This is a genomic window from Flavobacterium sp. ST-158, from assembly GCF_058309975.1.
Map to the genome: position 1 here is coordinate 1 of NZ_JBZEEN010000011.1, position 57,365 is coordinate 57,365.

The following is a 57,365-nucleotide window of genomic DNA, read 5'->3' on the forward strand; positions in this document are numbered from 1 at the left end:
GTAGCGAAGACGGGAGTTGAACCCGTGACCTCAGGGTTATGAATCCTGCGCTCTAACCAACTGAGCTACCTCGCCAAATATTCAGGTTTGTACTGTTCCTGATTGCGGGTGCAAAGATAGCAATAAAAATAAATCATGCAAGCATAAAATGAAGAAAAAAAATATTTTTAAAAACGTTTTTTTTTCGAGTTTATATTCTATATATTCGAAAAAAATTAATGCAGCTCATGGATCAAAAAACACGTTACGAAATTGAATTTCCAATAAACTCTTCTCCGCAGTTATTGTATCAATATATATCAACACCTTCAGGCTTGTCAGAGTGGTTTGCAGATAATGTAAATTCAAGAGGAGAATTCTTTACTTTTATATGGGATAATGCAGAAGAAAAAGCCAGATTGGCTTCTAAAAAGACCGGTGAAAAAGTTAAGTTTAAATGGGTGGATACCGCTGGAAAGGATACCGAGTATTTTTTTGAATTGCATATTTTAGAAGATGAATTGACTAAAGATGTTTCGTTGATGATTATTGATTTTGCTGAAGAAGATGAAATAGATGAAGCAAAACAATTGTGGGAAAATCAAATTTCAGATTTAAAACATCTCTTAGGTTCTGTGTAGAAAATTCTATTTTTATAACTTATATTTGCCCTGAACAAAATTCAGGGCTTTTTTATGATCAATTTCAACGGTACTTTAGTAACTCAAGATTCAAATATATTAACACAAAACCGCGCTTTTTTATACGGAGATGCTGTTTTTGAAACAGTTAAAATAGTAAATTCTAAAGTGCTTTTTTTAGAAGATCATTATTTTAGGTTAATGGCATCGATGCGAGTAGTTCGAATGGAGATTCCTATGAACTTCACTATGGAATATTTAGAAGAACAATTACTGTCGTTAACGGATAAATTGGTTATTTCTAATGCTGCTAGAGCGCGAATTACAGTGTTTAGAAATGACGGTGGGTATTATTTACCAATGAATAATTCAGTTTCTTTTTTAGTTCATGCAACCGCTTTAGATGCCGTTTTGTATTCTTTTGAGGAAAAAGAATATGAGGTGGATTTGTTTAAAGATTTTTATATCACCAAACAATTATTGTCTTCTATTAAGACTACAAACAGAATTTTGAATGTTACAGCAAGTGTTTTTGCTAATGAAAATGATTTAGATAATTGTTTGTTGTTAAATGATAGCAAGAATGTTGTAGAAGCTATTCAAGGTAATATTTTTATGGTAATGGCTAATAAACTAATTACGCCACCTGTATCTGAAGGTTGTTTGAATGGTGTAATGCGCAAACAAGTTTTAAGAATAGCTAAAACAATTCCAGATGTTGAAGTTGTGGAAGCAGTGATTTCTCCATTTGAACTTCAAAAAGCGGATGAATTGTTTCTTACTAACGTGATAAAAGGAATTCAGCCTATTACAAAATACAGGAAGAAGACTTTTAAATTAAATCTTGTTAGAGAAATAATAACAAAAATGAACGAGGAGATAAAAGTAGTTTAATTCAAATAAGGATTTTCGGGTGCATTTGACCAAATTAAATAATCACCTCCTAATTCAATAATTTGTTCTTTCCAAAAGTGCGTAGTCGATTTGCCTATAATTTTATTTTTATAGTTGTTAGAAGTAATAATCCAGGAATTAGCATTCATCTCTGATTCTAATTGGCTTTCAGACCATCCGGTGTAGCCAAGAAAAAAACGAATGTTGTTTTTGTTTATTTTTCCGTTATTAATAAGCTCTTTAGTGGATTCAAAATCGCCTCCCCAATAGATTCCATTAGATATTTCAATACTGTTTGGAATTAAATCAGGAACATTGTGAATAAAATACAAATTGTCTTGTTCTACTGGGCCACCATTATAAATTTTTAAACGGGAATTAATCTCTGGAATTAAATCGTTTATAGTGTATTTTAATGGTTTATTGATGATAAAACCAACTGATCCATCTTTGTCATGATCAGCCAGTAAAATCACAGATCTGTTGAATGATAAATCTCCAATTATTGAAGGTTCAGCAATAAGTAATTGTCCTTTTATTAATGGTTCTGAAATCATGATTATTCAAGTTTTTATTAAATTTAAGAAAAAAAAATAAAAAAAGCCAAACATAATCGGTAAAAAGCATAAAAAAACCCTCAACAGAGGGTTTTTTATATCGATAAGGTTTTGAAACAAAAATTTAGTTTACAGCACCTTCTAATTCAGCTCCAGCTTTGAATTTAACAACGTTTTTAGCAGCGATTTGAATTGTTTTTCCAGTTTGAGGATTTCTTCCGTCTCTAGCTGCTCTTGCAGATACTGACCAAGATCCAAAACCTACTAGAGATACTTTTCCACCTTTTTTCAAAGTGTCACCTACATTTCCTAAAAATGACTCTAAAGCTAATTTTGCAGCTGCTTTAGTAATTCCTGCGTCAGCAGCGATAGCATCGATTAATTCTGATTTGTTCATAATAATAGTTATTAATTGTTGGTTAAAAATAAATTGTCTATACACAAATTTAGTAGTAAATACAGAGCTTGCAAGTGTTTTTACAGATTTTACACCTTTTTGTTAATAACTTATTTTTTTTGTTCATAACAGGGTGCTTTTTTACTGTTTTTTAGCCCTTTTTACCCATTTTTATTAGGTTTAGAGGGCTTTGGCTTCCTCAGAAAATGAAATTCCGTTGAGTAATTCAGCAGTTGTCATTTTCTTTTTGCCTGGAAATTGCAAACTTAGAATTTGTATGAAGCCATCTTTTACAGCAATTTTTAATTCTTTTTTAGTGCTAATGATGGTTCCTATGGTAAAACGATGAGTTTCTGAAATTATTTTAGACTCGTATATTTTAACATTCCATTCTTGGTTTTTATCAGTAAAAAAACACCAAGAAGCAGGATAAGGACTTAAGCCTCTAATGAGATTGTTGATTTCGGTAGCCGATTTTGTCCAATCAATTTTGCAATTTTCTTTGTTGAGTTTATAGGCTGTTTTAATTTCGGCACCATCGGTTTGAATAGTAGTATTTACAGAGCCATTTTCAATTAATGTTAAAGTTTCTACAACTGTAGTGCTACCTATATTCATTAAACGATCATGAAGTTGTCCAGCAGTTTCATTTGGGGCAATAGCGGTTTCTGAACTTAATATCATGGCTCCTGTATCTATTTTGTTATCAATAAAAAAAGTAGTAACCCCAGTTTTAGTTTCTCCGTTTATAATAGCCCAGTTAATTGGAGCAGCGCCACGGTAATTAGGTAGGAGTGACGCGTGAAGATTGAAAGTTCCAAATTTTGGCATTTCCCAAACTACTTTGGGTAGCATTCTAAAGGCAACAACAATTTGTAAATTGGCGTTAAGCGCTTTCAATTCGGCAAGGAAAGATTCGTCTTTTAGATTAGTTGGTTGTAATAAATGAAGGTTGTTTGCTAAAGCATATTCTTTTACAGCCGAATATTTAATTTTTTGTCCACGACCTGCTGGTTTATCGGCAGCTGTTATAACGCCTACAATTTCGTAGTTGTTTTTTAATATGGTACCAAGGATTCCTACTGCAAAGTCAGGAGTTCCCATAAATACGATTCTTAATTTTTCCATTATTGTTTTAAACTATATTTATTATTGGTATTTATTAGAATGCTTTCGTTTTCTAATAACTCTTGAAGTGCAAAGATAACATCGTCTGAAGGATTATTTAGCTTAATTTGAATTTCTCTCGAACTTAAATCGGCTGTTTTTAATAGAACAAGAATTTTTTTGATAATGCTATTTGGGGCTTCTTTCTTGTTTTTTTGAGTAATACAATAGGAGCAAATCCCGCAATCAGTATTTTTTTCTTCTCCAAAATAAGCTAATATTAATTTGCTTTTGCAAATATTATCCTCTTTTATATAATGTAAAACTGCCTGAAATTGTTCTTTTTTTAATTGGTTTTGATTTTCAAGGTATTTTGCAATTCGGTTGATGGTTCTGTCGTCTTCTCTAATTTCGTTGAAAATCATTGTGGTGTCATTGTTTTTGGAATGATAATCAATGATTCCTTTTTCTTTTAATTTTTCTAAAACGTTTTGTACTTCTATTTCTGTATGATTGGATTTTCGGGCAATTAACGGTAAATTGAAATTGGTTTGTATGTCGTAAATCCCAGGATAGGTACGCAAAATAGCTAACAGAATTTCTTCATCATTGGGATTAAGACTGGTGTAGCGAATGACTTCTTTTGAAGGGATAATGAATTGCAAACTTATTTTTTCTGAGAATTCCTGCGATAAACTAATGATGCCTTGCCTATCTAAAAACTGAATGGCGTTATATGTTTTTAAAACGGGAAATTTATAGCGCAAGCAAAATTGATTGAGATTGAAAGAATATTGTTCATTGATTCCTTCACCATATGCGATTTGGAAATAATTACACATTTTGATAAAAACTTCTTTTAGGAAATTCTTATCAGGTAAAACATAGAGAAACTGATTTTCGGTTTGTGCAATATCCGATGGACTGGTTAATAAAATTGCAAAAGCTTTTTCTTCGTTTCTTCCGCCTCTACCGGCTTCTTGGTAATAATTTTCAAGATTATCGGGCAGATGAATGTGAATTACCGTTTTTACATTGGCTTTGTCAATCCCCATCCCAAAAGCATTGGTGGCAACAATAACTTGGGCTTCTTCTTCCATCCAAAGTTGCATATTCTTATTTTTATCTTTAGTGGATAATCCACCGTGATAAAAAGTAGCTTTAAAACCTAAAGAGTTTAGTTGTGCAGCAGTGTCAATACAGGCTCTTCGGTTTCTTACATATATAATCGAAGGTTGTGGATTTTTTTTTAAAATTTGCTCAATTCTAAAAAGTTTGTCTTCAATTTCAAAAACCATGTAGGCAATGTTCTTTCTTTCGAATGATTTTTCAAAACATTTGGGGTTTTCTAATCCTAATTCTTTAATGATGTCTTCTTTGACTTTTGGAGTAGCTGTAGCTGTTAAAGCCAGAAAAGGAGTTGTAGGGAAAGAACTTTTAAGATTAGAAATTTTTAAATAAGCTGGGCGAAAATCATGCCCCCATTGTGATACACAATGTGCTTCGTCAATAGCGATTAAATTTATGGGAAGATTTTTAATTCGATCTAAAATCCAATCCGACTGTAAACGCTCGGGAGATAGGTAAAGAAATTTATAATTTCCAAATTGGCAATTGTCCAATAAATCAATGATTTCGTCCGTTTTTATTCCACCAGTAATGGCAATGGCTTTGATGTTGCGCTTTTGTAAATTAGCTACTTGGTCTTTCATTAAGGCAACCAAAGGAGAAATGACCAAACAAATTCCTTTTTGCATCAAGGCAGGAATTTGGAAACAGACTGATTTTCCGCCACCTGTGGGCATCAGTGCAAAAGTGTCGTGTCCGCTTAAAACCGATTCGATAATTTCTTCCTGGGGTTTTCTAAAACTATCGTGGTTCCAGTATTTTGTTAGAATTTGTAAAGCTTCTGACATGCAATTGAGAAAGTGTTAGTTCGTTTTTGTTATGAAAACGGCTGTTTTTTTATTTAAATCTATTTTTTAGGATTCAAAAAAGCAGCATTTAGAACAAACTTACTCAAACTAATTTAGAATTTGAAAAATGAGACGAATCAAAAATATGATTTTGCTAAAATTCATATTCCAGAATTCATATTTTAGAATTGAAACCGTATATTTGCTTTTATTTTTAAAGACAAAATGGATAAGAAAACGGAAGAATTTTTTGATAGACTAAAAGCCGAATTAGAAAAAAGCAATACTTGGCCAGCAATATATTTGTTCAAGTTTATTGTGCCTACAGACAATGAAAAAATTAAAGAAGTAGAGCAAGCTTTTAATGGAATGGGGGCAGTTATTAAAACAACCCAATCCAAAACAGGAAAGTTTACTAGTGTTTCTGTTGATGTTCAAATGGAAAATCCTCAGTCTATTATTGATAAATATATTGAAGTATCTACAATAGAAGGAATTATTTCTTTGTAATTTTCAAAAAGTAAAAGAACAATCTTGTATAAGCTTTTTTGATTATTAAAGCTGCAAACAAATCAAATTATGAATCAGAAATATATTAAAGAAAATGCGAATGATGTAGTGCATCATTTGGAATATAATGCCGAACGCTCGCATTTGATTATTCCTGAGTATGGACGTCATTTACAAAAGTTAATTGATCAGGCTACTGCTATTGAAGATGCTGAGGTGAGAAACAAAGCAGCTAGATATATTATTCAGGTAATGGGGAGTTTGAATCCACATCTAAGAGATGTACCTGATTTTCAGCATAAACTTTGGGATCAACTTTTTATTATGTCCGATTTTAAATTGGACGTAGAATCTCCGTACCCAATTCCTTCTAGAGAAGTATTACAACTAAAACCGGATGTTTTAAAATACCCACAAAATTTCCCTAAATACCGTTATTATGGTAACAATATCAAATATATGATTGACGTTGCTAATAAATGGGAAGATGGCGAAATGAAAAGCGCTTTGGTAAAGGTGATTGCTAATCACATGAAAAAATCCTATTTAAGTTGGAACAAAGACACCGTAAAAGATGATGTTATTTTTGAGCATCTTTATGAGTTGTCAGGAGGGAAATTAAATTTACTACAAAGTTCAGAAGAACTTATTAATACTACTGATTTATTGCGTACCAATAAGAGAATGTCTAATAAGATTTCTTCTCCTGGACAGCCTAAAATTCAAAGTAATAAAAATATGAAAGGGGCTAAGTCCAAACAGTATTCGAAGAATAATAACAATAACAACAATCAAAAAAATCAATAAAGCTGCTAAGTATCTAAGTAATTGAAAAATTAAATTCAACAAAAAAAACTTAGAACCTTAGAACCTTAGTAACTTAGAATCTTAAACAAAGAATATGGGAATTTTTAAAATTGAAGGAGGAATCCGTTTAAAAGGAGAAATTACTCCGCAGGGCGCAAAAAATGAAGCGTTACAGATTTTATGTGCTGTACTTTTAACTGCTGAAAAAGTTACAATCAACAATATTCCCGATATTATTGATATTAATAAATTGATTACGCTTTTAGGAAATCTAGGGGTAAAAATCGAAAAAATAGGCTCAGGTTCTTATACTTTTCAAGCCGATGAAGTAAATGTTGGCTATTTAGAAACAGAAGCTTTCAAAAAAGAAGGTGGAGCATTAAGAGGTTCTATTATGATTGTTGGGCCACTTTTAGCTCGTTTTGGAAAAGGATATATTCCAAAACCAGGAGGAGATAAAATTGGAAGAAGAAGATTAGATACCCATTTTGAAGGTTTTATCAATTTAGGTGCTAAATTTCGTTACAATAGAGAAGATCATTTTTATGGCGTTGAAACTCCAGAAGAAGGTCTTAAAGGAGTTGATATGCTTTTGGATGAAGCTTCGGTTACAGGAACAGCTAATATTGTCATGGCTGCTGTTTTAGCTAAAGGAGTAACTACAGTTTATAACGCAGCTTGTGAGCCTTATTTACAACAACTTTGTAAGATGTTGAATTCTATGGGAGCTAAAATTACAGGTGTGGGTTCAAACTTGTTGACTGTTGAAGGGGTAGAAAGTTTAAGTGGTTGCGAACACCGTATTCTTCCAGATATGATTGAAATAGGTTCTTGGATTGGTCTTGCGGCTATGACAAGAAGTGAAATCACTATTAAAAATGTAAGTTGGGATAATTTAGGATTGATTCCTAATACGTTTAGAAAATTAGGAATTACATTAGAACGCAGAGGTGATGATATTTATATTCCAACTCACGAAAACGGATATGAAGTAAAAACGGATATTGATGGTTCTATCCTGACTATTGCCGATGCACCATGGCCAGGATTTACTCCTGATTTATTGAGTATTGTATTAGTAGTAGCAACACAGGCTAAAGGGGATGTGTTGATTCATCAAAAAATGTTTGAAAGCAGATTGTTCTTTGTCGATAAATTAATTGACATGGGGGCTAAAATTATGTTGTGTGATCCACATAGGGCGGTGGTTATAGGACATGATTTTAAATCGACTTTAAAAGCAACAACAATGTCGTCTCCAGATATTCGTGCGGGAATTTCATTATTGATTGCGGCGCTTTCAGCAAAAGGAACGAGTACGATTCAGAATATAGAACAAATTGATAGAGGATACGAGAGAATAGATGAAAGATTAAGAGCTATCGGAGCTAAAATTGTTCGTCTTGATTAAATAAAAATATGGGTAAAGAACAGCAAGCCATAGAGGCAACTTACTTTAGCATAATAGGAAATACCTGCTTAGCAATTATAAAAGGCTTAGCAGGTTTTTTTGGCAATTCTTACGCCTTAATTGCTGATGGAATTGAATCTACTACAGATATTTTTGCTTCCTTTTTGGTTTTGTTTGGTATCAAATATTCAAATAGACCTGCCGATGAAAATCATCCTTATGGTCATGGTCGAGCGGAACCTTTAATAACCTTTTTGGTAGTGGGTTTCTTGATTACATCGGCTACTATTATTGCTTATGAGAGTATTGGGAATATACAAACACCTCATGATTTACCTAAATCTTGGACTTTAGTTGTTTTAGGTGCCATTATTCTTTGGAAGGAATATTCTTTTCGATTAGTAATGAAACGAAGTGAAGAAACCAATAGTTCGTCTTTAAAAGCTGATGCCTGGCATCATAGAAGTGATGCAATTACTTCTGTAGCAGCTTTCATTGGGATTACTATTGCTTTAGTCTTGGGTAAGGGTTATGAATCTGCCGATGATTGGGCTGCACTTTTTGCTTCTGGTTTTATATTTTATAATAGTTATTTGATTTTTAGACCTGCTTTAGGCGAAATCATGGACGAGCACTTGTACGATGATTTAATCGAGCATATTAGAATAGTGGCTTCACAAGTTGATGGGATTATTGATACCGAGAAGTGTTTTATAAGGAAATCAGGAATGAAATACCACGTAGATTTGCACGCGATTGTAAGTGCGAAAATTTCAGTAAAAGAAGGACACCAGTTGGCTCATATTTTAAAAGACACCTTGCGAAGTAAGATACCAGAGTTAGGACATGTGTTGATACATGTAGAACCAGACGATGAATAATGTCTATTTAAAAAAGTAAAAAAACGAGTCAACATTTTAATAATTGACTCGTTTTTTTTATGCTTTCAATCTAAAATTATAAAAAGGATTGTATGGCTAAATCGTAGCTTTTTAAACCAAAACCTAAAACAACTCCTTTAGCGTTTCCGGAAATATAGGATTGGTGTCGGAAGCTTTCTCTGGAAAAAGTATTTGAAATATGAACTTCAACTACTGGAGTAGTAATTCCTTTAACGGCATCTCCAATACCTACAGAAGTATGAGTGTAAGCACCTGCATTCAAAATAATTCCATCGTAGGAAAAGCCAAATTCTTGTATTTTATCGATTAATTCGCCTTCAATATTACTTTGGTAATAGTTGAATTCTATTGCAGGGAATTTCTTTTTTAATTCTTCAAAGTATTCTTCGAAGGTTAAACTGCCGTAAATTTCCGGTTCGCGTTTTCCTAATAAGTTAAGATTAGGTCCGTTTATAATACTAATTTTCATTTAAAATCTTTTTTGGTAAAAATAGAAAAACCGTCTTGTTAAAAAAATAACGAGACGGTTTTTTTAAAAATTGTTTTAGATTAGAACATAATACCGGCAGATAGCTGAATTGTTGAGTTTTTAATGTCAGCATTTTTAGTAGCTTCGGTTAAACCAAGACCGTAACGCGCCTGAACAAATAAGTTTTTTGTAATATTCAATCCTAAACCACCAACTGCGGCGAATTCAAATGTGTTAGCATCACCTGGATCGAAATTTTTTCTATCCTTCAATAGGAAAGATGCCTGTGGCCCTAATTCAAGGCTTAAACTTTCGCTTAAATAAATTTTAGCCAAAACTGGAATAGACAAATACCCTAATTCATTTTTAAATTCTTCACCTGCATTTTTATAGCTCGCTCCTTGAGTAGAGTATAAAAGTTCAGGTTGGATAGCAAAACGATCCATTAATTTAACTTCTGCAACTAAACCCGCATGGTAGCTTGTGATTGCATCTTTGTTAACGTCTGGTACATCATCTCCATTTTGATTAGCAAAATTCACACCACCTTTAATACCCAAACGAATGGATTGTGCTTTTATTACTGTGGTTGCGCTAAAGAGCATAATGGCAATTAAGATTACTTTTTTCATAATTTTTATAGTTAAGATTTGAGATTGTAAATATAAAACAGTTTGTTTTGGATTTTATTACATAATTATAAAAAACAGTTATCAAATTTTAATATTTGTAAGTTTTTATTTCTTTTTTTTTGTTTTTAATCATTCGCCTTAAATATCACTAAATTTAGTGATGGATTTGTTTTTAAAGTGTTGATTTTTAGATTTTTTAATTTTTGCGTAGACTTCTTTTTCTCTTAGTTTTGTATTTATTTTTTAACATAAAATTTGGTTTTGTGGTAGTAATTGTCTTAGGTTTGTGCTCGAATTTTAATAAACATTAAAAATGAAAAAAATTATTTTATCTGCTTTGGCAGTATTTGCATTTGGATTTGCTAATGCACAAGAAGTTAAATTTGGAATTATGGCAGGTGCTGATTTTGCAAGTGCAAAAGTAAAAGGAGAAGGTTTAAGCGTGACGGGAAATCAAACTGCTTTTTTTGCAGGTGTTTTTACTGATATAGTGGCTTCTGAGAAGTTTCATGTACAACCGGAATTATTAATTGCTACAGCTGATGGTGAGAGTCAATTACAATTACCAATCTTAGCAAAATATTATTTGGCAGATAAAATTAGCTTTTTAGTCGGTCCTGATTTATTATTTGATTTAGGAGAAAAAGTTGAAGGTTTTAAACAATTTGGTTTAGGAGTTGATTTTGGAGCAGTATATGATATTGATGAGCACTTTATGATAGAAGGAAAGTATAATTTAGGATTAACAAATTTTATAGAAGATGCACCTTCTGGGTATAGTGCTAAAATAAATGGTTTTTTCCTTGGTTTAGGATATAAATTCTAATCCATTAATTTTGATATTACTAAAAGACTATTCATTTCGAGTAGTCTTTTTTTATGTAAATTTTATACTTGTTAAATACTTGTTAATAGAAATGTTGATAAGTTTTTTGTAGGTGTCGCTTTTGTTTTTTAAGTATTTGATAATTTTAATTCAATAAATTATTAATTTAACAATTACAACCATGAAAAAAATTATTTTAACAGCAGCAGCAATTTTTGCTTTTGGATTTGCAAATGCCCAAAGTGGCGCTTTTAAATTAGGAGCTCATGTAGGTTTGCCTACAGGAGATATTAAAGATGGTAGTTCCGTGAATTTAGGTGCTGATGTAGCTTATACCTGGAGTGTAGCTGAAGGTTTGGATGCCGGTATTGCAACAGGTTATACGGCTTATTTGTTAAAAAAGGATATCCCAGGTGATACTCCTAGTTTTATTCCTGTGGCAGCTACAGCTCAATTTACCTTAACTAATAATTGGTTTATTGGAGCTGATTTAGGTTATGCAATTGGTGTTAGTAAAGACAATGACGGTGGGTTTTTATACCAACCGAAGTTTGGTTACCAAATGGAAAATGCTGGACTTTATGTATCTTATAAAGGAATTTCAGTAGATGGCGGAACTTTTTCATCAGTTAATTTAGGTGTAAATTTCAAATTGTAAAAAAAAAATAATTTCAATGAAACCTCTTCTGAAAAGGAGAGGTTTTTTTGTGTTCATAAATGTCGTTTATTTGTACTATGAATTGGAATTTCTATATTAAAAGTTATCAATCTTATCTCAAAATTGAACGTGGATTATCAAAGAATACGGTGGCCAATTATTCTTTCGATATTGAGCGTTTGTGTTTATATCTAACTGAAAATAGAATAGAAGTTTCACCGATTCAAATTAGAGAAGAAACAATTCAGCAGTTTATTTATACGATTTCCAGTCAAGTTAATCCAAGATCTCAGGCACGAATCATTTCAGGTTTAAAAAGTTTTTTTAGTTATTTAATTTTTGAAGATTATCGGGTTGATAATCCCATGGAGTTGATTGAGTCTCCTAAAACATCCAGAAAATTACCCGATACATTGGCAGTGGATGAGATAGATGCTTTGATATCGGCTATTGATTTATCTTCCAAAGAAGGAGAGCGTAATCGTGCTATGTTAGAAACTCTTTATGGTTGTGGATTACGGGTTTCAGAATTAGTATCACTTAAGATATCTGATTTGTTTTTTGAAGAAGGTTTTGTGAAAATTACAGGAAAAGGGAATAAAGACCGATTTGTACCTATTGGAAACCTAGCTCAAAAATATATTAATCTTTATAAAAACCATATAAGGCCTGAAGTTCCTATAAAAAAGGAATTTAGTGATACCTTGTTTCTTAATAGAAGAGGAGGGCAGTTAAGTCGTGCTATGGTATTTACAATTATTAATAACTTAGCAGATAAAATTGGATTGAAAAAGAAAATTAGTCCACATACTTTTAGACATTCTTTTGCTACACATTTGTTAGAAAATGGAGCCGATTTGCGTTCTATTCAGTTAATGCTTGGACACGAATCCATTACAACTACCGAAATTTATTTGCATTTAGATAGAAAGTTTTTAACCACAGTTTTAGAGAATTTTCATCCTAGAAAAAACATGTAATAACTTTAAATTCCAAATACAAAAATCCAATGTTGGAAATTAAATGATAAAAAAAACTCCAAATCCCAATTGTGATTATTGGAATTTGGAGTTTTAAAAAAATGGAATTTATAATCCTATTTAGCAATATTTACCGCTCTTGTTTCTCTGATTACTGTTACTTTTACCTGACCTGGATACGTCATTTCCGTTTGGATTTTTTGAGAAATTTCAAAAGATAAAGTGGCAGCATTGTCATCTGACACTTTTTCACTTTCTACAATTACACGTAATTCCCTACCAGCTTGAATAGCATAAGCATTTTTCACTCCGTTGAAACCGTAAGCTACTTCTTCAAGATCTTTCAAACGTTGGATGTAAGAATCTAAAACTTGTCTTCTGGCGCCTGGTCTAGCACCTGATATAGCATCACAAACTTGGATAATTGGAGATAATAATGATTTCATTTCTATCTCGTCGTGGTGGGCTCCAATAGCGTTGCAAACTTCTTCTTTTTCACCATATTTTTCAGCCCATTGCATTCCTAATAAAGCGTGTGGTAAATCACTTTCAGTATCTGGCACTTTTCCAATATCGTGTAATAAACCAGCTCTTTTAGCCAGTTTAACATTTAATCCTAATTCGGCAGCCATCAATCCGCAAAGTTTAGATACTTCACGAGAGTGTTGCAATAAGTTTTGCCCGTAAGAAGAACGGTATTTCATACGTCCCACAACTTTGATTAATTCTGGGTGTAAACCGTGAATTCCTAAGTCAATAACAGTACGTTTACCTACTTCGATAATTTCGTCGTCAATTTGTTTCGCTGTTTTAGCAACTACTTCTTCAATACGAGCTGGGTGAATACGTCCGTCTGTTACTAATTTATGTAAAGATAAACGAGCAATTTCTCTACGTACTGGATCAAAACAAGAAAGGATAATTGCTTCTGGAGTATCATCAACAATAATTTCAACACCGGTAGCAGCTTCTAGAGCTCTAATGTTTCTTCCTTCACGTCCAATAATTCTACCTTTTACATCGTCTGATTCAATGTTAAATACAGATACACAGTTTTCTACAGCTTCTTCTGTTCCAACACGTTGAATGGTATTGATGATGATTTTTTTAGCTTCTTGTTGCGCTGTTAATTTGGCCTCTTCAATAGTGTCTTGAATATGAGACATAGCTTTAGTTTTAGCTTCAGCTTTTAAGCCTTCTACTAATTGTTCTTTGGCCTCGTCAGCTGATAAACCTGAAATCAATTCCAATTGTTGTAATTGGCTTTTGTGTAGTTTGTCAACTTCTGTTTGTTTTTTGTCTAAATGTTCAATTTTTGACTCTAACTCGGCAGTTTTTCTTTCAAAATCATCATTGATTTTTTTAGCTTTAGACAGTTCATTAGAAATTTGAGATTCTTTGTCTCTAGTTCTTTTTTCTACTTCAGCTACTTTTTTGTCACGAGCTAAAATTACTTGTTCGTGTTCAGATTTTAATTCAATAAACTTTTCTTTAGCTTGAAGAATTTTGTCTTTCTTTATGTTTTCAGCCTCTAGATTAGCATCTTTTAAGATAGAAGCGGCTTCTTTTTTAGCGTTTTTGATTAGATTAGAGATGTTGCTTTTTTCTATGATTTTAGCAATGCTAAAGCCTATTGCAATACCTATAATTCCCGAAATAATAATCGTTAATATGTCCATGTTTGTTTAAAAATTTATATATAAAAAAAAGCCTACATTAAGTTGTTTGTATAAACTCGTAAAGACAAGTTTTGAGCTAACTCGTTGTTCAAGCTTCCAAACTGAATTGGCTTGCTATAGTAACGATGATTCGCTCATTCTAAATTGTTAGTGTTGAGTTTACCAAATTGTGAACTAATGTAGGCAGTATCTTAGTTGTAAAAGAACGTGTTTTTTAAAGATTCTCGTCTAAAAGTGCATTAATTTTTTGAATTCTATCAATAGTTTCATCACCATTAATAGCGTTATCAATCTGTTTTTGCTCTACTTGCGATGCAAATTGCAAAGCACACATGGCTAAAACGTCTTGTTTATCGCGAACAGCATAATTTTCTTCAAATTGCTTTATCATGCTATCAATTTTTTTAGAAGCACTTCTAAGCCCTTCTTCTTGACTAGGATCCACCGTTAATGGATATACTCGGTCTGCAATTGATATTTTAATTTTAAGCTTTTCGTCCATTGTTTATACTAATCTGACAACTGCGCTATACAGTAATCAATTTCACGAATTAATGAATTTATTTTAAGCTTTGTATCTCTTTTGTTTTCGTCACTGCCTAATAATGAATTGGCTATTTTAAGTGTTTCATACTGTGCTTTTAAGGCCTCAATCTCTTTGGATTGGTTCTGTATGGTTTGAGCAGCTTTGTTTAATTCGATAGTTAAATCTTGATTGTTTTGTTCTAAATTTCTTAGTTTTAGAATAAGCTTTTCAACTTTATTTTCAAGAGTATCAATTATTTCTGCAATTACACTCATTATTAATCCTATTCATTACTTAATATTACAAATTTAGTATTAGTTTTTATTATTACAATATTTTATTGGTTTTTTTATTATAAAATAATCAAAATGTTGTACTGTAATTGGTTACAAAAAAAACTTTTTTATAAAGTAATCCGAATTAGTTTTTTTATCTTAGCAAAAACGACACGCATGAGATTTTTTCTTTTCTTTCTATTGATTTCTAGAGCAGTTATCGCTCAAACTAATTACCCAAAAGATTATTTTCAGGCTCCACTAGACATTCCGATGCAATTATCAGGGAATTTTGGTGAGTTACGTCCTAATCATTTTCACGCAGGCTTTGATTTTAAAACCATGCAAAAAGAAGGTTTGGAAGTTCATGCTGCTGCCGATGGTTATGTTTCGCGTATAAAAATTTCTCCTTTTGGAAATGGAAAGGCTATTTATATCAATCATCCTAATGGGTATACAACGGTGTATTGTCATTTGCAAAACGCCACTGGAGCTATTGCAGCTTACATTAAAAAAGCGCAGTATAAAGAACAGACCAGTGAAATTGAGTTGTTTCCAAAAGTCAATGAGTTATCAGTTAAAAAAGGAGAGGTTATTGCGCTTTCAGGTAACACAGGTTCTTCCGAAGGACCACATTTGCATTTTGAATTTAGAGATACTAAAACAGAAAAAATTATCAATCCAATGTTTTTTGGTTTTGATAAGAATTTTAAAGACACCAAAAAGCCTGTTGTTTCAGCAGTTTATGTTTATCCTTTGGATGGAGCAACAGCTAATAAGTCTAAAAGACCTTTATTGTTGAATTTAAATTTGCAAAAAGACGGGACGTATTTAGCTAATAAGGTTTTAGCTAATGGAGCTGTTGGTTTTGGAATTTCGGCAGTGGATTATGATAATGTTTCCTGGAATAAAAACGGAGTTTTTAAAGTACAATCCTATTTGAATGGAAAAGCCGCATTTGGTTATCAATTTGATACCTATTCTTTTGATGAAATGCGTTATGTAAATGCTTTAGTTGATTATTCTCGTTACAAGAAAACATCTCAAAGGGTTCAAAAATTATTTATGACTAGTCCGTTTAACTTAAGTATTATAAAAACGGATGCAGCTAATGGAATTGTAAATGTGTTGCCTAATTTGAATTTGGTGTATCGCATTGAGGTTTCAGATTACTTTGAAAATACCACAATTATAAATATTCCAATTGGTTTTGACGCTGCTGGTCCTGTAGTGGAAAAAGAAACAGTAGCTTCTAATTATTTTATAAAAGCAAAGAAAGACAATATTTTTTCTAAAGACAATATGACAGTGAGCTTTCCAGCAGGAACATTCTATGATGATTTTGCAATGAATTTTGCGGTAAACGGAAATGTGCTTACCCTTCACGATGCAAGTGTTCCGGTACATTCAAGTTTTGAAATCACCATGCAAAGTGATAAATATTCAGACGATCAAAAAAGCAAAGTCTTTATTGCTGATTTAAGTGCCAATGGCCGATTGGGGTATAATGCTACTGCTGTAAAAGGAAATGTATATACCGCTAAAGTGAGGTCTTTGGGCAAATATACTTTAGGAATAGATACTACGCCACCAGCAATAAGTATTGCTAAATCAATTGAAGGACGCTGGTTAAGTAACGAAAAAACCATTCAGCTTTCTATAAGTGATTCGGGTTCGGGAATCAAGTCTTATAATGGTTATTTGAATGGAAATTGGGTTTTATTTGAATATGATTATAAAACCCGAAAAATTACACATCAATTTAGTGATGGAATTGTAGCAGAAGGGGCTAACGATTTAAAAGTAATTGTAACCGATCAAGTGGGAAATTCAACTACATTTGAGACTCATTTTTTTAGAAGTCAAAAATAATACAAAGACACCTTGAACATCAGTAAATTTAATTTCCTATTTATAGTATTTTGGATTAGTTTTTCTTCTTTGGCACAATTATCTAGAGTCAAAGGAACGGTGCTTGATGCACAAAATCATCCTGTAAGTAACGTTACTATTTCGTTTTCTGGACATGCTACTCAGTCCGATTCGAAAGGGTTTTATTCGATAAAAGTACCTATCAATAAAAAAGTAAACTTGGTTTTTAGTCATTTGACTTTCAAGAAAACAACTGTCACCTTATTATTAAAAAGCAGTTTGGATTACGAATTGAATTTGGTAATGAATGAGTACCAAGAACAAATGGGGGAAATTATTATTAGTAAAGATAAGAGAAGCCAAATTCAAGGTATAACCACAATTTCTCCAGAGGTAATCAAGAAATTACCAGGTGCTAATGCAGGAATTGAAAATGTTTTGAAAACCTTAGCGGGGGTCAATTCTAATAACGAAATGAGTTCGCAATACGCTGTTAGAGGTGGGAACTATGATGAAAATTTAGTTTATGTTAATGATGTAGAAGTGTATCGTCCTTTTTTAATACGATCCGGTCAACAAGAAGGATTGAGTTTTACTAATACTGATTTGGTTCAGAATATTACTTTTTCAGCAGGAGGATTTCAGGCTAAATATGGCGACAAACTATCCTCGGTTTTAGATATTACTTATCGAACTCCAACTCGTTTTTCGGCAACTTTTGAAGCGAGTTTATTGGGTGGAAGCCTGGCTGTTGATGCAGTTTCTAAGAATAAAAAATGGAGTTCGGTTACAGGAGTACGTTATAGAAACAATAGTCTTTTAGTGAATAGTCAAGATACGAAAACTAATTATACACCTTCATTTGTAGATGTACAAACTAATGTAAACTACAAAGCATCCGCAAAATGGCAATGGAGTTTCCTTGGAAATATTTCGCAAAATAAATACAATTACGAACCTTTGGTTAGAAAAACTCGATTTGGTACTATTGATAAACCAATGGAGTTGAATGTGTATTATGAAGGTCAAGAAAAGGATGCTTATCAAACTTATTTTGGTGCTTTAAAAACAACTTACCAAGCCACTGAGAAGCTGAGATTTAAATTTATTGGTTCTTTATTTCATACCTTAGAACAAGAGCATTTTGATATTTTAGCTCAATATCTTTTAAAGGATAATACTACTACAATAGGTTCAGATTCCTATGATGGCGCCTATGCTAATGGAATTGGTACTGAATTGAATCATGCCAGAAATGATCTAGATGCTCTGATTGTAAACACTGAAGTAAAAGGTTTTTATAATTGGGCAAAAAGTAATTTGGAATTTGGTGTAAAATACACTCGAGAATCAATTAGAGATAGGGTGATGGAGTGGGAAGTAATTGATTCGGCAGGATTTTCGATTAATCCGCCAATTCTAGAATTTTCTAGAGACAATCAACCTGGTACATCGTATACAGGACCATTAGCGCCTTTTCGTAGTGTTTTTGCAACAAATTATAATACAATTAATCGGTTCTCAGGATATTTACAGTGGAATTCTAAATCTGATTTAGAAAATGCTCAACTTTGGTATACTGCCGGTGTTCGAATGCAAAATTGGGTTGTCTCAGGGACCAATACTTTTGGAAAATCACAAACAGTTTTTAGTCCAAGAGGACAACTCGCTTTAAAACCTAATTGGCAGAAAGATATGTTGTTTAGAATATCTGGAGGATTTTATTATCAACCGCCTTTTTATAGAGAATTAAGAGATGCTTCAGGAGCCGTTCAGGATAATGTAAAAGCACAACAATCGGTTCAAGTAGTCATAGGAAACGAATATAATTTTAAAATGTGGCAACGTCCGTTTAAATTGGTTTCTGAATTGTATTATAAAGCGTTAAGCAATGTTAATACCTATACAATAGAAAATGTTAGAATCCGTTATGCCGCTACTAACGATGCTAAAGCTTATGCTCAAGGAGTAGATTTAAGATTGAATGGCGAATTTGTACCTGGAACAGAATCTTGGTTTAGTTTTGGTTATCTTAAAACAGAAGAAAATAGTAATGATAGAGGTTATATAGCCAGACCAACGGATCAACGACTAAAATTTGGTATCTTGTTTCAAGATTATATGCCTAATATTCCAAGTATGAGATTGTATTTGAATTTGGTTTACAATACCGGTTTGCCAGGTGGTTCACCTTCTTATACAGATGCTTATCAATATCAAAACAGATTGAATGATTACCGACGTGTTGATGTTGGATTTTCTAAAGTTTTGATTGATGCTAATTCGAAAAGAACTAAAAAAAGTTGGCTCAGTGGTTTTAAAGAATTAGCTATTGGTTTAGAAATATTCAATTTGTTTAACAACCAAAATGCCATTACCAATACTTGGGTTCGCGATGTATATTCTAAAAATGAATATGCTATACCTAATTATATGACTACAAGAATATTTAATATCAAATTGAATGCAAAGTTGTAGTGTCAGGTTGTTTTTGTGTTTTTACAAAGCTGTTAATAAGTCATAAAATACCTTTAAAATTCAAAAGCATTTTTAAAAATCATTACATTTGAAATTATTTTAATATCACATTCCTATGAAAACAGTACATATAGTCTTGATGAATTTTGCAATTCTATTTTTAGTGAGTTGTAAACAAGAAGTAGAGAAGCCTAAAGTGATTTATGATGCTGCTAATAAAGAAAAGCAAGTGGCTAGAGTTGATTCGACTCAAATAGCTATTGCCGACTTGCCAATTCAAATGGAAGGAACAGATTATTTAATTCATCCTGTTGGTGATTTACGGGTGTATGAGCGTGGAACAAAAGCAAAATATGGTTCTTCAAGTGTGATTGATTTGAGTTTTACGATTTCTAACTTAGGTGATGATGAAGTAACGGGGTATTTGCAAAATTTAAAATTCCAAAAAATAGATTCAGACTCCATACATGCCTTGACCGATAAGCCTGCTTTAATTTTAACCGCGACTTATTTAAAAGCTATTGCTGATAAAACCAAACAACAAGTTTTAGTGTATACCATGTATGATGTGGATACTAATAAGGATGGAAAATTAGATACAAGTGATATAAAATCGTTGTATTTAAGTGATATTAGCGGAGAACATTTTACAAAAATTTCAGCTAATTTTGAAGAACTGATAGATTGGAGTTTAGTAGAATCTAAAAATCGTTTGTATTTTAGAACCGTTGAGGATACGAATAAAAACGGGCAATTTGACAAAAATGATGTGTTGCATTACAACTATATTAACCTTTTGGATAAAGATTGGGAGGTAAAGAGTTACAATCCAATTTAAATTAGAATATCACTTTCTAAATCGGATTTTTCAATGGTGAAATCAAAACCTAATTGTTTTACCAATTCGATTACCAGATTCTTGTACCAGTTTTCCGATTTGGGGTGAATGTAGATTTTCTCAATTAATTGATTAATGTCTACATTGATTTTTAATCCATCGTTGAGTTTTATGGAACTGTCGCTCACATCTGTAATGATGCGTACTTCACGTTCGTATTGAAAACTTTTTCGTTTGAATAGAAAAGGGAAAAACAAATCGTCAAACGGAATGTATTCTTTTTTGTAATCGATATAGTTTACCTCGCCAATATATTGTTTGAAATTATTCTCCGGATTTAAGGATTTTTGCAATCGTCCAATGGTGGATTGAATAGCAAGTCCTTCGCTGTTTTGCGTAAAAATTTGCCACATAGCAAAAGATTCATACTCATTGATATGCCAGCTACTAATGGCTACTTTCTCTCTATGTGTTTTGTAGTAGTTGATAAAATCGGGGTTGTCAATGGCTAACTTTTTGATTTCTTCGTAAGTTGGTTCGCTAAAAGTGCCTTCGTATTGATCTTCAAATTTGTCTGATCGTGACATGAATAATTTTTGCGAAAGCAATAAGTCTAAAAATTTTGATAAGTCCAAATACTTCCAGATAACGGTTTCAGTGTTTTCTGGAAGTTTAATATTTGGATTATTGTGATACATTTTTTTTAGATTTAAAATGGTTTTATAAAGGTATTATTCGTTTTTGAATCTAAAATGAATTGATGTTAAATTTTAATTATTTATTCGAAAGATTGCATCGATACTAATTTATTGTAAGTACCATTTAACGCGATTAATTCATCGTGCGTACCTTGTTCTACAATTTTTCCTTTTTGCATGACTACAATAACATCTGCTTTTTGAATTGTTGATAGGCGGTGTGCAATTACAATAGAAGTTCTATTTTGCATCATGTTTTCTAAAGCAACTTGTACAAATTTTTCACTTTCGGTATCCAAAGCAGAGGTAGCTTCGTCCAAAATCATAATTGGTGGGTTTTTCAAAACAGCACGAGCAATAGATAAACGTTGTTTTTGACCACCAGAAAGTTTGTTTCCACTATCGCCTACGTTGGAATAAATTCCTTCTGGTAAATCTTTTACAAATTCGTAGGCATTAGCAATTTTTAAAGCTTCAATAACTTCTTCGTCGGTTGCATCAGGTTTTCCTAGTGCAATGTTGGCCTTGATAGTATCGTTGAATAAAATAGAATCTTGAGTAACTAAGCCCATCAAGCTACGAAGTGAATTTAGTTTAATATCTTTAATATCTTGTCCATCCATGGTAATTTTACCTTCGTTAACATCGTAAAAACGAGTTAATAAATTGGCAATAGTACTTTTTCCTGAACCAGATTGTCCAACCAAAGCAATTGTTTTTCCTTTAGGTATTTCTAGTGTAAAGTCATTAAGAACATTCTCTTTTTTATATCTAAAATTAATATTTTCTAATCGGATAGCACTATTGAAAGTCTCTTTGTCAACAGCATTTGGTGCATCAATTATAGTGTTTTCTTGATCCATCAAAGTGAATACTCTTTCTGCTGCTGCTAAACCCGATTTGACTTGATAGGAAGCTTTAGAAACTGCTTTTGCAGGAGTTAAAATGGTGTAGGCAAGAGCGATATAAGTGATAAATGTGGCTGATGTAATAGAGTGTTCTTCTACTACAAGTTGGGCTCCAAACCATAATAAAACAGAAATGGTTACAATTCCTAAGAATTCACTCATTGGAGAAGCTAAATTGTTTTTGTTTCCGATGCTGTTAGAAAGATGTAAAAGACGATTAATGGAACTGTTGAATTTGTCTATAAAAGAATCTTCTGCATTATAGCCTTTAACTACTTTTAATCCGCCTAAAGTCTCATCAAGGATGGAAATAAATATACCATTTTCATTTTGGGCTTTTATCGATTTAGCTTTTAAATTTTTTCCAATTCTTGAAATAATAATTCCTGCAACAGGAATAAATACCAAAACGAAAAGAGAGAGTTTTGGACTAATAATAAACATCGTTGCTATTGAAAAAAGAATAGTCAAAGGCTCTCTAACAACTAATTCCAAAACTTGAAAAAAAGAATTTTGAACATCATTAATATCTCCAAGCATGCGAGCCATTACATCTCCTTTTCTTTTTTCAGAATAGTAAGATACAGGTAAATTAATAATTTTTGCATATAAATTTTTCCTTAAATCTCTAAGTACACCTGTTCTTAATCGGGTTACATGATAAGAAGCAAAGTAGTTGGTGGTATTTTTTAAAAAAGCAGTGATTATAATAATTGAAATAACAAATAACAACATGATTTTAAAACCGTAAACATCGGTAAGTGTTGTCATTTTGTAATTCAAGAAGTCGCCAGTGTACTTTTTAATATTTCCAATTCCTTCGTATTTTGGAGCATTATAAATTTTTTCATCAATCCCAAAAAGTACATTCAAAGTGGGTATCATGGATACCATTAGCAAAGTAGAAAACAATGCATAGAATATATTAAAAAACACATTTAAATAAATGTGTTTTTTATAATTTGAAACAAAAGGAATTAATTTTTTTATATTGATATCCATTACTTTAATTGCATTTCGGAGATTATTGCAGCAATTTTTTGATCTAAATAAGCTTCTGTATCGTTGAAGTTTTCTACTGCATCTAACTCAGTGTTTACGCTAATATAAAATTTAATCTTTGGTTCAGTTCCACTTGGGCGAGCACATATTTTAGAACCGTCTTCCGTATAATAAATAAGCACATTTGATTTAGGCATATCCATAACTGATTCTTCACCGTCCAATAAATTTTTAGCAATAGAAGATTGGTAATCTTCTATCATAACCACACGTTGTCCGTTGATTTCTTTTAATGGATTTTCTCTCAAGTCAATCATCATTTGGTTGATTTCTTGCAAGCCTTCCATTCCTTTTTTAGTTAATGAAACTAAATATTCTTTATAAAAGCCGTGATCAACGTATAATTGTAATAATTCTTTGTAAACGGTACTTCCGTTAGCTTTAGCTTGAGCAGCTACTTCGCAAATTAATAAGGTTGCTGCTACTGCGTCTTTATCGCGAACAGCATCACTCACCATGTATCCAAAACTTTCTTCTCCACCACCAATAAATTGCAATTCAGGAAAATCCTTAATCATTTTAGCAATCCATTTGAAGCCGGTTAATCCTACTTTGAAGTTTACTCCATAAGCTGAGGCTAATTCCATAATCATAGGTGTAGAAACAATAGTAGAACCTACAAACTGTTTTCCGTTGATTTTACCTGCTTTCTTCCATTTTTCTAATAAAAAAGCAGTCATTAAAATCATCGTTTGGTTACCGTTTAACAAAGTCATTTTGCCTTCATTGTTTCTAACGGCAATTCCTAAACGGTCGCAGTCTGGATCTGTGCCAATAACAATATCAGCGTTAGTTTTATCGGCTAATGCTAACGCTAAAGTTAAAGCTTCTGGTTCTTCTGGATTTGGTGATTTTACTGTTGGAAAATCTCCGTTAGGAACCGTTTGTTCTTCAACTAAATGTACATTTTTGTAACCTGCTTGCGCAAAAGTTTCCGGCATTACAGTAATAGAAGTTCCGTGTAAAGAAGTAAAAACAATGTTTAGATTGTCTTTTGCTTCAGCAGGAGTATTGAAACTAGCATTTTCAATGGTTGAATTTATAAACGCTTGGTCAACATCTTTGTCTATGTATTCAATTAAGTCTTCGTTAGCGTCAAATTTAATTTCGTTGTAATTTAATTTTTCGATTGCATTAATAATTGCCTCATCTTCTGGTGGAACAATTTGTCCGCCATCTTGCCAATATACTTTGTATCCATTGTATTCTGGTGGATTATGTGATGCTGTAAGTACAATTCCGCATTGGCAACCTAAATGTCTTAATGCAAAAGACAGTTCCGGAGTAGGTCTTAAATCTGAAAAAAGGTAAACTTGTATTCCATTAGCAGAAAAAACATCAGCAACTACTTTGGCTAATGATTTACTGTTGTGGCGACAATCAAAAGCAATAACGGCTTTTATAGCTTGGTTTGTAAAAACTGATTTTAGATAATTTGAAAGACCTTGCGTACTTTTTCCAAGGGTGTATTTGTTAATTCGATTGTTTCCAACCCCCATAATACCGCGCATTCCACCAGTTCCAAACTCTAGATTTTTATAGAAACTTTCTTCAAGTTCTTTAGGAGAAGTTGCAATTATTTTTTTTAATTCTTCTTGGGTTGCTGTATCAAATGTTGGGCTTTGCCATTCATTAACTGCCTCTAAAATATTTTGCTTAATATCCATTCTTGTCGCGTTTTTAGATTCTAGATTTTATAATCGGTTGTTTTTAGTTTTTATGTGATAGTTTGACTCTTCTAAAATTAGGAAATAAATAATTTATAATTGACAAACTAAGGTGTTTAATTATAAGAAATTAATCTCATTTGAAATTTTGTATCGTTCTTCATTATTTTTGGTGCGTAAAATAATTTCACCTAAAAATCCAGCTAAAAATAATTGTGTACCTAATATCATTGTGGTTAATGCAATAAAAAACCAAGGATTGTTAGTCACTAAGCTGTATGGCATGTTGTTATACATGTGGTATAATTTAGATATACCAATGTATCCTGCTAATAAAAAACCGATAACAAACATTAAAGATCCGATAGCGCCAAATAAATGCATAGGTCTTTTTCCAAATCGAGATAAGAACCAAATGGTAATCAAATCCAGAAAACCGTTAATAAAACGTTCCATACCAAATTTAGTTTCGCCGTATTTTCTAGCCTGATGTTGAACTACTTTTTCTCCAATTTTTCCAAATCCTGCATTTTTAGCTAAAACAGGTATGTAACGGTGCATTTCGCCTGAAACTTCAATGTTTTTAACTACAATGTTTTTGTAAGCTTTTAAACCACAATTAAAGTCATTTAAATGAACTCCAGAAGTTTTTCTAGCGGCCCAGTTGAATAATTTAGAAGGAAGATTTTTGGCTACAACGGAGTCATAGCGTTTCTTTTTCCATCCAGAAACCAAGTCAAAATGTTCCTGAGTAATCATTTGGTATAATCCAGGGATTTCTTCAGGACTATCCTGTAAATCAGCGTCCATAGTGATAATAACATCGCCTTGTGCCTTAGCAAATCCGGCATGTAAAGCTTGAGATTTTCCGAAGTTTTTCATAAATCGGATTCCTTTTACATGATTGTTGTCGGCTGCAAAACTTTGAATAATAGACCAAGAATTATCTGTACTTCCGTCATCTAGAAATATAATTTCGTAAGAATAACGGTGCTCTTGCATTACTTTTATAATCCAAGTGTAAAGTTCTTTAAGTGATTCTTCTTCGTTAAGAAGTGGTATTAGTATGGATAAATTCATCGATTTTATACTTGTGATGTAGGTTTGCTTTTAAAGAAAGCAGCTAAAATTAAACCAAAAATGGTACAGAAAACAATATTAGATAATGAGCCTTTTAATAAGCCTATTATTGAAAATTGGTCGTTTTCTTTCATGTCGTTAATGGCTTTGTTAATAGTTTCAGCTGGTGTGTTGAATTTTTCCATCGCGGATACCATATATTTAAGAGTTAACTCTTTAATAATATCTTTGGCTGAAGGATCAACAAAATTGAATAATATAATATTGAAAACTACTGAAATTGCAATTCCAATTAATGCTGAAATAAAATAAGTGGTAAAAGCATCTTTAAAAGTGAAAGTGGCTTTGAATTCTTTCTTCGTTTTTACAAGTAAAATTACAGCAATAGTAAAATATAAGGCTAGATTAGCAAATCCAATCCAGGGTGAAGTAAATAAATTTAAATTAATGGAATAAATTAAAGTAGTAATTAATACAGAAGTTAAACCAGTAATTATACCAAAAGTAATTCCGTTTTTTTTGATAGTTTCGTGAATCATTGTAAGATACTTTCAATTAAGCAACAAATATAGTAATTCCCTGTATATTGAAGAGTAAAAAACTGTTTTTAGCACTTTATATAAAAAAAAGAAATAAACATTTGTTTATTGAAAAATAATTGTATTTTTGCATCCTCAAAATAATAGTTAAAAATAAAAAGTTATAATTCGTTTATACCTTTTCTGTTAAAAGGAAAGCTTCAAAAGGGGTTATAGCCAAACAAATAAAAAAGATTCAAGATGAAAAAAGGTGTACACCCAGAAAATTACAGATTAGTTGCTTTTAAAGACATGTCAAATGATGACGTTTTTATTACTAAATCTACTGCTGATACTAAAGAGACAATTACAGTTGACGGTGTTGAATACCCAGTTGTAAAAATGGAGATCTCTAGAACTTCTCACCCTTTTTATACTGGTAAATCTAAACTTATTGATACTGCAGGACGTATCGATAAATTCAAAACTAAATACGCTAAACATATTAAATAATTTTAATTTGTTTCTCAATAAACAAAGCCTTCCATTCGGGAGGCTTTTTTATTTTAATCTATTTGAAAACTTTGTAACTTTGGCTCGGGTTTTAAGAAAAACCGCAATAAATAAAAAGACAACTTTATGAACTATATACTTTTTGATGGGCCAGCTCGGAATGCTTTATTACCATTTACTTTTACGCGTCCAGTAGCGGATATTCTTGTAGGAATTCTAACAATTCGTCAAAAATGGGAGCGCTATTTAGGTTCTACAATTACAACATTGACTGAGGAATATTTGTCTGATAAATATCCAATGGTGGAATTAGAAGAGAATATAATGATTAATGCTTCTTTTCTTCCAAATGGAGTTTTGGCTGAAATGGTTTCTAATTTAGAACCCAATCAAGCTATATTTAAAGGAGAAGAAGTGATTGCTTTTTTCACCAATGATAGTCAGGAAGAAGTAGATTTTGATAGTTATGAAATTATCGAGTACAATGAAGAGTGCTTGACGGTAATGAATACATGGGATATTTTTTCTAAAAATGCTGCGGCAATTCGTGAAGATTTCGAATTTTTAACAGAAGATAGAAAATCACAACCTATTCCTAAAAGTGTCAATGTAATTGCTCCTGAGCATATTTTTATTGAAGAAGGTGCTCAGTTGGAATTTGTTACTTTGAATGCGTCAACCGGACCAATTTATATTGGAAAAGATACTTTAATAATGGAGGGGACTATGGTTCGAGGTCCTTTTGCACTTTGTGAAGGTGCTGTAGTTAAGATGGGAGCTAAGATTTATGGTGCTACCACAGTTGGGATGTATTCCAAAGTAGGAGGAGAAATAAATAATTCGGTGTTGTTTAATTATTCTAACAAAGGTCATGAAGGTTTTTTAGGGAATTCAGTTTTAGGAGAATGGTGTAATATTGGGGCAGATAGCAATAATTCGAACTTGAAAAACAATTATGAAGAAGTGCGTTTGTGGAGTTATGAAACTGAAGGATTTGCTAAAACAGGATTGCAGTTTTGTGGTTTGATGATGGGGGATCATAGTAAATGTGGAATAAATACCATGTTTAATACGGGAACTGTGGTTGGGGTGAGTTCTAATATTTTTGGAACTGGATTTCCGCGTAATTTTGTTCCTAGTTTTTCGTGGGGAGGTGCGGCAGGATTTACTACTTATTTAACTAAAAAAGCTTTTGATACGGCTAAATTAGTGATGGGTAGAAGAGGAATTGAATTTGACGAAAAAGAAGCTGCTATTTTGGAGCATGTTTTTGAAGAAACTAAAAAGTGGCGTAAAGAATAATCTGTATCCCTTTTTATTCGGTTGGATTTATTAAAAATGCTTTGTTGGTAAAGAACAAAGCATTTTTTGTTTTTAAGCTATTTTTTGTTTTTTAGTATAAAAATGTTTGATAAATGGATGTTTTGTTGTTTTTTTGATGATAAATTAATACTTAATAGAAATATGGAAGAATTCGTAGGAATGTTAAATGATATTATTTGGAGTAACGGTTTAATCGTTTTATGTTTGGGTATAGGGCTTTATTTTTCAATACGAACTCGTTTTTTGCAATTGCGTCACATCAAAGAAATGTGGCGTCTGTTATTTGATGGAGAAAGTACAGATTCTGGTGTTTCTTCTTTTCAAGCATTAGCAATGTCTTTGGCAGGAAGAGTGGGGACAGGAAATATTGCTGGTGTGGCTACAGCGATTGCTTTTGGAGGTCCGGGAGCAATGTTTTGGATGTGGACAGTAGCTTTTTTAGGGGCGAGTACAGCTTATGTAGAAGCAACTTTAGCACAGATATATAAGGAAAAACATTTAGGAGAATTTCGTGGAGGTCCCGCTTTTTATATTGAAAGAGGCTTGGGGATGAAATGGTTTGGGATTTTATTTGCTATTGTTTCAGTAGTATCTGCTGGAGCTTTTTTACCGGGAGTGCAAGCTAATTCGGTTGCTGAGGGAATTAAAAATGCCTTTGATTTAGATACTTGGATTTCAGGTTTGGGAATGGTGTTGTTGTTTGGGGCTATCGTTTTTGGAGGTGTAAAAAGGATTGCTAAGTTTACGGAATATATTGTTCCGTTTATGGCAATTGGTTATATAATATTGGCGTTAATAATTATAGGAGTCAATTTTGATCAATTAGGGAGAGTGATTAGTTTGATTTTTAAAAGCGCATTTGATTTAGAAGCTGGTTTTGGAGCTGTTTTTGGATTAGCTATTCAGTGGGGGGTAAAAAGAGGAATTTATTCTAATGAAGCAGGTCAAGGAACTGCGCCACATATTGCTGCCGCGGCTAATGTTTCGCATCCAGCTAAACAAGGTTTGGTGCAGTCTTTTTCAGTGTATATTGATACTTTGTTTGTGTGTTCAGCAACAGGTTTTATGATTTTGATTACGGGAATGTATAATGTTCAGAATCCTAATTTTGGTTCTGGAGGAGCATCGGAATTCTTGTACCATGGATTGAGTAATGTAGCGGTAGGGCCAGCGTATACTCAAAATGCAATGGATACTGTATTTCCTGGTTTTGGGTCTTATTTTGTTGCTATTGCTTTGTTTTTCTTCGCTTTTACAACAATTATTGCTTATTATTATATTGCAGAAACCAATATTTCATATTTGACTAGAAAAATTGAATCGCCTAAGTTTTATCATATTTTAAAGGTGATTATGATGGTTGTTATTATGTATGGAGCTATTAATCAGGCTACTTTAGCATGGGCAATTGGTGATTTAGGTGTGGGATTAATGGCTTGGTTTAATATTGTAGCAATTATTCTTCTACAAAAACCAGCTTTAAGAGCTTTACTAGATTATGAAAAACAGAAAAAAGCAGGTAAAGATCCTGTTTTTGTTCCGGAAGAAATCGGAGTTTCTAATGCGCATATTTGGAATACTCTGAATAAGACAAAAGCGAATTAATCGAATTTTTTGATACTATTTTGAAGCTTCTAATTGCAATTTTTGGGTTGCAATTAGAAGCTTTTATTTTATAGGAACAAATTACTTAATTAAGCTATCTTTGCAGCTTTCAAAAAAAGAGCTAATCAATTAAATGGTTAACCGAATAAATAAAAAACAATGATTACAATTAACGATATATCGGTTCAATTTGGAGGAACTACACTTTTTAGTGATGTTTCTTTTGCTATCAATGAAAACGATAAAATTGCCCTTATGGGTAAGAATGGTGCGGGAAAATCGACACTTTTAAAAATTATTGCAGGGAATTCTAAACCTTCAACAGGAAGTGTTTCAACTCCTAAAGATGCTGTTGTGGCTTATTTGCCTCAGCATTTATTAACTACTGATGGAGCAACAGTGATGGAAGAGGCTTCAAAAGCTTTTTCTGAAATCTTTGCTATGAAAGCTGAAATTGATGAAATCAATGAGCAATTAACGATTAGAACGGATTACGAAAGTGATGACTATATGAAGTTAATCGAACGTGTTTCGGATTTAAGTGAAAAGTTTTACGCTATTGAAGAAGTAAATTATGAGGCTGAAGTGGAAAAAATCTTGATGGGACTAGGTTTTGTTCGTGAAGATTTTACAAGACAAACATCAGAGTTTTCAGGAGGATGGAGAATGCGGATCGAATTGGCTAAAATTTTATTGCGCAAACCGGATTTGATTTTACTGGATGAGCCTACCAACCACATGGATATCGAGAGTATTCAATGGTTAGAAGATTTCCTGATTAATTCGGCTAAGGCAGTTGTGGTGATTTCTCATGATAGGGCTTTTGTTGATAACATTACTAATCGTACTATTGAGGTAACAATGGGTAGAATATACGATTACAAAGCTAAATATTCGCATTATTTAGAATTGCGAAAAGATCGTAGAATTCACCAACAAAAAGCTTACGATGAGCAACAAAAAATGATTGCTGATAATCGTGCTTTTATCGAGCGATTTAAAGGAACTTTTTCTAAAACAGATGCGGTTCAGTCTCGTGTTCGAATGTTAGAAAAATTAGAAATTGTTCAGGTGGATGAAGTGGATACTTCGGCTTTAAGACTGAAATTTCCACCTGCAGCTCGTTCTGGTCAATATCCGGTTGTGGTGAAGGATTTGGCTAAAACTTATGGTGATCATGTGGTTTTTAAGGATGCTAATATTGTTATTGAAAGAGGTCAAAAAGTAGCTTTCGTAGGTAAAAATGGGGAAGGAAAATCAACAATGATTAAAGCTATCATGAAAGAAATTGGTATTGATGGCGGAAGTGTTGAGATTGGTCATAATGCTCAAATTGGTTATTTTGCTCAAAATCAAGCTTCATTGTTAGATGAAAATGCGACTATTTTTGAAACCATAGATAATATTGCTGTTGGCGATATTCGTACTCAAATCAAAAATATTTTGGGTGCATTCATGTTTCAAGGTGATGATATTACAAAGAAAGTAAAAGTGCTTTCTGGTGGAGAAAAAACACGTTTGGCAATGATAAAATTGTTGTTAGAGCCTGTTAATTTGTTGATTCTGGATGAGCCTTCCAATCACCTGGATATGAAAACTAAGGACATTATTAAGGATGCATTACGTGATTTTGATGGGACTTTAATCTTAGTTTCTCACGACCGTGATTTCCTAGATGGATTAGCAACTAAGGTTTTCGAATTTGGAAACAAAAGAGTGGTAGAGCATTTTGAAGATATTTCTGGTTTCTTAGCGCACAAGAAAATGGAAAGCATGAGAGAGATTGAAAAATAAATTCCGATTTAACAATAAAAATAATGGCACAAGTTGATTCTTGTGCCTTTTTTTGTTTTAGAATTATTTGTAGAGTTAAATTCGGATTCCAGGAGGAAGTAATTCTTTGTAGGATGGATTTTTTTTGAAAAACTGAACGATTCTGGGGTAGGTAGGAACGACTTTTAATCGTTGTTCAATGGCATTTTCTAAGATAGTTTTAAGTAAATTGTCAATGAATTTTTCGTTATTGAATTCTTCGGGAGTATTAATTTTAGTTAAAAATATTTTTCGTTCCTGAAAAGAATATTCTACTGTTACGAGTCCTTCGGGGATTGTGGTTTCAAATTGTCTTGCAAAAGAGTTGTCTTTAATTTCGATAGTTGCAATTGTTTCCATAATTTTTTATTTATTGAAAAGACTATAAAATAAGAACTAATAAAGATTATTCTTTTTTATAGCCAAATTATCTGTGCGATGATTTCTAACAGAAATGAGGGATTGTAAAGTTAAGTAATTGATAGTCAAAATCAAATAATTTTAACTTTACATTTTTAGGGTTGTTGTAAAGCTGGAGATTTCTTGTTGGTAAAATTAGGTGAGCGTTCTTAAAAGTTTTAATTTAGTTTTTTTACTATTGCAAAAGTTGAAATTTTACTATGAGCAAAATTCCTGTTTATTTTATGCCTGGATTAGCAGCAAATCCTTTGATTTTTGAGCGAATCAAATTGGACGAAGCGTTATTTGATGTTTATTATTTAGAATGGCTAATCCCTGAACCTGATGAAGCTTTAGAGGATTATGCTGCTCGAGTAGCTTTAGGGATAAAAGAAGAGTATCCCGTACTAATTGGGGTATCTTTTGGTGGGATTCTGGTACAGGAAATGGCTAAGTTAATTGCTGTTCGAAAAGTGATTGTTATTTCGAGTGTGAAATCTAAGTTCGAATTTCCGAAACGAATCCACTTTGCTAGAAAAACAGGAGTTTATAAATGGATTCCCATTCGCTTGATATTGCGTTTTGGAAAGTTGGCACAATTTGTATTTGGAGAAAAATATTCAAAACGAATGGAGCTTTACGATACTTTTTTATCAGTTAGAGATATTCGTTATTTAAAGTGGGCTATTGAAAAAGTGGTTCTCTGGAATCGAAAAGAAGTCGATAAACGAGTGATTCATATTCATGGAGATAAAGACCGAATGTTTCCTGTGAAAAATATTCAAAACTGTATTTCGGTAGCAGGAGGGACTCATGTAATGATTTATACTAAATACAGCTGGTTTAATGCTAACTTAGCAGCTATAATACAAGGGAGTTGAATGTTGGAAATAGTCATAAAAAAAACCAAATTCACATTAAGAATTTGGTTTTTTTATGTTTGAATTAGAAAAAAATTAGATTTTTTTCATTTGTTCTTTCATCATTGTGATTTGGTCTTTCAACATGTTTTGTTTGTCTAGCTTTTTTACTTCACTAATCAAGTTTGTAGCTTCTAGTTTTCTTCTGCGTGACAAAGCGATTCCTGCCAGGTTTAATTTGGCTACAGCTAAATCCATATCCATTGATAAACCTAATTCAATTGCTTTCTTGAAATATTTCTCAGATTGATTGATGTTAGTTTGCGAAAGCATGATTCCATGAAGGTAATTAAAGTAACCTTGTTGCTTTCTAATCAATGCCGATTCTGGATTTTTAATATAAGAAAGCCATTTTTGAGCACCTTCAAAATCTTGTTTTCTTAATTTTAAAAAAGCCAATAAGATAAATTCGTTTCTGTAATAAAGAAAAACAGGAATTATGGTAAGTAATAATAAGAAGATTCCATTTCCGATATTGTTTTCTGTAAATTGCCAAATGCTAGTAATTACGATAAGTCCAGCGATAATAAGTTTGATATTCTTGTTTAACATGATGGGTATATAATTTGTGTTTGCAAAGATAGTAAAAGGAATTAAAAATATTTTTATAAAACTTCTTGCTAGAAAAAAAAGTCTTTGTATATTTGCACTCGGTTTCAGAATAACCACTATTCGAAAAATAAAAGATACATATAAATAAGTTTTAAAGATACAAAGCAATGAGCAAAAGAACGTTTCAACCATCGAAAAGAAAAAGAAGAAATAAACACGGATTTATGGACAGAATGGCTTCTGCAAATGGAAGAAAAGTTCTTGCGCGTAGAAGAGCTAAAGGAAGACATAAATTAACTGTTTCTAGCGAACCTAGACACAAAAAATAATGTTTATATAAGCATAAATAAGGGCGTTACTTTTTTTAGTACCGCCTTTTTTTATATCTTGTCGGTAAAATAAGACTCAAGCTTAAGATTATTAGTGAGTTGCATCATTTTTAAACAAGAGAAATTGAGTAAAAAAAATTACTTCATTAAAACAATAATTATCATATAATGCCAAAAGACACTTCAATAAAATCAGTTTTAATTATAGGTTCAGGTCCTATTGTTATTGGTCAAGCTTGCGAATTTGATTACGCAGGATCACAATCAGCACGTTCTATTCGCGAAGAAGGAATCGAGGTTATTCTTATCAATTCAAACCCTGCTACAATTATGACCGACCCTTCTATGGCGGATCATATTTATTTGAAGCCTTTAACAACAAAATCGATTATCGAAATTCTAAAAGAGCATCCACAAATTGATGCTGTATTGCCTACAATGGGAGGACAAACAGCGCTTAACTTGTGTTTAGAAGCACAAGACAAAGGAATTTGGGATGATTTTGGAGTACGATTGATAGGAGTTGATGTAAATGCCATTAATATTACTGAAGATAGAGATCAGTTTAAAGCTCTTTTGAAGAAAATTAATGTTCCAACTGCTCCTGCTGAAATTTGTACTTCTTATTTGAGAGGAAAAGAAATTGCTCAGGAATTTGGTTTTCCACTTGTAATTCGTCCATCGTTTACATTGGGAGGTACCGGAGCTTCTATTGTATATAAACCAGAAGATTTTGATAGATTATTGACTGCTGGTCTGGAAGCATCACCAATTCACGAAGTTTTAATTGATAAAGCTTTGATGGGATGGAAAGAATATGAATTAGAACTTTTAAGAGATAAAAATGATAATGTTGTAATTATCTGTTCGATTGAAAATATGGACCCAATGGGAATCCATACAGGAGATTCGATTACAGTGGCTCCTGCGATGACATTGTCAGACACTACTTTCCAAAAATTACGTGATTACGCTATCTTGATGATGCGTAGTATTGGTAACTTTGCTGGAGGTTGTAACGTACAGTTTGCGGTTTCACCTGATGAAAAAGAAGATATTGTAGCTATCGAAATCAACCCTCGTGTATCTCGTTCTTCTGCATTAGCTTCTAAAGCTACTGGTTATCCAATTGCTAAAATTGCTTCAAAATTAGCTTTAGGATACAACTTAGATGAATTGCAAAATCAAATTACAAAATCTACTTCGGCTTTATTTGAGCCTACTTTGGATTATGTAATTGTAAAAATACCACGTTGGAACTTTGATAAATTTGAAGGTTCTGATAGAACTTTAGGTCTTCAAATGAAGTCTGTAGGTGAGGTAATGGGTATTGGACGTTCGTTCCAGGAAGCTTTACACAAAGCAACTCAATCCTTAGAAATTAAGCGTAATGGTTTAGGAGCTGATGGTAAAGGATACACTAATTACGAGCAAATTATTGAAAAACTAACGTATGCAAGTTGGGATCGTGTTTTTGTAATTTATGATGCTATTGCAATGGGAATTCCATTGAGTAGAATTCACGAAATTACCAAAATCGATATGTGGTTCTTGAAACAATACGAAGAATTACATACTCTTGAGAAAGAAATTGCTAAATATACTGTAGCAACTTTACCTAAAGAATTTTTGCTTGAAGCCAAACAAAAAGGTTTTGCCGACAGACAAATTGCTCACATGATGGGTTGTCTTGAAAGTGAAGTACACACTTTGCGTAGAAGCATGAACATCAACCGTGTGTTTAAACTAGTTGATACTTGTGCGGCTGAGTTTAAAGCCAAAACACCTTACTACTATTCTACTTTTGAAGCTGAAATTGAAAAAGCAGATGGAACCCGTTTTGTAGACAATGAAAGTGTGGTTACTGATAGAAAGAAAATCATCGTATTAGGTTCAGGACCTAACCGTATTGGGCAGGGAATCGAGTTTGACTACTCTTGTGTACACGGAGTCTTGGCTTCTAAAGAGTGTGGATACGAAACCATCATGATTAACTGTAATCCGGAAACCGTTTCGACTGATTTTGATACAGCTGATAAATTATACTTTGAACCAGTATTCTGGGAACATATTTACGATATCATCCAACACGAGAAACCAGAAGGTGTAATCGTTCAGTTAGGTGGACAAACAGCGCTTAAATTAGCGGAGAAATTAGCTAAATACGGTGTAAAAATCATCGGAACTAGTTTTGATGCACTTGATTTAGCAGAAGACAGAGGACGTTTCTCTGATTTATTGACCGACTTGAAAATTCCTTTCCCTAAGTTTGGAATTGCTGAAACAGCTGACGAAGCTTCTGAACTTGCTGACCAATTGGATTTCCCATTATTGATTCGTCCTTCTTATGTATTGGGAGGTCAAGGAATGAAAATTGTAATCAACAAACAAGAGTTAGAAGAGCACGTAGTAAACTTGTTGAAGACTATTCCAGGAAACAAATTGCTTTTAGACCACTATCTTGACGGAGCTATTGAAGCAGAAGCTGATGCCATTTGTGATGCTGACGGAAATGTTTACATCATCGGAATTATGGAGCACATTGAGCCTTGTGGAGTACACTCAGGAGATTCTAACGCTACATTGCCTCCTTTTAACTTAGGAGAATTTGTAATGCAACAAATTAAAGATCATACTAAGAAAATTGCTGTAGCATTAAAAACGGTTGGTTTAATCAACATCCAGTTTGCTATTAAAGACGATACAGTTTACATTATCGAAGCTAATCCAAGAGCTTCCCGTACGGTTCCGTTTATTGCTAAAGCTTACGGAGAGCCTTATGTAAACTATGCTACTAAAGTAATGTTAGGACATAGCAAAGTAACAGACTTTGATTTCAATCCACAATTAAAAGGATATGCCATCAAGCAACCGGTATTCTCTTTCAGTAAGTTCCCGAATGTAAACAAAGCTTTAGGACCTGAAATGAAATCTACAGGAGAAAGCATCTTGTTTATTGATGACTTAAAAGACGACCAATTCTACGAATTGTACTCTAGAAGAAAAATGTACTTGAGTAAATAAGCACTTAAGTTTAAATATTGAAAAAGCCCCTTTTTGGGGCTTTTTTTTGGTTATAATGTTGCTAAGCTTTGCCTATTTCCAAGCGATTGGTTTTTAGCACAGTTCATTGCGAGGAACGAAGCAATCTCAGCCAGTAACTCTACAAAGTAGTTTGTTATGTTTTGTATTGATTATTTGCTCATTGTTTTGCGGGTATGGAAAGCATTTCCGCGCTATTGGTTATCGGGGTTATTGATGTTTATTGATTTTAGTTCGTTATTAAATCTTCGGGATAATAGCCATAGCGCATGTATACTTTACCTTCCTTAATTTCATAATAGGGTTCCTGATAAATTTTTTCTAATTTTGAATGAGACTGGTATCTAGGAACAGTAATTGGTTCTTCCATATCAACTTTATGCGGTTGTTTATTGCTTTTTCTTTTAGATGGATCGAATTCCCAACAAACAGGTGATGCCCACTTTCCATTTTTCATTTTGTAAACAGGTTGATATTGATATTTTTTATGAATCAATTCATTACAATATTTGCCAACAAATAAGAGAACATTTTCAAATTCATCATATCGCACCTTTGAATTATGATCATATGATACAAAATCAATAATTTCAAAGTTTATATTTTGAGAGATTTTTGTTAAGATTTTGTATTTCGATTTAGATTTCGAATCCATTCGTACATGTAAGATTTCAGTCTTAATTTTAGTTTTTGGATCCGTTACAATAGTGTAACAATTTGTAGGTTGTTTTACTGGACTGACATTTATTTTTTTTCCGATGAAAATAAATGTTTCAGGATTCTTTTCGTTGCAAGTAATAGTTTCGTCACAAGGCGTAATTTTTTGAGAAAATTGAGAATATGCACTTTGTAAACTAAAAGACAGAAACAACATAAATACTATTTTCATTATTTGATTTTATTTATATTTCGAGAAAATTCCAGAATCAGTAGCAGTCCAAAAAGAACATTTTTGGCCACAGGCTTTTAAGGCGCTATTAGCCCAGCTGTTGCAGGTTTTAAAGAGGCTATAACTTCCGGTGGCTTCATAAAAAGCATCGGTTTTTCCATAATTAGCATTGGTAAATATTGGGATATAATTTCCTGAGGCATCTTTTTGAAAGCTATTGTTGATGTAAGCAATCAAACGGCCGTATTGTTCTTTGCTAATTAGCATGGATTTACAATCGTTGCCTAATTTTATTGTTTTGTAATAGGTGGCGTGAATGGCCGTAGTGCTTAATCCTGTTGCCGCTTTAAAGGCCACCGAAGCTTTTAAATCAGACCACTCAGGTGTTTCTAAATAAAAACCTTTATCGCCCCAACCCATAGCGATGTAGTTATAGGTCGAATCGGCTGCTTTTGTGTTCTTATACTGAATTTGTTGGCTCCAATCTATTTGTGCATTTTTTGTTGGCATAACAATATCGGTGTGTACGCCATTAGTTAGAATAAAAATTTCAACTTCGGGTTTGGTGTCAACTTCTTTGTCAATTGTGATTTTGGATAAAAGGTAGGCCGAAAGCCCATAGCATAAAAGGAATCCTAAAAAGCCTAAGATTAGTTTGAAAAGGAATTTTGTAATTTTTTTCAAGTTGGATGAATTGATGGTTATTTCTTTCAAAAATAACTAAATTTAGTACAAGTCAATCTGCTAATCGAAATAAATAAGCATTTAAAATTTTTGAAAAAAGAAATAATAAAAAAAAGCGATTGAAAATAGTATTGCTATTCTCAATCGCTTTTCTATTGTATTCGATTTTTATTAATCCAAACGGGTTAAATCAATGTTTTCTGGTGTGTGCAGTATCATCGGGAATTTTTCTATTTTCACTGAGCTACTGTCTAAACCAAAGGCACTTTCTTCAGACAAACTCAGTTTTTTGATAAAGAAATATGAGTTCATAATGATGTTTTCATGCCATTTTAAATCGTTATCATTGGATAAAAATTTCTCTGAAAGCACAAATTTAAAGTCACCAATGATGTTGTTTTTGTTCAATGATTCGTAACGGCTTCTAATATCTACTTCTCCGTTTTTAACCATATCTCTAATTACTTCTTTGAACAAAAGATTGATTTTTGTAGGTTCTCTAAAACCTAAATTAAAGTCCACACGATACAAATCGTCTTTCATTATCTCGGTAACACGGTATTCTGTTTTGTAAGGTTCGGTTAAGATGTTTACGTGTACAAACCAGTAAATGTCGGCTCTTTTAGGTCTTTTTTGCAAAATAGAGTACATTACTTTTTCTTCTATTTCATCTGCGCGTCCGGCATTAGTCATGTAAACCAAATGCGTAGCATATTTAGGAATACTCAGGTCGACACTTAATTCGCTTAATACTTTTTTGTAATCTTCAACTTTTACAATTTTAGTATAAATTTTGTTGATTTTTTTGGCTGAATGCCAAATAGACATTACACAAATTAACAGCAATGCTATGATTAAGGTTACATAACCACCATCGGCAAATTTAGTAATGTTTGCCGCCAGGAAGCTAAACTCTATTAGCAAATAAATAGTAATAAGTGGCACCATGATGTATAATTTTACTCTTTTCATTATTAAAAAGAAATTGAGTAAAATAGTGGTCATAATCATACATAAAATAATGGCTAGACCATAAGCATGTTCCATGTTGCTTGATTCTTCAAAGTGCAAAACAATGCCCACACAACCAAAGAATAATAACCAGTTGATGGAAGGAATATACAATTGACCTTGCAATTCAGTAGGGTATTTGATTTTTACTTTTGGCCAGAAATTCAATCGCATTGCCTCATTAATCAAGGTGAAAGAACCGCTAATTAAGGCTTGAGAAGCAATTACGGCGGCCATTGTTGCAATAACGATTCCGAATGGCTGGAACCAATCTTCCATGATTAAGTAGAAAGGATTTCCGTTTTTTCCGCCTAAAGCTTGTAGTGTTTGGCCTTCGTTATGAATAAGATAAGCACCTTGACCAAAATAGTTAAGTACTAATGTTGTTTTGACAAAAATCCAACTGATGCGAATGTTTTTTCTTCCGCAGTGTCCCATGTCGGAATACAAAGCTTCGGCTCCGGTAGTACATAAAAAGACAAAACCTAGAACAAAAAATCCGTCAGGGTGTATGGTCAATAAATGGTAAGCATAGTAAGGGTTTAATGCTTTAAAAACTTCGGGATGGTGTACAATTTGTATGGCACCAAGAACACCAAGCATAGTAAACCAAATAAGCATCATTGGGGCAAAAAACTTTCCTACCAGTTTGGTTCCAAATTGCTGAATAGTAAAAAGAACAAATAGAATTCCAATTACAATGGGTACGGTGTTGATTTCAGGATAATAGGTTCTGATTCCTTCTACGGCCGAAGATACCGAAACCGGAGGAGTTATAATTCCATCGGCTAGTAAGGCACTCCCTCCAATAATGGCAGGAACAATGAGCCATTTAATTTTTGTTTTCTTAACTAAGGCATAGAGTGCAAAAATTCCACCTTCGCCATGGTTGTCAGCATTTAAAGTGATGATGACATATTTTATAGTTGTTTGTAGTGTTAAAGTCCAAAATACAGCAGAAATTCCTCCTAAAACAACATCGGCATTAATGGCATGATCTCCTAATATGGCTTTCATTACGTATAAAGGAGAAGTCCCGATATCACCATATATAATTCCTAATGTAACTAATAAACCTCCGAGTGTTAATTTGCTGTGTAAATTTTTATGTGATGCGCTCATGTATATTTTTGTAAACGCCTCAAATTTACTCATTTTTAAACAAATCAAAAGTTATTATTTCAAAAAACAAAAAAACACGACTTAAGAGTCGTGTTTTTTAATAATAGCTTTAAATTTTGTTATATTCTTCTGTTGTTGTTTCTGGAAGAATGATTATTTCCCTGATTTGAACTTCTAGATCTGCTAGATTCTGTTCTTTGAGGTGCTGCAGCAGGTGCACTTGGTCTTGAAATTGTTCCTCTGTTTGGAGTACTCTGTCTAGAGCTTTGCGTTGCTCTTTGATACGTACTGTTTTGGCTAGGAGTGTAACTTCTTGAAGGTGTTTGCGTTGTTGTGCTTGGTCTGTTGCTTTGCGTATTGTTTTGATTGTAGTTTCTACTTGTTATTCTTTGCGTTGAGCTGTTGTTAGAACTAGTATTGTTGTTTCGATTATAGTCTCTGCTTGGAGTTCTTTCAGTTGCGTTTTCTCTCGAGTTGTTTGAATTGTTTTTATTGTAGTCTCTGCTCGGAGTTCTTTCAGAGGTATTGTTTCTTGAACTATTGGTGTTGTTTTGAGAATAGTTTTTATAAGTTCTTTCGCCAGTTGTATTTCCTCTTGAATTATTGGAATTATTCTGATTGTAGTTTCTAGAAGTAGTAGTTCGGTTAGTAGAATAATCTCTTCTTGAAGTGCTGTTGTTATATTGTCTTCTAGTTGTGTTTCTATTCTCTGAATAATATCTTGTTGATCTTCTGTTTTGGTCTAATTCATGACGATTAGAATAGTTGCTGTATCTTTTTGAAAAAGCATAGTTTGGATATCGTCTTTCGTATGCGTTAGAACGTCTTGCACTATAAAGAGATACGGCAATATTACTTCTTCTATAACTTACATAATTGTAACGATTGTTGAAATTTAAGCTCAATTGAATGTTGTTTCTGTAACGGTATATTGGATACGGATTCCAGGCATAATAGTAAGAAGGATAAAAATTCCAATACCAGCTTGAAACATAAGGACGGTAATTTGAAACCCAGAAAGAAGCATAAATTAACGGAGTTGAATAATATACGGGTTCGTAGATGTAATTAGGTCCATACATGTATTCATTACCAATAAATTGTACTTGTACACTGTTGTTGTTTCTTTCTACATCAATTGTTGCTACGTCTTGATATACATCGCGGTCTAAAACGGCTTGAATTATTACTAAGTGCGTGTTGTATTCTACAGATTCTATAACACGTAAATAATCTACTTCGTTATCGTTGTTTAAATCTAAATTAGAAATTTGCAGTTCAGGATCATTCAAGCGTCTTTCAAAATCTTCTAAATTTCTGGAATCTCCAAAAATAGAAGCAACTGCTCTTAGGTCAAGATTGTCGCTAATTTCGTTATTCATTGCGCTTACAGTAGCATTATTTTGAGCTTCCATTGATGTGATGAAAAATGTAGCTATTATGGCTAAGATTAGGATTGTATTTTTCATGATAGTTAGTTTTTTATATTCTTAATGAGTCACATTCAATTACTGTGCCAATTAATTTAAATGTGTTTTAGCGTTGTTTAACTTGCTGTTAAACAACTTAAAAAAGTTACTTATAGTATCCGTAAAAAAAAAGCCGTCCCGAATATTCGGGACGGCTAAAAGTATCATTGGAGGTTTACTTATCTTTTTTTTCCTCTGTCTCCATATTGTTGGAGTAATTTTCGATAAAAATCGTCTTCGGATTTTTTAAGTTTTAAAATTTTTACAGCAGGTAAAATAGTTCTTAAGCTTTTGCTGAATTTTTTTCGTAATAAAAACAATTCTTCATCGGCAGCATCCATTTGGTTCAATAAAACAGCAGCGTCTTTTTCGCTCATTTTATTTAAAGCATCACCATTCATCTTGCCTTTGAAGGCTTTCATTTTTTGGTGTCTTATTTCAAATTGCTTGTCATCATAAGCATTGTAAAGAGGCCAAAATTTTTCCGATTCTTGCGAACTTAGATTCAATTCTGAAGTAAAAAAAGCAACTTTTAAGGCTCTAATTTGCTCTTTCTTATCTTTAATATTTTCTTGAGCGTAGAAACTGCAAGTAAATAGTAGTATTAATGGTAAAATTTTTCTAAAATTCATCGTATCTTTTTTTTGTAGTATTACTCTATAATATAGTTTTCTAAATTATTATTGCTTACTAAGATGTCTTCAATGGTTTGGTCTTTCAAAGCAATATCAGTATCAATATTGTTAATATCGTCAGTATCTAAGGCATTTATTAAATCGTATTGATTAATGTTAGATTGGTAACTCAGGTAGTTTTCTAGGGTTATTGCATCTAAATCATTAGTACGACTGGCATTGTTTAATAGTGAAGGTATTGTTAAGGCAAGAACAAAAACAGCCGCTACCATCATGATAATTGTTTTCTTTTTTTGGAATAATGATATTGTTTTTGTTTCGTTTTTAGGTAAATTTTCTAATAAATTCGCTGAAAACTTTTCAAAGTAAAAATCGTCTGGAGTTTTAAATCCAGATTTAATTTTAGGGTTACTATTTAATTTAAATTCTTTCATGATATCAATTAGACTATATGGAAGGCAAAAGGTTTAATTTGTTGTTAAAAGTGATTCTATTTTTTTTACGGCATGATGATAAGAGGCTTTTAAGGCTCCCACTGAAGTTCCCAGTATCTCCGACATTTCTTCGTATTTTAATTCTTCGAAATATTTCATTTTAAAAACCAGTTGTTGTTTTTCCGGAAGTGTAGCAATGGCTTTGTGTAAAGCAATTTGGATATCATTTCCATCAAAATAAACATCAGCTTTTAGATTGTCTATGGCTTGATTTTGTAATGTTTCGGATGAAATTCCACTTTTTTTTGCTTTTTGGTTTAAAAAGGTTAAGGCTTCATTGGTTGCAATGCGATACATCCAAGAAAACAGTTTGCTTTCACCTTTAAAATTTTTTAAATTTTGAAAAACTTTGATAAAAGTGTTTTGCAAAACATCATCGGTATCGTCATGGTTCAAAACTATGTTTCGAATATGATTGTACAATGGTCTTTGGTACGTATGTAGCAATTGCTGAAACGCCTCGTTTTGCGTTTTAGGATTTAATAATTGTTGTATGAATTCCTTTTCTTCCAGCAAAGTTTCTTTTTGAATTAGATGTAAAAGTCATAGTAAGGTTTAATTAAAAAAAGAAATTTTTTAAAATTCCGATTCTTCCTCAGTAACTTTTGGTTTTGATTCTTCAGTTGGAATACTTTTTTCTGCTGTTGGATAATAGGTTTTTTCTTGAGGTATTACTTTAGGAACTATAGGGATATAAATTTCAGTAACCCATTTAGAAGGATTTTTATCTTCAGATTTTGTTGTTGAATAAATTTCTAAATGAGAAAAAGCAGGGTTTTGACTGAGTTTGCTTTGATTCAGGTAGTTGATTGTTTTTGTATAGGCCGCTTTTAAATGCGAATAATCTCCTGTCAAAGTGGTTTTAGCTCCTTCAAAAGCATCTAGTTTTCCTGCTACAATATCACTTCCGGAACTTAAAAAGATAGCATCCCTAATCCCTATTCCAATGGTTATTCGGCTAAGTCCTTTTGCTGCGTCATAAGTATGGTAAATAATAAAAGGTTTTCCAGTAACAACAATATTGTTTTTCTCGCAAAATGTAGTCAATTTTGGAATTACAATTTTAAAATTTTTATTTATTTTCACTAGTTCACTGGTAAAAGTTTGACCAATGTAATTCATAACTGGTTTTTGAACCAATCCATTTTCAATTGTAGAAAAAGTATTGATTTCATAATCCAATGCTTTGTCTAAATTGGCTAAACTTTTTTCATAAATTGCTCCAATAACTCTGTCGGGACCACCATTTATTGCCGCATATATTTTGAAGAAAAAGCTCATTTTCCCTTTGCTTCTCCAGCTAACTTTTGTTCCGCCAATAGTATCTTTAAAATGCCAACTTACATTAGACGTTGTTCCTTCAAAATCCATTGTTTGTGCAATGCTATCGTTTTCTTTTACAGCAATAGTATGCATTTGTCCATTGCCTTCTTTTCCTTCCCAAGAATAGGAGGCGCCTTTTCCAATAGTATTTTGGGGATAAGTTATTTTTATTTCAGAATCGTCTGATGTCCAAGAGCCAAAATCAGCCCAATTTCTATAATCATTTACATAATTATAAACAGACGATTTAGGAGAATTGATAATCTTACTTCTTTCTACCAAAAAATCACCTTTTTGTGTCGCTATAAATATGGATAAAGCCACTAGGCTAAGTAATAATAAAAGAAAGATATATTTTAAAATTCTCATAGTAAATTGATTGTTTGCTGATGTAAAGTTAGAAATTTTATCAATATGCAAGCCTATGAGCTGAAAAATTATAAAAAGAGATGGTTTGTTATGAAAACTAAAAAGAATTATTAAATTTTTATAAGTAGTAAGTTCTTGTAATTATTTGATAAATGAATCATAAAAAGCAAAAAAAACAATATTGTAACTTATTGTTTTTGTGTGGTTTGTTTTGTTTTTTTGAAATGACAACTTATTTTTTTGGATGAAATAAAGCAAGTTTTCATGGATTAGTGTTTGAAAAATATTTTGATAAGAAATAGCAATCCAATGAAAATAAAAAAACCAATTAAAATTTTATAATTTCCTTTGTAAAAAATCCGGTGTGTTTTAATGTCTTTTCTATAAGAAAAAATCATAACAACGATAAAAGCAATAAGAAAGCAAACAGCAAAAATTAATTGACCTTGACTAAACATAATTTGAAAAATTTATTGCAAAAATAAGCAAATGTTTTAGGATTAGTTGCTAATTTGCATTTCATTTAATCAATAATAATTATGCAAAAGCAAATCAGTTCTGTTAAAGAATTTCATACAGCCTTTGGGATAGGACATAGTGAGACTCCTATTGCCGATTTGGGAGAGACTAAAAACACACTTCGTTATCATTTGATGAAAGAAGAAAATGAAGAATATCTGGAAGCGGTTAAAAACAACGATTTAGTCGAAATTGCCGATGCTTTAGGAGATATGATGTATATTTTGTGTGGAACAATAATCGAACACGGACTTCAGGATAAGATTGAAGCTGTTTTTGATGAAATTCAACGTAGTAATATGAGTAAGTTAGGTGAGGATGGTAAACCTATTTACCGTGAAGATGGTAAAGTAATGAAAGGACCTAATTATTTTAAACCTGATTTTTCTAAAATTTTAGAGAATTTTTAAAAATATTTAAGTCTAAAAAATAAAGGCGATTTTCAATATTGAAAATCGCCTTTTTATATTTTTAAAATAGGAAATTATATTTTCACAGTCCAACCAAATGGATCTTCGGCTAATTTATGCTGAATGTTTGTTAGTTTTTCTTTTAATTGTAACGCAATAGAATCTTCTATTTTAGGTAATTCAAAATATTCTTCTTTGTATGCGAATCCTTTTATAGGGCTAACAACAGCTGCTGTTCCTGCGCCAAAGATCTCTTTTAAACTACCATCTTTAATTCCTTCAATCAATTCAGAAACAAGGACAGGTCTTTCTTCAATAGCAATTCCTTCTCTTTTAGCCATCGCAATAAGACTTTTACGTGTAACACCATCTAAAATTCTTTCGCTAGTAGGAGCTGTTACTAAAGTATCATTGATTCTAAAAAATACATTCATAGTACCGGCTTCTTCTAACTTAGTATGCGTTGCATCATCAGTCCAAATAATTTGTTGGAATCCTTCTTTGTTAGCTAAACTAGTAGGGTAGAATTGACCAGCGTAGTTTCCAGCTGTTTTAGCAGCACCAATACCACCATTTGCAGCTCTACTAAAATGCTCTGCAATAAGAACTTTAACTTCTCCTGAATAATAGGCTTTGGCTGGAGAAAGGATAATCATGAATTTGTATTCGCTAGATGGATTCGCTACAACACCAAAACCAGTTGCAATCATAAAAGGTCTTATGTATAGAGTGTTTCCTAAACCTTTTTTAATCCAAGCTTCGTCTAATTTTAATAATTGATTCAATCCATCCATGAACAATGTTTCAGGGATTTCGGGCATAGCCATTCTAACTGCAGAACTATTAAAACGTTTCACGTTTTCGTCTGGTCTAAAAAGCCAAATAGCATCATTGTCATCTTTGTAGGCTTTCATACCTTCAAAAATAGCTTGTCCATAATGAAATACTCTCGATGATGGATCCATCATAAAAGGAGCATAAGGTTTGATAGTTGGGTTTTGCCATTCTCCATCTTTAAAATCACATTCAAATAAATGATCAGTAAAAACAGAACCAAAATTTATATTGTCAAAATCTACTTCGTTAATTTTTGTATTAGGGGCTTTTATAATTTCAATTTTATTGGCTTGAGTTGTACTCATAATAATGTTTTTTTGTTTTTTTTTGAATGTATAATTAAGCTTAAGTATAAAATTTCACTTAATGATGAGCTAAACTTTGATTCCTGCAAAATTAAATAAAAAAGGACAAAAAACTTGCTAAAACTTTAATAATTGTTACTATTGAATATGATTTTCGTATATTCAAAAAAAAATAAAAAAAAAGACAAGCATTTATATGAAATATGCAATAAATCAATGTTTTTTACGATTTTATAAGCTGTTTTTTGAGTAATTTTGGTTGCAAATAAGAACCAATTTAATATTAAAGACTTAGAAAAATTGAAAAGAGAAATAATACAAACTAAAGACGGTTCTACAACAATTCATTTAGAAGAATGGAATGAAAGTTATCATTCTAAACATGGAGCCATTCAAGAAGCAAAACATGTTTTTATAAAAAATGGACTTTCATTGTTTGAAAATCAATCGGTTGCTATTTTGGAAATTGGTTTTGGTACCGGATTAAATGCTTTTATAAGTTTCTTAGAAGCTCAAAAAATGAGGCAAAATATTGAATATGTTGGGGTAGAAGCCTATCCCGTTGCTCCCGAAGAAATTTTGTCTATGAATTACGTAGCCGAGTTGAATGCAGAAAATCAATTGGCTATTTTTGAAAAAATGCACACTTCAAATTGGAATGAAAAAATTGTTTTAAGTGGTGATTTTTCGTTAACTAAAAGACAGCAGTTTTTTCAAGATATTGATGACGTAGCACAATTTGATTTGATTTATTTTGATGCATTTGGCTATCGAGTTCAACCCGAATTATGGAGTACCGCCATTTTTAAAAAAATGTATGATGCTCTTAAAGATAATGGTGTTTTAGTGACTTATGCGGCAAGAGGAGTTGTTAAACGAAGTATGATAGAAGTGGGGTTTAAAGTAGAAAAATTAGAAGGGCCTCCAGGGAAAAGAGAAATGTTTAGAGCTTTTAAATGATTTTTTGAGAAAAAAGAAGTTCTTTTTATTTTAATATAATAATAATTAAAAAACTGCGTTAAAAATAAAGTGATGTATTTTTAAATTTATTATTTTTACGAAGCCTTAAATTATGTTTAACCTTTAAAATAGTTTATCTATTATGTCAAAAATCATGTTTGATTATACAAAATCGATATTAGAAAGAGTGAGTTTTGATCCAGTCCTTTTTTGTAAAGAATTAGAAAAAGCAATTAAAGCGCTCTTACCGTATGAATTAGAGCAGTTGAAAGAATGGCTGACTTCTTTTATAATAGAGAAACCAGAATTGAAACCATCATTATTGATTGTAAATATTTAAAAAAAAGGAATCCTAGAGATTCCTTTTTTTATGCTTTCAAGCCGATGTTTTAATGTTATTTCATTTTTAAAACTTGCTGAACTGAATTATAAGTTAAATATTTCGTAAAATAAGATTAAATGTATTTCATCGTACTTTATGTGTTTTTTAACGATTTTTAACTTGTAATCTAAAGTTTGTTTTTTGTAAATTACCATACATTATTTAGATAACTTTTAATACCCAATTAGTATGCCTAGAATGATATATGATTACACAAAATCAATTCTCGAAAGAGTAAGTTTTGCTCCAGATTTATTTGTAAAAGAACTTAAGAAAGCAGTTCGAAATTTATTGCCACACGAGATTGAACATCTCCACAATTGGCTTTTGTATTTTACTAAAGAAAAGCCAGAATTGCAGCAATGTTTGTTTATTGTAGAAAGGAATTAAAGTTGAAGAGTAGAGTCAAGAAGTTAGAAAATCTTGACTCTATTTTTTTTGAAGAGGGCTTATTATTTGAACATTTTGAAAAACAATGGCTCCTTTAATAACCCCCGCAATTGTACTTCTTAAAGCTTCAATAATTTGTATTTTTAATTCGCTTTTAGGATAAATTAAACTGACCTCACGGGCTGGTTTTGGCTCCACAAAATGGCGTAATTTAATTTTATCGGATTCTTTTAAATCTAAAGTGTGTAAATAAGGTAAAAGGGTTGTTCCTAGTCCTTCATCGGCTAGTTTTATTAAGGTTTCAAAACTACCGCTTTCAATTTGAAAATGATTGCCTTCGTGACGTGTATCGTTTTTACATAGATTTAAAATTCCGTCTCTAAAACAATGTCCGTCTTGAAGTAGTAAGATTTCATCGATATTTAAATCGCTAATTTCGATTTCTTTTTTCTGAAAATTATGATGGCTCTCTGGAATATATGCTACAAAAGGCTCAAAGTACAATACAATTTCTTTGATTTTTTCTTCCATTAATGGAGTAGCTGCAATCGCGGCATCTAAATGTCCATTGTTGAGTTTTGTAATAATTTCTTCGGTATTTAATTCTTCTATGATGAGTTTTACCTTTGGATGTTTTTTTATAAAATTATTTAAAAACATTGGTAGTAAAGTCGGCATAATTGTAGGAATGATTCCTAATCTAAATTCGCCTCCTATAAATCCTTTTTGTTGCTCAACAATGTCTTGGATTCTATCTGCTTCATTAACAATGTTTTTGGCTTGATTTACTATTTTTTGTCCAATATCTGTTAGTTGAATGGGTTTTTTGGTTCGGTCAAAAATCTGAATATTAAGTTCTTCTTCAATTTTTTGAATTTGCATACTCAAAGTGGGTTGAGTGACAAAACATTTTTCGGCAGCTAAAGTAAAATTTTTATGCTCAGCTACTGCAAGAACGTATTTAAGTTGTGTAATGGTCATGGATAGAGAATTTTGATGCAAATATAAAAACAATCAATTTAATTTATGGAATAAAGAATACTTTTTTAAGCTCAATTTTGTTTGTATTCTTTCAAATAAATATAAAAATCTATCATTTGTAATTAGGGAAAATATAAGTAATTGTTTTTATTGTCATTGGAATTAATAAAAATCACCTGTAAAAATTTCAATAATGCTATTTTTTTAGAAAAAAAGTTAGTTTTTTTCTAGTTTGAATTTATTTAGGTTTATTTTTGTGTTTATGAAATTAGTAGCACGCTTTTTTTTATTTGTTTTCATTGCTTTTTTATCAACTCCTACCATTATTAAGTTGATAGAAAAATCAACAGACACAACTATTTTTTTTAGTATGTCAGAGGAAGAGCATGTAAAAAAAGAAGTTAAAAATTTCGTTTATTTTGATACTTCTCTTCCTGTTTTTGATTTGAAAATAACTCCTTTGAGAAGTTTAATCCTCTCGGAGAATTTATCAAAACATGATAATGTTTTAAGAGAAATATTTTCACCTCCACCCAACTGCGCATAATACTTTCCGTTAGAGTTTTTAAAAATTTTTGGCTTCATTTTTTAATGTAGTTAAAGTTTATATATAATTTATTGTAGTATTATGACAAAAAAAATTAATCTTTTTGCCAACCTTAAATCGGATTTTGCTTCTGGTTTAGTGGTTTTTTTGGTGGCTTTGCCATTGTGTTTAGGAATTGCAATGGCTTCTGGTGCACCCTTGTTCTCAGGTATTATTTCAGGTGTTATTGGTGGGCTAGTAGTAGGCTATTTAAGCCAATCGCATATAAGTGTTTCTGGACCTGCAGCTGGTTTAACAGCTATTGTTTTAACAGCCATATCAGATTTAGGTGCTTTTGATATCTTTTTATCTGCGGTTTTCATTGCAGGCGTTTTCCAGTTAATTTTAGGATTTGTTAAAGCGGGAAGTATTTCTAATTATTTTCCAACTAATGTAATTGAAGGTATGCTAGCGGGTATTGGAATTATCATAATTTTAAAACAATTGCCTCATGCTTTTGGTTATGATGCTGATTTTGAAGGAGATCAGTCTTTTTTTCAAATTGATGGCGATAATACATTTTCTTCTTTATTTAAGGTGTTGAATCACTTTCAATTAGGATCTATAGTTGTGACTTTAATTTCTTTGGCTATTCTGATATCTTGGGATAAAGTTCCTTTTCTAAAAAAGATAAAATTAGTACCTGCAGCTTTGATTGCAGTAATTTCTGGAATCGTGATTAATGAAATTTTTATCCGTACAGGAAGTTCTTTGGCTATTTCTAAAAGTCATTTGGTTTCATTACCTGTTCCTACTTCTTTTGATGAGTTTAAATCAATTATTGTGACGCCAAATTTTGGAGGATTGACAAATCCTCAAGTTTGGACTGTAGGTTTAACCATTGCCATTGTAGCTTCTATTGAAACTTTATTGTGTATTGAGGCTTCAGATAGATTGGATTCTCAAAAAAGATATACCAATACTAATGTTGAGTTAAAAGCACAGGGAATTGGAAATATGGTGAGTGCACTTCTTGGAGGTTTACCTATGACATCAGTTGTGGTTCGTTCTTCAGCCAATAGTAATGCTGGGGCTAAATCTAAGATGTCTACCATTATCCACGGTTCTTTATTGTTATTAAGTGTTTTAATTATTCCCGTAATATTGAACAAAATACCATTGGCTACTTTGGCTACTATATTGATTTTGGTAGGATATAAGCTTGCTAAACCAGCAACAATTAAACATTTTTGGGAGAAAGGAAAATATCAATTTGTGCCTTTTGTAGCAACTATGGTGGCTGTAGTTGCAACGGATTTGCTTAAAGGTGTTATGTTAGGAATTATTATCAGTGTTATATTTGTATTAAAAGGGAATTTAAAAAGAGCTTATACTTTTAAGAAAGAAGAATATGTAGATGGTGATATTATTCATATTGATTTAGCGCAAGAGGTTTCATTTTTAAATAAAGCAGCAATTAAAAGCACATTAAAATCAATTCCCGAAAATTCTAAGGTCGTAATTAGCGCCCATGATACTGTTTACATTGCCCATGATATTTTAGATTTAATTAAAGAATTTAAAACAACTCGTGCGGTAGATGAAAATATCAAAGTAAAATTAAAAGGTTTTAAGAAAGCATATCAATTAGAAAACACGGACGAAATTCCTAATCATGTTACTATTGAGCATTATTATGATGTTGCCAAAAGAGTAATGGTTAAAAAAGAAGTTTTTTAGCGATTGATTCAAAGATGAGTTTAAAAATATTGTAAACAGAATTATTAAAAACTATGGTTGATTTTTATAAAAAAATATTAGAAAATAATAAAGAATGGGTGGTAAGAGCCTTAGAAAAAGATCCTAATTATTTTGCCGATTTGGCTAAAGGACAAACACCACCTTTGTTGTGGATAGGTTGTTCGGATAGTCGAGTACCAGCTAATGAAATTATTGGAGCTAAACCAGGAGAGGTTTTTGTTCATAGAAATATTGCCAATATGGTGGTACATTCTGATATGAATATGCTTAGTGTTTTGGATTATGCCGTGAATGTTTTAAAAGTAAAACACGTTATTGTGTGTGGACATTATGGTTGTGGAGGGGTTAAAGCAGCGATGGGTAATCAATCAATCGGAATTATTGATAACTGGATTAGACATATTAAGGACGTGTACCGTATGCATAATGTGTATCTTGATTCTATTGAAGATGAAACTAAGCGTTTTAATGCTTTTGTTGAAATCAATGTAAAAGAACAGGTGTTTGATTTAGCTAAAACATCTATTGTGCAAGCCGCATGGAAAAGCGGACAAGATTTAACATTACACGGATGGGTTTATGGGTTAAATTCGGGATTTGTAACAGATTTAGAAGTAAATATGAGTTCTAACCAAGAGTTAGACAAAGTCTATCAGTTAAGTTTGTAAAAAAAAAATCGCCTTTAATTAGGCGATTTTTTTATTCATCATCTAAGTTTTCATTAAAAGCTGATGGAAGTAAAGTAGGTATAAATTTAATCAAAATAGGAAGGAGTAAACTTCCTCCAGGGAGTAAAAAAATAGTTAATGATGGGATGGTTTTACAAATATCCAGTAATTGTTTTTTTACTTTTTTCTTTTCCTTTTCGCTTAAATCTCTACGGGTAGAGTAGGCTAATAAAAGCATCAATTCCTTGCTTTGTGTGATTTCTTTGGCTAATCTATTTTTATTTCGACTAATAAGGGTAATAACACTTTGTGTGGTTTGATCGTAAAAATGTTTTACTGGATTAGAGTAATTAAAATAGGGGATTTGATTTTTGTATTTGCTTATAAAAACATCCGTGTTTTTAATACTTTCTGTTACAAATTCACTAGATATTTTTATGTTTTGCGCTAATTTATGTAAAAAGTAAATCTCTTCATTTTCAATTTCTCCATCGCTCCATAAGGCCATTCCGGCCATGTCAATTAAATAGTATTTTTCTAAATCAGATTCAAAATATTCTAGATTAAGTTCGTCTAAATTTTGAGCACTAATTTTAGAAAACTTACTATAACGAACAGAGGCTTCAAAAAGTTTGATTAATAAATCATCATAATTGGATTTATTGGTTTTAATTTTTAAGGCTAAAGTCACCACGCTAATTACGGCTTCTTCAATTTTTTTAAGATATTTTTCCGGGATTTTTCCGTTCAATAAGTATTGTCTAAAGGCCAAAATATCAATAAAAAGAAGAGCATTGGTAACAATATGTGAAAAGTTTTTATTGATAATGTCTACATTGGTTTGTACACGAGTATCAATTATTTTTTCCAAGTTTAATGAAGGAGCACCGTTAGGAAGTACTTTTTTAAACAGATTAAATCCTTGTGGATGCAAATCATCATAAAAATCCAAAGCTTTTTTTATAAAATTATTTGGGTCTACATCCTGAGTAAGTAATCCGTAAATTCCGTACAAGGTATTAAGCAAGGATACTTTAGGTATTTCATTTTGAACCCAGCCTTTGGTATCAATAAAAACAGGAGTTTCAAATGAAATAATATGACCGTAAATAAATCCCGTTGCTCTAGTTTTTTTATAAAATGAATCCGTATCCAAGAAAACATTTTGTTTTTGGAATTCCTGTGTGATAAAAAATTTATCTATCCAACCGGATGCAGAAGGGTTAATCATAGTCTCTTTTTGAAGTTACAAAGCTATGTTTTTTTATAGTTTTGATGTTATATAAAAATAAAAAAACCGTCTCAAATTTGTTAAATTAAGACGGTTTACACTATCGTAAAAGATACTTTTTATTTAATAATTGCAGTACAAGCTACTCTTGCACCAGCATTTCCAGCAGGTTGAGACGTGTAATCATCAGTGCCGTCATGAACAATTAACCCTTTTCCTAAAATATCTTTTGTTTGGTCTCCACAACCTATACACCATTCATCCGTAGTTAATTTGATCGAGCCATTTCCTTTTGTATCAGCTGTAAAATTACCAATATCTCCTTTATGGTATTCTCCAACGCCCCATTTCCCATGTTTTTTAAAGGTTGGATTCCAATGTCCTCCAGCTGAACTTCCATCAGCAGCCGAACAATCTGATTTTTCGTGAATATGTATAGCGTGAATTCCTGGTTTTAATCCAGACAATTTGGCTTCAAAAGTTACTTTTCCATTCTTTTCAATAAAAGTAGCTGTTCCAGCAACACTACTATTACTTTTTGCTTCAAAGGCAATATTTATTTTTTTAGTGTCTGCCGATTTGTTTTGAGGTTTACAACCAATAAAAACAGTGCTAATTGCTAATGTTAATACAATAAATTTTTTCATGATTTTTTAAGAATAAGATTTGAAAGCATAAAAATACTATAAAAACCGACGGAAATCAAGGTTAAACCAGTATTTCTACTTTGATTTTTCTCCCACAAAATGATTTGTTGGTGATTTGAATAGAATATTGAAAGAAGTCAAACTACCATAAATTCGGGTAATGTATTGTTGTAAATCTATTTTTTCTGTTTCTTCTAATTTACTAGAATTGATTTTTTGTTCCATTACGCGTAAGCGATCTCGAACCATTACAATTTTATGAAAAAAGGTATCAATTGGAATTTCCTTAGAAGCTAAACCTGCTTGACCTGGTTCTAAAATTAATTTACCGCCTTTCCATTTGTCTCCTATTGGAACAATTTCTGAAACATCTGACCACTTTTTAAGTAAATCACGCAGGCTTTTTTCAACATCTGAAAAACTAACTGTGTCTACTTCATTTTCCGAAGCTTCAATAATTTCAAAAGTATCGTCTAATGGAATTGTTTCTAATCCGTTTTCTATAAATGTTACCCAGTATTCTCTGGAAGAAACATTAGTAATTACTCCTTTTCCATATTCCGGATGTGCAATTCGGGAACCGATTCCTAGTATTTTCATATCTAATTGTTTTTTATCTAAAATAGGAACAATTTTTGTTATTTCAAAAGAACAATTTTATTGAATAGGAGTATTTTAATTCTAGCTTTTGTTTAACTTTAGATGTTTGATTTACAATGCTTCATTAGTTGTAATTTTAAAAATATACATTATGAAAACACATCGAATAGTGCTTTTAGTTCTTTTTTGTTGTTCCGTTTTAACGGGATTTTCTCAAGAAAAAACCAGAAAACAACTCCGGGCAGAAGAAAGAGCAGCAAAACAAAAAGAAATTGAAAAATTAGTTGATGCCAAGGAATTTCAATTTGTGGCTCGAAATTTAAATTCGCAGTCTTTTAGAATGATTGACCTAACAACGAATCCAAATTTTGTAAAATTCAAACCAGATTTTATTAAAAGTGATATGCCTTTTTTTGGCAGAGGATATAGCGGATTGGCTTATGGAGGCAGTGATTCAGGATTAAAATTTGAAGGAAAACCCGAAATGTTCACAGTAGATTTGAAAAATAAAGAGTATCAAATTAAGGCATCCGTAAAAGGACAAAATGATTTTTTTAATATGACATTATTGGTATCCTTTGATGGTAGCAGTATCTTGACTGTTATCAGTAATAATAGAGCTCCTATTAGTTATTTTGGAACAATCATGCCTATAGAAGAAGTGAAAAAATAAAACAAAACATCCCGAAATTTTCGGGACGTTTTGTTAAAAGTAAAGCAAGTTTGTTAAAAACAATATTTGTTTTCGGCAATGATTTTAGCACTAATAGTACGTCTAATCTCAACAATGTTAGGCATGTTAGTGTATTTAGTATAGCGTCTTAGCCCCATTAACATCATGCGTTGTTCATCGCCTTCGGCAAAGGAAATAATACTTTCTTTCCCTTTTTGGGTGATGATGTCAACCGCTTTATACAAGTACAATTTAGCCATTGCTATTTGTTCTTTGATATTGGCTTCTCCTAATTTTTTAGCTAATTTTTCAGTTCTTAAAATAGTAGATTCAGCCATATAAATTTCGATTAAAATATCAGCAGAAGCAATTAATAATTGTTGGTGATCATCTAAATCAGGGCCGTATTTTTGAACGGCACCACCGGCAACCATTAAAAAGGCTTTTTTCAATTTGCCAATCATTTCTTTTTCTTCGGCAAATAATTCTGAATAGTCTGGAGTATCAAAAGAAGGAATACTCATTAAGTCTTCCTGTACTTTTGAAGCAGGGCCTAACAAATCAACATGACCTTTCATGGCTTTTTTGACAAGCATTCCTACCGAAAGCATTCTATTGATTTCGTTAGTTCCTTCGTAAATACGAGTAATTCTCGCATCACGCCAGGCACTTTCCATTGGAGTATCTTCTGAGAATCCCATTCCTCCCAATATTTGGATTCCTTCGTCAGAACAATTTTGAATATCTTCGGATACGGCTACTTTTAGGATAGCGCATTCGATGGCAAATTCTTCTACACCTTTCAATTCTGCTTCTTGATGAGAAGTACCTTCGCTTTCGCGAATAGCAATTCGTTCTTCGATACATTTTGCAGCTCTGTAAACGGCACTTTCTCCGGCATAGCAGCTAGTAGCCATTTCGGCTAATTTGTATCGAATAGCTCCAAATTTCGATATTGGAACATTAAATTGAATTCTTTCATTAGAGTATTTAGCGGCTCCAGTAATAATTCTTCGTTGTGAATCCAGACAAGCTGCTGCTAATTTAATACGACCTACATTTAATGCGTTCATGGCAATTTTAAAGCCATTTCCTCTTTCAGAAAGCATGTTTTCTACCGGAACTTTAGTTTCATTAAAGAAAACTTGACGAGTTGAGGAAGCACGTATTCCTAATTTATGTTCTTCTTCGCCTAACGTAATTCCGTTTTCAGGATTGTTTTCAACGATAAATCCTGTAATGTTTTTATCATCTCCAATTCTTGCAAAAACAATGAAGAGACTGCAAAAACCAGCATTGGTAATCCACATTTTTCCTCCAGTAATGGTATAGAATTTTCCGTCTTCGGATAAAACAGCTTTTGTTTTTCCTGAATTAGCATCAGATCCGGCTCCGGGCTCTGTAAGACAATAAGCGCCAAACCATTCGCCAGAAGCTAATTTAGGAACGTATTTTTGCTTTTGTTCTTCTGTTCCATATAGGGTGATAGGTAAGGTTCCAATACCTGTATGGGCACCAAAAGCACTTGAAAACGAACCTGTAGCTCCCGAAATATAATCGCATACCAAAACGGTATCAACAAATCCCATTCCCATTCCGCCATATGCTTCAGGAACAGAAATGCTCAAAAGTCCTAATTCAGCAGCTTTGTGCATGCATTCTACTGTAAAGGCATAATCTTTTTTTTCAAAACGGTC

57 protein-coding genes, 1 tRNA gene and 1 other RNA gene (1 of these 59 running past the window's edge) are annotated in these 57,365 nt (G+C 32.2%); 27 read left to right on the forward strand and 32 right to left on the reverse strand.

Going from position 1 to position 57,365, the window contains the following annotated elements:
• Position 1: 1 nt before the first annotated feature.
• Positions 2–75: transfer RNA gene (locus AC4FRF_RS14935), tRNA-Met, on the reverse strand.
• Between the two features lie 152 nt (positions 76–227).
• On the opposite strand from AC4FRF_RS14935, the gene AC4FRF_RS14940 reads away from it, so the two are divergent.
• Together AC4FRF_RS14940 and AC4FRF_RS14945 are read left to right on the forward strand one after the other, a co-directional pair.
• Positions 228–620 (forward strand): START-like domain-containing protein, encoded by a 393-nt coding sequence (locus AC4FRF_RS14940; protein ID WP_491160624.1) that lies wholly within the window; start codon positions 228–230, stop codon positions 618–620.
• A 54-nt stretch (positions 621–674) separates the two neighbouring features.
• Entirely contained in the window at positions 675–1,514 is an 840-nt protein-coding gene (locus AC4FRF_RS14945; RefSeq protein ID WP_491160626.1) for an aminotransferase class IV, read from the forward strand.
• Here AC4FRF_RS14945 and AC4FRF_RS14950 read toward each other — a convergent pair.
• From AC4FRF_RS14950 to AC4FRF_RS14965, 4 genes are all read right to left on the reverse strand, one after another.
• Positions 1,511–2,071 carry a YqgE/AlgH family protein gene (locus AC4FRF_RS14950; RefSeq protein WP_491160628.1) on the reverse strand — a complete coding sequence of 187 codons (561 nt, stop codon included), beginning with the start codon at positions 2,069–2,071 and terminating at the stop codon, positions 1,511–1,513. The two genes, AC4FRF_RS14945 and AC4FRF_RS14950, sit on opposite strands and share 4 nt — an antisense overlap.
• Positions 2,072–2,195: 124 nt before the next feature.
• Positions 2,196–2,468 carry an HU family DNA-binding protein gene (locus AC4FRF_RS14955; protein WP_108740556.1) on the reverse strand — a complete coding sequence of 91 codons (273 nt, stop codon included), beginning with the start codon at positions 2,466–2,468 and terminating at the stop codon, positions 2,196–2,198.
• A gap of 180 nt (positions 2,469–2,648) precedes the next feature.
• Positions 2,649–3,596, reverse strand: coding sequence for a methionyl-tRNA formyltransferase (gene fmt / locus AC4FRF_RS14960; RefSeq protein WP_491160631.1), 948 nt, complete (start codon positions 3,594–3,596; stop codon positions 2,649–2,651).
• A complete protein-coding gene (locus AC4FRF_RS14965; RefSeq protein ID WP_491160633.1) occupies positions 3,596–5,491 on the reverse strand; it encodes a RecQ family ATP-dependent DNA helicase in 1,896 nt (631 codons plus the stop codon). The genes fmt and AC4FRF_RS14965 overlap by 1 nt, the downstream gene beginning before the upstream one ends.
• A gap of 225 nt (positions 5,492–5,716) precedes the next feature.
• Between AC4FRF_RS14965 and AC4FRF_RS14970 the strand changes: the two genes are divergently transcribed.
• From AC4FRF_RS14970 to AC4FRF_RS14985, 4 genes are all read left to right on the forward strand, one after another.
• The gene (locus AC4FRF_RS14970) at positions 5,717–6,001 is read left to right on the forward strand and encodes a DUF493 family protein (RefSeq protein WP_491160635.1); all 285 of its coding nucleotides are present in this window, start codon (positions 5,717–5,719) and stop codon (positions 5,999–6,001) included.
• A 69-nt stretch (positions 6,002–6,070) separates the two neighbouring features.
• Complete coding sequence (locus AC4FRF_RS14975) at positions 6,071–6,808, forward strand: DUF4290 domain-containing protein (RefSeq protein ID WP_491160637.1); 738 nt, start codon at positions 6,071–6,073, stop codon at positions 6,806–6,808.
• A 94-nt stretch (positions 6,809–6,902) separates the two neighbouring features.
• Positions 6,903–8,219, forward strand: coding sequence for a UDP-N-acetylglucosamine 1-carboxyvinyltransferase (gene murA / locus AC4FRF_RS14980; protein WP_491160639.1), 1,317 nt, complete (start codon positions 6,903–6,905; stop codon positions 8,217–8,219).
• Between the two features lie 8 nt (positions 8,220–8,227).
• Positions 8,228–9,100, forward strand: a complete 873-nt coding sequence (locus AC4FRF_RS14985) for a cation diffusion facilitator family transporter (RefSeq protein WP_491160640.1) — start codon at positions 8,228–8,230, stop codon at positions 9,098–9,100.
• Between the two features lie 76 nt (positions 9,101–9,176).
• On the opposite strand, the gene AC4FRF_RS14990 is transcribed toward AC4FRF_RS14985, so the two are convergent.
• A complete protein-coding gene (locus AC4FRF_RS14990; protein ID WP_491160641.1) occupies positions 9,177–9,590 on the reverse strand; it encodes a type II 3-dehydroquinate dehydratase in 414 nt (137 codons plus the stop codon).
• Between the two features lie 80 nt (positions 9,591–9,670).
• Entirely contained in the window at positions 9,671–10,222 is a 552-nt protein-coding gene (locus AC4FRF_RS14995; RefSeq protein ID WP_491160643.1) for a porin family protein, read from the reverse strand.
• Between the two features lie 313 nt (positions 10,223–10,535).
• Between AC4FRF_RS14995 and AC4FRF_RS15000 the strand changes: the two genes are divergently transcribed.
• The 3 genes from AC4FRF_RS15000 to xerD all read left to right on the forward strand — a co-directional run bounded on the left by AC4FRF_RS15000 (position 10,536) and on the right by xerD (position 12,686).
• A complete protein-coding gene (locus tag AC4FRF_RS15000) occupies positions 10,536–11,048 on the forward strand; it encodes an outer membrane beta-barrel protein (protein ID WP_491160645.1) in 513 nt (170 codons plus the stop codon).
• Positions 11,049–11,229: 181 nt separating this feature from the next.
• On the forward strand, positions 11,230–11,706 hold the full coding sequence (locus AC4FRF_RS15005) for a hypothetical protein (protein ID WP_491160647.1): 477 nt from the start codon (positions 11,230–11,232) through the stop codon (positions 11,704–11,706).
• A gap of 77 nt (positions 11,707–11,783) precedes the next feature.
• Positions 11,784–12,686 (forward strand): site-specific tyrosine recombinase XerD, encoded by a 903-nt coding sequence (xerD, locus tag AC4FRF_RS15010; RefSeq protein ID WP_491160649.1) that lies wholly within the window; start codon positions 11,784–11,786, stop codon positions 12,684–12,686.
• A 116-nt stretch (positions 12,687–12,802) separates the two neighbouring features.
• Here the strand turns inward: xerD and rny are convergent, their stop codons facing one another.
• The 4 genes from rny to AC4FRF_RS15030 form a co-directional block, all read right to left on the reverse strand.
• Entirely contained in the window at positions 12,803–14,365 is a 1,563-nt protein-coding gene (gene rny, locus AC4FRF_RS15015; protein WP_491160651.1) for a ribonuclease Y, read from the reverse strand.
• 52 nt (positions 14,366–14,417) lie between these two features.
• A non-coding RNA gene (gene ssrS / locus AC4FRF_RS15020) (6S RNA) lies at positions 14,418–14,524 on the reverse strand.
• Between the two features lie 55 nt (positions 14,525–14,579).
• Entirely contained in the window at positions 14,580–14,867 is a 288-nt protein-coding gene (locus tag AC4FRF_RS15025; protein ID WP_491160653.1) for a cell division protein ZapA, read from the reverse strand.
• An 8-nt stretch (positions 14,868–14,875) separates the two neighbouring features.
• Complete coding sequence (locus AC4FRF_RS15030) at positions 14,876–15,166, reverse strand: coiled-coil domain-containing protein (protein WP_491160655.1); 291 nt, start codon at positions 15,164–15,166, stop codon at positions 14,876–14,878.
• Between the two features lie 177 nt (positions 15,167–15,343).
• Here AC4FRF_RS15030 and AC4FRF_RS15035 point away from each other — a divergent pair, with 177 nt between their 5' ends.
• The 3 genes from AC4FRF_RS15035 to AC4FRF_RS15045 all read left to right on the forward strand — a co-directional run bounded on the left by AC4FRF_RS15035 (position 15,344) and on the right by AC4FRF_RS15045 (position 20,354).
• Positions 15,344–17,038: a M23 family metallopeptidase gene (locus AC4FRF_RS15035; protein WP_491160657.1), complete on the forward strand. Its 1,695-nt coding sequence runs from the start codon at positions 15,344–15,346 to the stop codon at positions 17,036–17,038.
• A 12-nt stretch (positions 17,039–17,050) separates the two neighbouring features.
• Entirely contained in the window at positions 17,051–19,516 is a 2,466-nt protein-coding gene (locus tag AC4FRF_RS15040; protein ID WP_491160659.1) for a TonB-dependent receptor, read from the forward strand.
• Positions 19,517–19,631: 115 nt separating this feature from the next.
• Entirely contained in the window at positions 19,632–20,354 is a 723-nt protein-coding gene (locus tag AC4FRF_RS15045; RefSeq protein WP_491160661.1) for a hypothetical protein, read from the forward strand.
• On the opposite strand, the gene AC4FRF_RS15050 is transcribed toward AC4FRF_RS15045, so the two are convergent.
• The 5 genes from AC4FRF_RS15050 to AC4FRF_RS15070 all read right to left on the reverse strand — a co-directional run bounded on the left by AC4FRF_RS15050 (position 20,351) and on the right by AC4FRF_RS15070 (position 26,308).
• A complete protein-coding gene (locus tag AC4FRF_RS15050) occupies positions 20,351–21,052 on the reverse strand; it encodes a DUF2971 domain-containing protein (protein WP_491160663.1) in 702 nt (233 codons plus the stop codon). The two genes, AC4FRF_RS15045 and AC4FRF_RS15050, sit on opposite strands and share 4 nt — an antisense overlap.
• A gap of 80 nt (positions 21,053–21,132) precedes the next feature.
• Positions 21,133–22,962, reverse strand: coding sequence for an ABC transporter ATP-binding protein (locus tag AC4FRF_RS15055; RefSeq protein ID WP_491160665.1), 1,830 nt, complete (start codon positions 22,960–22,962; stop codon positions 21,133–21,135).
• On the reverse strand, positions 22,962–24,689 hold the full coding sequence (locus AC4FRF_RS15060; protein ID WP_491160667.1) for a phospho-sugar mutase: 1,728 nt from the start codon (positions 24,687–24,689) through the stop codon (positions 22,962–22,964). Before AC4FRF_RS15060 ends, AC4FRF_RS15055 begins: the two co-directional genes overlap by 1 nt.
• A 120-nt stretch (positions 24,690–24,809) precedes the next feature.
• Entirely contained in the window at positions 24,810–25,769 is a 960-nt protein-coding gene (locus tag AC4FRF_RS15065) for a glycosyltransferase family 2 protein (RefSeq protein ID WP_491160669.1), read from the reverse strand.
• A gap of 5 nt (positions 25,770–25,774) precedes the next feature.
• Positions 25,775–26,308, reverse strand: coding sequence for a DUF4199 domain-containing protein (locus AC4FRF_RS15070; RefSeq protein WP_491160671.1), 534 nt, complete (start codon positions 26,306–26,308; stop codon positions 25,775–25,777).
• A gap of 240 nt (positions 26,309–26,548) precedes the next feature.
• Between AC4FRF_RS15070 and AC4FRF_RS15075 the strand changes: the two genes are divergently transcribed.
• The 4 genes from AC4FRF_RS15075 to AC4FRF_RS15090 all read left to right on the forward strand — a co-directional run bounded on the left by AC4FRF_RS15075 (position 26,549) and on the right by AC4FRF_RS15090 (position 31,522).
• Complete coding sequence (locus tag AC4FRF_RS15075) at positions 26,549–26,800, forward strand: type B 50S ribosomal protein L31 (RefSeq protein WP_035662670.1); 252 nt, start codon at positions 26,549–26,551, stop codon at positions 26,798–26,800.
• A 126-nt stretch (positions 26,801–26,926) separates the two neighbouring features.
• A complete protein-coding gene (locus tag AC4FRF_RS15080; RefSeq protein ID WP_491160674.1) occupies positions 26,927–28,102 on the forward strand; it encodes a GlmU family protein in 1,176 nt (391 codons plus the stop codon).
• Between the two features lie 162 nt (positions 28,103–28,264).
• Positions 28,265–29,728 (forward strand): alanine/glycine:cation symporter family protein, encoded by a 1,464-nt coding sequence (locus tag AC4FRF_RS15085; protein ID WP_491160675.1) that lies wholly within the window; start codon positions 28,265–28,267, stop codon positions 29,726–29,728.
• 159 nt (positions 29,729–29,887) lie between these two features.
• A complete protein-coding gene (locus AC4FRF_RS15090) occupies positions 29,888–31,522 on the forward strand; it encodes an ABC-F family ATP-binding cassette domain-containing protein (RefSeq protein WP_491160677.1) in 1,635 nt (544 codons plus the stop codon).
• A 75-nt stretch (positions 31,523–31,597) separates the two neighbouring features.
• Here the strand turns inward: AC4FRF_RS15090 and AC4FRF_RS15095 are convergent, their stop codons facing one another.
• Positions 31,598–31,900 (reverse strand): GNAT family N-acetyltransferase, encoded by a 303-nt coding sequence (locus AC4FRF_RS15095; protein ID WP_439227319.1) that lies wholly within the window; start codon positions 31,898–31,900, stop codon positions 31,598–31,600.
• A gap of 260 nt (positions 31,901–32,160) precedes the next feature.
• On the opposite strand from AC4FRF_RS15095, the gene AC4FRF_RS15100 reads away from it, so the two are divergent.
• Entirely contained in the window at positions 32,161–32,820 is a 660-nt protein-coding gene (locus AC4FRF_RS15100) for an alpha/beta fold hydrolase (RefSeq protein ID WP_491160679.1), read from the forward strand.
• A 75-nt stretch (positions 32,821–32,895) separates the two neighbouring features.
• Here the strand turns inward: AC4FRF_RS15100 and AC4FRF_RS15105 are convergent, their stop codons facing one another.
• Positions 32,896–33,411 carry a DUF2892 domain-containing protein gene (locus AC4FRF_RS15105; protein ID WP_491160681.1) on the reverse strand — a complete coding sequence of 172 codons (516 nt, stop codon included), beginning with the start codon at positions 33,409–33,411 and terminating at the stop codon, positions 32,896–32,898.
• A 167-nt stretch (positions 33,412–33,578) separates the two neighbouring features.
• Here AC4FRF_RS15105 and rpmH point away from each other — a divergent pair, with 167 nt between their 5' ends.
• Both rpmH and carB read left to right on the forward strand, forming a co-directional pair.
• A complete protein-coding gene (rpmH, locus tag AC4FRF_RS15110; RefSeq protein ID WP_008464848.1) occupies positions 33,579–33,740 on the forward strand; it encodes a 50S ribosomal protein L34 in 162 nt (53 codons plus the stop codon).
• A gap of 168 nt (positions 33,741–33,908) precedes the next feature.
• Positions 33,909–36,764 (forward strand): carbamoyl-phosphate synthase large subunit, encoded by a 2,856-nt coding sequence (gene carB, locus AC4FRF_RS15115; protein ID WP_491160688.1) that lies wholly within the window; start codon positions 33,909–33,911, stop codon positions 36,762–36,764.
• Between the two features lie 247 nt (positions 36,765–37,011).
• Here the strand turns inward: carB and AC4FRF_RS15120 are convergent, their stop codons facing one another.
• The 8 genes from AC4FRF_RS15120 to AC4FRF_RS15155 all read right to left on the reverse strand — a co-directional run bounded on the left by AC4FRF_RS15120 (position 37,012) and on the right by AC4FRF_RS15155 (position 44,778).
• The gene (locus AC4FRF_RS15120; RefSeq protein ID WP_491160690.1) at positions 37,012–37,671 is read right to left on the reverse strand and encodes a hypothetical protein; all 660 of its coding nucleotides are present in this window, start codon (positions 37,669–37,671) and stop codon (positions 37,012–37,014) included.
• Positions 37,672–37,680: 9 nt separating this feature from the next.
• Entirely contained in the window at positions 37,681–38,355 is a 675-nt protein-coding gene (locus AC4FRF_RS15125) for a TIGR02117 family protein (protein WP_491160802.1), read from the reverse strand.
• A 171-nt stretch (positions 38,356–38,526) separates the two neighbouring features.
• Positions 38,527–40,488 (reverse strand): KUP/HAK/KT family potassium transporter, encoded by a 1,962-nt coding sequence (locus AC4FRF_RS15130; RefSeq protein ID WP_491160803.1) that lies wholly within the window; start codon positions 40,486–40,488, stop codon positions 38,527–38,529.
• A gap of 119 nt (positions 40,489–40,607) precedes the next feature.
• Positions 40,608–41,957 (reverse strand): hypothetical protein, encoded by a 1,350-nt coding sequence (locus AC4FRF_RS15135; protein ID WP_491160692.1) that lies wholly within the window; start codon positions 41,955–41,957, stop codon positions 40,608–40,610.
• 179 nt (positions 41,958–42,136) lie between these two features.
• The gene (locus AC4FRF_RS15140; RefSeq protein ID WP_491160694.1) at positions 42,137–42,589 is read right to left on the reverse strand and encodes a sensor of ECF-type sigma factor; all 453 of its coding nucleotides are present in this window, start codon (positions 42,587–42,589) and stop codon (positions 42,137–42,139) included.
• A 20-nt stretch (positions 42,590–42,609) separates the two neighbouring features.
• Positions 42,610–43,026 carry a hypothetical protein gene (locus tag AC4FRF_RS15145; protein WP_491160696.1) on the reverse strand — a complete coding sequence of 139 codons (417 nt, stop codon included), beginning with the start codon at positions 43,024–43,026 and terminating at the stop codon, positions 42,610–42,612.
• 33 nt (positions 43,027–43,059) lie between these two features.
• Complete coding sequence (locus AC4FRF_RS15150) at positions 43,060–43,602, reverse strand: RNA polymerase sigma factor (RefSeq protein WP_491160698.1); 543 nt, start codon at positions 43,600–43,602, stop codon at positions 43,060–43,062.
• Between the two features lie 60 nt (positions 43,603–43,662).
• Entirely contained in the window at positions 43,663–44,778 is a 1,116-nt protein-coding gene (locus tag AC4FRF_RS15155; RefSeq protein ID WP_491160700.1) for an SRPBCC family protein, read from the reverse strand.
• A gap of 539 nt (positions 44,779–45,317) precedes the next feature.
• On the opposite strand from AC4FRF_RS15155, the gene AC4FRF_RS15160 reads away from it, so the two are divergent.
• Entirely contained in the window at positions 45,318–45,707 is a 390-nt protein-coding gene (locus AC4FRF_RS15160; protein WP_491160702.1) for a pyrophosphohydrolase domain-containing protein, read from the forward strand.
• A 74-nt stretch (positions 45,708–45,781) separates the two neighbouring features.
• Here the strand turns inward: AC4FRF_RS15160 and AC4FRF_RS15165 are convergent, their stop codons facing one another.
• The gene (locus tag AC4FRF_RS15165) at positions 45,782–46,849 is read right to left on the reverse strand and encodes a branched-chain amino acid aminotransferase (protein ID WP_491160704.1); all 1,068 of its coding nucleotides are present in this window, start codon (positions 46,847–46,849) and stop codon (positions 45,782–45,784) included.
• Positions 46,850–47,149: 300 nt separating this feature from the next.
• On the opposite strand from AC4FRF_RS15165, the gene mnmC2 reads away from it, so the two are divergent.
• The 3 genes from mnmC2 (at position 47,150) to AC4FRF_RS15180 (ending at position 48,581) form a co-directional block, all read left to right on the forward strand.
• The gene (gene mnmC2, locus AC4FRF_RS15170; RefSeq protein ID WP_491160706.1) at positions 47,150–47,809 is read left to right on the forward strand and encodes a tRNA (5-methylaminomethyl-2-thiouridine)(34)-methyltransferase MnmC2; all 660 of its coding nucleotides are present in this window, start codon (positions 47,150–47,152) and stop codon (positions 47,807–47,809) included.
• Positions 47,810–47,951: 142 nt separating this feature from the next.
• On the forward strand, positions 47,952–48,149 hold the full coding sequence (locus tag AC4FRF_RS15175; protein WP_491160708.1) for a hypothetical protein: 198 nt from the start codon (positions 47,952–47,954) through the stop codon (positions 48,147–48,149).
• A gap of 231 nt (positions 48,150–48,380) precedes the next feature.
• Positions 48,381–48,581: a hypothetical protein gene (locus AC4FRF_RS15180; protein ID WP_491160710.1), complete on the forward strand. Its 201-nt coding sequence runs from the start codon at positions 48,381–48,383 to the stop codon at positions 48,579–48,581.
• A gap of 39 nt (positions 48,582–48,620) precedes the next feature.
• On the opposite strand, the gene AC4FRF_RS15185 is transcribed toward AC4FRF_RS15180, so the two are convergent.
• Positions 48,621–49,562: a LysR substrate-binding domain-containing protein gene (locus tag AC4FRF_RS15185; protein WP_491160712.1), complete on the reverse strand. Its 942-nt coding sequence runs from the start codon at positions 49,560–49,562 to the stop codon at positions 48,621–48,623.
• Positions 49,563–49,824: 262 nt separating this feature from the next.
• On the opposite strand from AC4FRF_RS15185, the gene AC4FRF_RS15190 reads away from it, so the two are divergent.
• The 3 genes from AC4FRF_RS15190 (at position 49,825) to can (ending at position 52,517) form a co-directional block, all read left to right on the forward strand.
• On the forward strand, positions 49,825–50,109 hold the full coding sequence (locus AC4FRF_RS15190) for a hypothetical protein (protein WP_491160714.1): 285 nt from the start codon (positions 49,825–49,827) through the stop codon (positions 50,107–50,109).
• 81 nt (positions 50,110–50,190) lie between these two features.
• Positions 50,191–51,828, forward strand: coding sequence for a SulP family inorganic anion transporter (locus AC4FRF_RS15195; RefSeq protein ID WP_491160716.1), 1,638 nt, complete (start codon positions 50,191–50,193; stop codon positions 51,826–51,828).
• 53 nt (positions 51,829–51,881) lie between these two features.
• Positions 51,882–52,517, forward strand: a complete 636-nt coding sequence (can, locus tag AC4FRF_RS15200; protein ID WP_491160718.1) for a carbonate dehydratase — start codon at positions 51,882–51,884, stop codon at positions 52,515–52,517.
• 31 nt (positions 52,518–52,548) lie between these two features.
• Here can and AC4FRF_RS15205 read toward each other — a convergent pair whose 3' ends face one another.
• The 3 genes from AC4FRF_RS15205 to AC4FRF_RS15215 form a co-directional block, all read right to left on the reverse strand.
• Entirely contained in the window at positions 52,549–53,748 is a 1,200-nt protein-coding gene (locus AC4FRF_RS15205; protein ID WP_491160720.1) for an LETM1-related biofilm-associated protein, read from the reverse strand.
• A gap of 119 nt (positions 53,749–53,867) precedes the next feature.
• On the reverse strand, positions 53,868–54,395 hold the full coding sequence (locus tag AC4FRF_RS15210; protein WP_491160722.1) for a superoxide dismutase family protein: 528 nt from the start codon (positions 54,393–54,395) through the stop codon (positions 53,868–53,870).
• A gap of 75 nt (positions 54,396–54,470) precedes the next feature.
• Complete coding sequence (locus AC4FRF_RS15215) at positions 54,471–54,995, reverse strand: DUF8685 domain-containing protein (protein WP_491160724.1); 525 nt, start codon at positions 54,993–54,995, stop codon at positions 54,471–54,473.
• A 151-nt stretch (positions 54,996–55,146) separates the two neighbouring features.
• Between AC4FRF_RS15215 and AC4FRF_RS15220 the strand changes: the two genes are divergently transcribed.
• On the forward strand, positions 55,147–55,668 hold the full coding sequence (locus AC4FRF_RS15220) for a DUF4251 domain-containing protein (protein ID WP_491160726.1): 522 nt from the start codon (positions 55,147–55,149) through the stop codon (positions 55,666–55,668).
• Positions 55,669–55,721: 53 nt separating this feature from the next.
• Here the strand turns inward: AC4FRF_RS15220 and AC4FRF_RS15225 are convergent, their stop codons facing one another.
• Positions 55,722–57,365 carry the 3' portion of an acyl-CoA dehydrogenase FadE gene (locus tag AC4FRF_RS15225; RefSeq protein ID WP_491160728.1) on the reverse strand. It continues 162 nt past the right edge of the window, so 1,644 of the gene's 1,806 nt are visible here — the last part of the coding sequence; the start codon falls outside the window, past its right edge — the gene reads right to left on this strand; its stop codon occupies positions 55,722–55,724.

Bases quoted from the DNA above. Each gene is read 5' to 3' on its own strand.
- AC4FRF_RS14940 (WP_491160624.1), top strand. From the start codon at position 228: ATGGATCAAAAAACACGTTACGAAATTGAATTTCCAATAAACTCTTCT.
- AC4FRF_RS14945 (WP_491160626.1), top strand. From the start codon at position 675: ATGATCAATTTCAACGGTACTTTAGTAACTCAAGATTCAAATATATTA.
- AC4FRF_RS14950 (WP_491160628.1), bottom strand. From the start codon at position 2,071: ATGATTTCAGAACCATTAATAAAAGGACAATTACTTATTGCTGAACCT.
- AC4FRF_RS14955 (WP_108740556.1), bottom strand. From the start codon at position 2,468: ATGAACAAATCAGAATTAATCGATGCTATCGCTGCTGACGCAGGAATT.
- fmt (WP_491160631.1), bottom strand. From the start codon at position 3,596: ATGGAAAAATTAAGAATCGTATTTATGGGAACTCCTGACTTTGCAGTA.
- AC4FRF_RS14965 (WP_491160633.1), bottom strand. From the start codon at position 5,491: ATGTCAGAAGCTTTACAAATTCTAACAAAATACTGGAACCACGATAGT.
- AC4FRF_RS14970 (WP_491160635.1), top strand. From the start codon at position 5,717: ATGGATAAGAAAACGGAAGAATTTTTTGATAGACTAAAAGCCGAATTA.
- AC4FRF_RS14975 (WP_491160637.1), top strand. From the start codon at position 6,071: ATGAATCAGAAATATATTAAAGAAAATGCGAATGATGTAGTGCATCAT.
- murA (WP_491160639.1), top strand. From the start codon at position 6,903: ATGGGAATTTTTAAAATTGAAGGAGGAATCCGTTTAAAAGGAGAAATT.
- AC4FRF_RS14985 (WP_491160640.1), top strand. From the start codon at position 8,228: ATGGGTAAAGAACAGCAAGCCATAGAGGCAACTTACTTTAGCATAATA.
- AC4FRF_RS14990 (WP_491160641.1), bottom strand. From the start codon at position 9,590: ATGAAAATTAGTATTATAAACGGACCTAATCTTAACTTATTAGGAAAA.
- AC4FRF_RS14995 (WP_491160643.1), bottom strand. From the start codon at position 10,222: ATGAAAAAAGTAATCTTAATTGCCATTATGCTCTTTAGCGCAACCACA.
- AC4FRF_RS15000 (WP_491160645.1), top strand. From the start codon at position 10,536: ATGAAAAAAATTATTTTATCTGCTTTGGCAGTATTTGCATTTGGATTT.
- AC4FRF_RS15005 (WP_491160647.1), top strand. From the start codon at position 11,230: ATGAAAAAAATTATTTTAACAGCAGCAGCAATTTTTGCTTTTGGATTT.
- xerD (WP_491160649.1), top strand. From the start codon at position 11,784: ATGAATTGGAATTTCTATATTAAAAGTTATCAATCTTATCTCAAAATT.
- rny (WP_491160651.1), bottom strand. From the start codon at position 14,365: ATGGACATATTAACGATTATTATTTCGGGAATTATAGGTATTGCAATA.
- AC4FRF_RS15025 (WP_491160653.1), bottom strand. From the start codon at position 14,867: ATGGACGAAAAGCTTAAAATTAAAATATCAATTGCAGACCGAGTATAT.
- AC4FRF_RS15030 (WP_491160655.1), bottom strand. From the start codon at position 15,166: ATGAGTGTAATTGCAGAAATAATTGATACTCTTGAAAATAAAGTTGAA.
- AC4FRF_RS15035 (WP_491160657.1), top strand. From the start codon at position 15,344: ATGAGATTTTTTCTTTTCTTTCTATTGATTTCTAGAGCAGTTATCGCT.
- AC4FRF_RS15045 (WP_491160661.1), top strand. From the start codon at position 19,632: ATGAAAACAGTACATATAGTCTTGATGAATTTTGCAATTCTATTTTTA.
- AC4FRF_RS15050 (WP_491160663.1), bottom strand. From the start codon at position 21,052: ATGTATCACAATAATCCAAATATTAAACTTCCAGAAAACACTGAAACC.
- AC4FRF_RS15055 (WP_491160665.1), bottom strand. From the start codon at position 22,962: ATGGATATCAATATAAAAAAATTAATTCCTTTTGTTTCAAATTATAAA.
- AC4FRF_RS15060 (WP_491160667.1), bottom strand. From the start codon at position 24,689: ATGGATATTAAGCAAAATATTTTAGAGGCAGTTAATGAATGGCAAAGC.
- AC4FRF_RS15065 (WP_491160669.1), bottom strand. From the start codon at position 25,769: ATGAATTTATCCATACTAATACCACTTCTTAACGAAGAAGAATCACTT.
- AC4FRF_RS15070 (WP_491160671.1), bottom strand. From the start codon at position 26,308: ATGATTCACGAAACTATCAAAAAAAACGGAATTACTTTTGGTATAATT.
- AC4FRF_RS15075 (WP_035662670.1), top strand. From the start codon at position 26,549: ATGAAAAAAGGTGTACACCCAGAAAATTACAGATTAGTTGCTTTTAAA.
- AC4FRF_RS15080 (WP_491160674.1), top strand. From the start codon at position 26,927: ATGAACTATATACTTTTTGATGGGCCAGCTCGGAATGCTTTATTACCA.
- AC4FRF_RS15085 (WP_491160675.1), top strand. From the start codon at position 28,265: ATGGAAGAATTCGTAGGAATGTTAAATGATATTATTTGGAGTAACGGT.
- AC4FRF_RS15090 (WP_491160677.1), top strand. From the start codon at position 29,888: ATGATTACAATTAACGATATATCGGTTCAATTTGGAGGAACTACACTT.
- AC4FRF_RS15095 (WP_439227319.1), bottom strand. From the start codon at position 31,900: ATGGAAACAATTGCAACTATCGAAATTAAAGACAACTCTTTTGCAAGA.
- AC4FRF_RS15100 (WP_491160679.1), top strand. From the start codon at position 32,161: ATGAGCAAAATTCCTGTTTATTTTATGCCTGGATTAGCAGCAAATCCT.
- AC4FRF_RS15105 (WP_491160681.1), bottom strand. From the start codon at position 33,411: ATGTTAAACAAGAATATCAAACTTATTATCGCTGGACTTATCGTAATT.
- rpmH (WP_008464848.1), top strand. From the start codon at position 33,579: ATGAGCAAAAGAACGTTTCAACCATCGAAAAGAAAAAGAAGAAATAAA.
- carB (WP_491160688.1), top strand. From the start codon at position 33,909: ATGCCAAAAGACACTTCAATAAAATCAGTTTTAATTATAGGTTCAGGT.
- AC4FRF_RS15120 (WP_491160690.1), bottom strand. From the start codon at position 37,671: ATGAAAATAGTATTTATGTTGTTTCTGTCTTTTAGTTTACAAAGTGCA.
- AC4FRF_RS15130 (WP_491160803.1), bottom strand. From the start codon at position 40,488: ATGAGCGCATCACATAAAAATTTACACAGCAAATTAACACTCGGAGGT.
- AC4FRF_RS15135 (WP_491160692.1), bottom strand. From the start codon at position 41,957: ATGAAAAATACAATCCTAATCTTAGCCATAATAGCTACATTTTTCATC.
- AC4FRF_RS15140 (WP_491160694.1), bottom strand. From the start codon at position 42,589: ATGAATTTTAGAAAAATTTTACCATTAATACTACTATTTACTTGCAGT.
- AC4FRF_RS15145 (WP_491160696.1), bottom strand. From the start codon at position 43,026: ATGAAAGAATTTAAATTAAATAGTAACCCTAAAATTAAATCTGGATTT.
- AC4FRF_RS15155 (WP_491160700.1), bottom strand. From the start codon at position 44,778: ATGAGAATTTTAAAATATATCTTTCTTTTATTATTACTTAGCCTAGTG.
- AC4FRF_RS15160 (WP_491160702.1), top strand. From the start codon at position 45,318: ATGCAAAAGCAAATCAGTTCTGTTAAAGAATTTCATACAGCCTTTGGG.
- AC4FRF_RS15165 (WP_491160704.1), bottom strand. From the start codon at position 46,849: ATGAGTACAACTCAAGCCAATAAAATTGAAATTATAAAAGCCCCTAAT.
- AC4FRF_RS15175 (WP_491160708.1), top strand. From the start codon at position 47,952: ATGTCAAAAATCATGTTTGATTATACAAAATCGATATTAGAAAGAGTG.
- AC4FRF_RS15180 (WP_491160710.1), top strand. From the start codon at position 48,381: ATGCCTAGAATGATATATGATTACACAAAATCAATTCTCGAAAGAGTA.
- AC4FRF_RS15185 (WP_491160712.1), bottom strand. From the start codon at position 49,562: ATGACCATTACACAACTTAAATACGTTCTTGCAGTAGCTGAGCATAAA.
- AC4FRF_RS15190 (WP_491160714.1), top strand. From the start codon at position 49,825: ATGAAATTAGTAGCACGCTTTTTTTTATTTGTTTTCATTGCTTTTTTA.
- AC4FRF_RS15195 (WP_491160716.1), top strand. From the start codon at position 50,191: ATGACAAAAAAAATTAATCTTTTTGCCAACCTTAAATCGGATTTTGCT.
- can (WP_491160718.1), top strand. From the start codon at position 51,882: ATGGTTGATTTTTATAAAAAAATATTAGAAAATAATAAAGAATGGGTG.
- AC4FRF_RS15205 (WP_491160720.1), bottom strand. From the start codon at position 53,748: ATGATTAACCCTTCTGCATCCGGTTGGATAGATAAATTTTTTATCACA.
- AC4FRF_RS15210 (WP_491160722.1), bottom strand. From the start codon at position 54,395: ATGAAAAAATTTATTGTATTAACATTAGCAATTAGCACTGTTTTTATT.
- AC4FRF_RS15215 (WP_491160724.1), bottom strand. From the start codon at position 54,995: ATGAAAATACTAGGAATCGGTTCCCGAATTGCACATCCGGAATATGGA.
- AC4FRF_RS15220 (WP_491160726.1), top strand. From the start codon at position 55,147: ATGAAAACACATCGAATAGTGCTTTTAGTTCTTTTTTGTTGTTCCGTT.